We start from the raw sequence: 54768 nt of genomic DNA, 5'->3' as shown, positions 1-54768 counted from the left end.
GATACGTCGCTCGGCGTCGCGGTCGAAGCGGTGAAAGAAGGGCGCGCCGATGCAGTGGTTTCTGCCGGCAACAGCGCGGCGTTTTTGGGGATCGCGCTGGTCAAACTCCGTCCGATCGCCGGCGTGGCGCGGCCGGCAATTGCAACGGTGTGGCCGGCGCTCAACGGGCCGATGGTTTTGCTCGACTCCGGAGCTAACGTGGACTGCCGGCCCGAATGGCTCGAACAATTCGGCATCATGGGATCGGCGTATGCGAAAGCGGGGCTGCAGATCGCAAACCCGCGCGTGGCGATTCTCTCGATCGGCGAAGAACGCAGCAAGGGCAACGCGCAAGTGCTCGAGGCTGCGAAACTGCTTGAAAAAGCGCCGATCAATTTCATCGGCAACGTCGAGGGCAAGGATCTTTTCCACAATGCGGCCGACGTGGTCGTCGTAGACGGTTTTGTGGGCAACGTGGTGCTGAAGATGGGTGAGGGACTCATCAGCGATCTGGGCAAGGTCATTCGTGAGACAATTCTCGGCGGAAACTTCGTCACAAAAATCGGCGCCGCTTTAGTTGCACCCGCGCTGCGCGGTCTGCGCCGGAAATTTGATTACGAAGAGTATGGCGGTGCGCCGTTGCTCGGCCTCCGGGGAAACTGCATCGTCACGCACGGACGCGCTTCGCGCAATGCGATCAAAGGCGCCATTCGCGTGGCGGCGGACGAAGTCCGCAACGACGTCGTCGGCCGGATCAGCGAGCTCGTTTCACCGACTCTAACCGAGGTCTAGCACCTCGCATGCCGGTTGCCGTTGTAACCGACAGCACGTCGGATATCGAGCCGCGGCGTGCAAGCGAACTCGGCATTACGGTGGTTCCTCTTTTTGTGATCTGGGGCGATCGCAGCTATCGCGATTACGTCGATCTTAGCCGGCGCGAATTTTACGCGAAGCTGGCCGGCGAGCCCGAGCTGCCCAAAACTTCGCAGCCGACCGCGCGCATGTTTGAAGAAGCCTTTGCGCCTCTGGCCGCGGCGGGCCGCGAGATCGTTTGCGTGGTGATCAGTTCGAAGCTGTCAGGGACGATCAACGCCGCAACCGCAGCGGCGGCCCATTTTCCGGAGGCGCGCATCGTTGTCTTCGACTCGGAGAGCGTTGCCGGCGGTTTGGGAATGCAGGCCCGGGTGGCGAACGATCTGGCTCGGGCCGGCGCGAGCCTCGAAGAGATCGTGGCGGGGCTCGAGCGCGAGAGACGCGTGCAGCGGCTGTATGCCTGCCTTCCGGATCTCTCGCACGTCGTTCGGACCGGCCGGATCGGAAAGGCGCGAGCCGCGATCGGTACGCTGATGAAGATCGTGTCGGTGCTCTCTTTAAAAGATGGTGAAATAGTTGCCGAAGCTCAGGTGAGAACGTTTGCACGCGCGCAAGCAGCGATGATCGAGTTGGCGTTGCGTAACGTCACTGATATTTCAGCCGCCCGCTTTCTGGTGATGCACACGAACGCCAGCGAGCTGGCCGAATCCGTGCGCGCCCGCTTGGAGAGCGCCTTCGGCGGCGTGCGTCCGAAGATGCTCGAGGTCTTGGAGGCCGGACCGGTTATTGCGACGCACGGCGGGCCCGGCGCGGTTGGGGTATTTTCCGCACAGTGACCGGCATTTACGTCCATCTCCCGTTCTGTCCGTACATCTGTCCGTACTGCGATTTTGCAAAGTGGCCGCACAAGCGAAGCCTTGCCGATCGCTACCTGCAAGCGCTGTATTGCGAGATTGAAGGTTTGCCCCTCGTAGAGCGCGCAGAGCGCGCTCCTCGGGGCGCGGAGCCTGTGCTGAGCAATGTCGAAGCGATACCTCAGCATGACAGTGATACCGTGTTCCTTGGTGGCGGAACGCCGAACACGTATGCGGCGGGCGAGATTGCCGAATTGCTCGCCCGAATCGGCGACGTTTTTCCGGGAGAACCCGGGCGCGAAACGACGATCGAGGTAAACCCGGAGTTGGTGAGCGCTGCCGAACTGAACGCGTATGTCGCCGCGGGCGTTACGAGACTTTCGATCGGCGTGCAATCCTTTGTCGCATCCGAGATACGAACGCTTGGCCGGCGCCACGAACCGCGCGACGTCCGAACTGCGGTCGAAGCCGCCCGAGCTGCCGGGGTGCAGAGCGTCAGCCTCGATTTGATCTTCGGCGTTCCGGGCCAGACGCCGCAAAGCTGGCGCGAATCGCTTGAGGCGGCGCTCGCACTGCATCCGGATCACATCTCAACGTACGGCTTGACGGTCGAAACCGGAACTCCGTATGCCGCCTGGCAAGAACGCGAGCCGGGCGCCTTCCCGGATCAGGATGCCGAAGCCGATCTGTACGAGATTGCCATTGACGTACTCGAGCGCGCCGGTTTCGAACATTACGAGATCAGCAACTTCGCGCGTCCCAGCCACCGCTGCGCGCATAACGCGAACTATTGGGCGAACGGGGAGTACGTTGGGCTGGGCGTCGGCGCGGCGTCCTACCGCGACGGCGTACGCTCGACGCACACGCGCGATTTGGAAGCGTATATGTCGGCCGCACTGGAGGGCCGCATGATTCCGCAGGAGTCGGAGCGTTTGGAAGGCGCGCGGCGCGCGGGCGAGGCCGTCATGCTGGCGCTGCGTACGGCGCAGGGGCTCTCGTTTGCAGCCTTCAAAGAGCGTTACGGGTTTGAATTTTTGGAGTACTATGCTCAGATCGTGGAACCGTACCGTACGGCCGGACTGCTTGAGATCGACGCGGCCGGCGCGCGATTGACGCGGCGCGGGCGGTTTGTAGCCAATGACATATGCGCAACTTTTATAACGCTTCCATAGGGCCGAATCTCGCGGCGGCGATCCTGCGGGCGATCTTCGGGATCGTTTTCGGCGTCACCGGTTTCCTGTTGGGACGTGAGGCGTACGTCTATCTCGTCGCACCGCATTTTGCGGACGAGAGGCTGCAGCTCGTTTTTACGATCCTCATCCCGGTGGCCGGCGCGCTGCTCGGCGTCTTGCTCGCGCCGCTCGCTCAGAGTTTTTTCGAAGGAGAGCTCAACTCGATCGAACGGTCGATCGAGCGCCTCGCGCCATACGAACTGGCAGGCGGCGCGATCGGACTCATCGCGGGTCTGGTGATTGCTTTCCTGATCCGCAGCATTCTCTTCGAGTTCATTTCGACTTCGGGCCGCGCCGGCAGCTACGTCGCGATCTTACTCTACATCGTCATCAGCGTTTTCTTTGCTTATCTCGGCGCGCGTGTGGGAGCGCGCAAGATCGTCCCGCTTTCGCTAGCCGTTCCAAGTGCTGCCGGCAACGTGCCGAAGATCATCGACACATCGGTGATCGTCGACGGGCGCATCGTGGAGATATTGCAGGCCGGATTCCTGGAAGGACCCTTCGTTCTGCCGCGTTTCATTTTGCGCGAGCTGCAGGCCGTCGCGGATTCCGCCGATACGCTCAAGCGCACGCGCGGCCGCCGCGGGCTGGATGTGCTCAACCGTCTGCAGGAGCTCGGCTCGCTCGAGATCAGCGAGCGCGACTATGACGGCGTCCGGGAGGCTGACGCAAAACTCGTGCGCTTGGCTCGCGAATTGGGCGGCAAGCTGGTTACCAACGACTACAATCTCAATCGCGTGGCGCACGTCGAGGGCGTTGACGTGTTGAACGTCAACGAATTGGCGAACGCCGTCAAGCCGATCGTGCTTCCCGGAGAAGAACTTCACGTTCAAGTGATTCGCGACGGTAAGGAGCCCAACCAAGGCGTGGGATACTTGGACGACGGAACGATGATCGTCGTGGAAAACGGCCGGCGTTTGATCGGCGAAGCAACCGACGTTGTCGTAACGAGCGTGCTGCAGACCGTAGCGGGGCGTATGATCTTCGCTAAGGCCCGCAAGGAAGCAAACTGATGCGGCGTCCGGCGCGCTGGACGGCGATAGTCGTCGCGGCGGGACGCGGGACGCGCTTCGGGCGGCCGAAACAGTTGCTCGAAATCGCGGGCACGCCCATGCTCGCGTGGTCGATTCGAACGTTTGCAGCGATGCCCGAGATCGAGTCGATCGTCGTGGTCACCGAAAACGAGTGGCTCTCCGAAATTAGTTCGGTTTGCGCGCAGGCGGCCGGAGCGAAGTGCGCTGCAGTAGTGCCCGGCGGCGCGACGCGGCAAGCCAGCGTCTATGAGGGCTTGCGCGCCGTCCCCGCCGGATGCGATGCGGTCCTCGTGCACGACGGCGCGCGCCCGCTCGTGGACGCCGAGACCGTGCGCAACGGCATGCAAGTCATCGGCGACGGTCACGCGGCATTGCTGGCCGTTCCGGTTGTGGACACCGTCAAAGTTGTCGAACCGCATTCGCGCATCGTAAAAGAGACGTCGCCGCGCGAGCGGCTCTGGGCCGCGCAAACGCCGCAGTTCGCGACGCTGCCCGACATGCGCTTGGCGCATGAGACCGCGCATCGCGATAACTTTGCGGCGACCGATGACGCGATGCTGCTGGAACGCATCGGCGTTACCGTGCAGATCGTTGCGGGTGCGCCGGATAATTTTAAAGTGACGCTGCCCGAAGATCTCGCGCGCGCCGAAGACGTGCTGCGCCGCCGCTACGCGGACGCGCGCTGATGCGAGTCGGCTACGGCTTCGACGCACACAGGCTGGCGAAGGGACGCAAACTGATTCTCGGCGGCGTGCAGATTGAAAGCGATTTCGGTGCGCTCGGCCACTCGGATGCCGACGTGCTGGCGCATGCGGTCAGCGATGCGCTGCTGGGCGCAGCCGCGTTGGGCGATCTCGGCGAACGCTACCCGGCCTCCGATGCGCGCTGGAAGGACGCCGATTCTATGGAGCTGCTCGCGCAGTGCGCGGCCGAGGTACAACGCGCCGGCTTTCGCATTGCCAACGTCGACGCGACGATCGTAGTCGAGAGTCCGAAGCTTGCGCCGCATGTCGCGCGCATGCGCGAAAATCTTTCACAGCGGCTGGAACTTCCAGTTGCGCGGGTCAGCGTAAAAGCGAAGAGCAGCGAGGGATTGGGGTACACCGGGGACGGCACCGGTATCGCAGCTTCGGCGGTCGCACTCCTGGAAGAATAGATGTTGGATCGCGAAACGCTCGCCGCGGCGATGCAGCGCTGGGGATTTTTGGAAGATCCCGTGCCACCGGCGGCAACCCGCTGGATCGATACGTTTATTGCCGCTTACGGCGACGATGTGAAGGCGATCGAGGAGGCGCGCCCGATTGTGGCTTCGCTGCGCGCGGAAGCCTGCATGATACCGGCACTCGAGTTGGAGCGGCTGCGTTCGCGTGAAGTGCTGTTTTTCTTGGACTCCGTCGGACAATACGTCGACCAGCAGCCCGAACTTCGGGATTTACCGCTCGATCGCGACTTGCCCGAGATTGCCGAAGAGTTCGGCCTAACCGTGAGTGACGCGTTGCAGTCCGTGCGCATGGCCTTGACGGGGCAGAAGGACGGACCGCCGCTGGAGCTGCTCTTTCCGCTGCTCGGACACGATCGGATTTTGATCCGTTTCGGGGCGGTGAACTCCATGCTGCTGCACGGCCGCGGTTTGCAGCCGATCGCGTATGGACCGGACGGCAAACCCTTCGAGCCGATCCATGGAAGGCGCCCGGGCGATGGCTGATCCGTTTTCGCTTATCGCCTCGGATCTCCGCGCCGCGCTCGATCGCGATCCCGCGGCGCGCGGCCCCTTGGACGTCATTCTCTCGTATCCCGGATTTCACGCAATCGCCGCGCACCGGTTCATTCACGCTCTGCACCGTACCGGGCTGCCGCTGCTGCCGCGCTGGCTGTCGAATGTCAACCGGTTTTTCACCGGCATCGAGATCCATCCGGGCGCCCGGATCGGCCGCGGGTTCTTTATCGATCACGGGATGGGCGTCGTCATCGGCGAGACGGCCGAAGTCGGCGACGGCTGCACGATCTACCAGGGCGTCTCGCTCGGCGGAACGAGCCTCTCGCACGGCAAACGTCACCCGACCTTGGGAAACAACGTGACCGTCGGCGCCAGCGCCGTGCTTTTGGGAGCGATTACAATCGGCGACAACGCAAGAATCGGCGGCGGTTCGGTCGTCATCAGGGACGTGCCGCCTAACGCAACCGCGGTGGGCGTACCGGCGCGCGTCGTGATGAAAGACGGCGTTCCAGTACGCGCGGTGCCCGAAGACGACAGCACGTGGTCGTGGATGATTTAGCGTGAAGCTGTACAACACGCGCACGCGCCGGCTCGAAGAGTTCAAGCCGCTGAAACCTCCGCACGTGCGGATTTACGTCTGTGGCCTGACGCCGTCGGCCGAAGCGCACGTCGGACACGCGCGTTCGTTTCTGTTTTTCGACGTCTTGCGGCGGTATTTGGAACACCTGCGTTACGACGTGACGTACGTGCAAAACGTTACCGACATCGACGATCGCAGCATCGAGCGCGCCAAGACCAGCGGCGAGCATTGGTACGACATCGTCGGCGGGTATTATGCGTCGTTCAAAGAGTCGATGCGCAGGCTCGGTGTGCGTCAACCGGATCACGAACCGTACGCGACCGGATTCGTTCCGCAAATCGTCACGATGATCGGCGAACTCGTGGACAAAGGCTACGCCTATGTTTCCAAAGGCGGCGTGTATTACCGCGTTGCGAAGTTTCCGCGCTACGGCGCGCTCAGCGGACGGAATATCAAGGACTTGGAAGCCGGTGCGCGCGTCGAGGTGGACGAGGACAAAGAAGACCCGCTCGATTTCGCGTTGTGGAAGTTCGCCAAACCCGGCGAGCCCACGTGGCCGTCCCCGTGGGGCGATGGCCGGCCAGGCTGGCACATCGAGTGTTCCGCCATGTCCCGCGCATTGCTCGATCCGCAGGGCGAGGGTTTCGATATTCACGGCGGCGGCGCGGATTTGATCTTCCCGCATCACGAGAACGAGATCGCGCAAAGCGAACCGCTGATGGGACATCCGCCGATGGCGAATTTCTGGGTGCACGGCGGCTTGGTGCAATTCGACAGCCGCAAGATGAGCAAATCGCTCGGCAATTTCGAGCCGCTCGCGGATCTCCTCAACCGCTACGATCCGCAGGCCATTCGGTTGGCGTTCTTACAAACCGGCTACGGCAAGGTCATGAATTTCACGGATGAGTCGATCGGCGCTGCGAACGTTGCGCTCGGCCGCATCAAGGAGTCGTGGCGCGCGGCCGACCGGGGCGAAGGGCGCGACGGCAGCCTGATGCCGCGCATCGAGAGCGCTTTGGATGATGATTTCAACACGTCGCAGGCGCTCTCGGAGATATTCGCCTACATCGGGCATCCGGAAACGGTCAACCGCGCCGAGTTGAGCTACGTTCTGGCGCTGCTCGGCATAAAACCCGACGACTCGTGGCTGGCGGACGTGCCGCGGGCGCTGCGCGCCGATTTCTTGGACCGCTTGCACGACGAACTTGGATCGGAAGTCTCGCTCAACGGCCAGTCGCCTGAAGGCGCCATCGCGCAAGTGATCCGGCTTCGCGCGCGAGCGCGCAGCGAGAAGAATTTTGCCGAGTCGGACCGCTTGCGCGACGCGCTGCTGCGTTGCGGCGTCGAGCTGCGTGACGAACAAGGCGGCGATACGACATGGCAAGCCGTCTAGATCTCGACGACGTCATCTATGGCGTGCACGCGATCGAGGAAGCGCTTATCGCGGGCGAACCGTTACGCCGGCTGCACGTTGCGGGCGAGCGCCGCCGCGATCCGGCTGTTCGAAAAATTCTCGATCTTGCCGCCGAACGCGGCGCGCAGCTGCGTTTCGAAGACCGGCGGTTCTTCGCGCAGTTTCCCTACAAAGCGCATCAGGGCGTCGTCGCGGTCGGTCCGCCGTTTCCGTATGTGAGTTTGGAAGAAGCGCTTGCCAAGCGAAGCCGGCCTGCGCTGTTTGTCGTGCTCGATCACATCACCGATCCGCACAATGCGGGCGCGATCGTTCGCACGGCTGAGTCCGCAGGAGCCGATGCGATCATTCTGCCGGAACGGCGCTCGGCCGGCATTAATGCGACCGTCCGAAAAGCGGCCGCCGGTGCGACGGCGCATATTCCGGTTGCACGCGTCAGCAATATTGCCGAGACGGTACGCAAGCTCAAGAAAGCCGCGATCTGGGTGGCCGGGGCGGATCCGGGAGAGGGAAGTCTGGAGTATTCGCAAGCCGACCTGAGCGGGGACTTGGCGCTGGTCATTGGGGCGGAGGGTCAGGGCCTCTCGCAGGTCGTTCGTAAAGAATGTGATTTTCTGGTGCGCATCCCGATGCTGGGGAAGGTCGCCTCGCTCAATGCCTCAGTGGCGGCGGCCGTCTTGCTGTACGAGGCAGTCCGCCAAAGGCGCTCTCAACCGGACAATCCTTAAGGGCGATTGCCGCGCTTGTCCTTGACGGCGCAAGGAGTACCCTTTTATACTGGGTCGAGATGTGCGGCGCTCGACGGGCTCCGGCCCGCGATTTGCCCACATCGGTTCCAAGGGGTAGAGGCACTTATGGCGATGACCCAACCCGTCTCGGAGGGCCTGGATTACCACGAGCGGGTAGACGAGGACCTGGTCGCTACGGCGAAATCAGGCGACAACCTCGCGATGGAGTTCCTTCTCAACAAATATAAGAACTTCGTTCGCATCAAAGCGAAAAGCTATTTTCTCATCGGCGCAGATCGCGAAGACATCATTCAAGAAGGAATGATCGGTCTGTATAAAGCCGTCCGTGACTTTAAAGCCGACAAACTTTCAAGTTTCCGCGCGTTCGCCGAACTCTGCATCACGCGGCAGATCATTACGGCGATCAAAACCGCGACGCGGCAGAAGCATATTCCGCTGAATCAGTACATCTCGCTGAACAAGCCGATTTACGATGAGGACAGCGAACGTACGCTGCTCGACGTCATGGCGTCGAACAAAACGTCGGATCCTGAAGAGCTGGTTATCAACCAAGAGGTCTCTCAGGATATCAAGGAGCGGATTCAGGAGAATCTCTCCGAGCTCGAGTCGCAGGTCTTGCTGTCGTATCTCGAAGGCAAAAGCTATCAGGAGATGGCTCGTGACCTTGGCCGGCACGTAAAGTCGATCGACAACGCACTGCAGCGCGTCAAACGCAAGATCGAGAAGAACCTTTCGGAGATCGAACTACCGTAAGCCGACTCGCGTAAAACACGAAGGGCGCCTAACCGGCGCCCTTTTGATTTGTCACCCTTAGGAACCGAAGGGTGTGGGGCACGCATCGTTAAAGCCGCGAGAAGCATGACTGCCGCGCTGATCCTTGCAATCGCCACAACCCTTTTTGCGGCCACGACTCCGAAGCCGGCTCCGACCGAGGTCCCTTCCTGTTTGGAGTTTTACAAACATGCGTGCAGCGAAGCAATAGGCAAGTGGCTTCCGGAAATGGACGATTGGTACGGCTTCGAGTTTTTTGATTTGAAGGCGAAGCGCGTCAATTTCACCGATGCATTCATTTATGAAGGCTACAAACCCAAGTGGCGATCCGGACTTTTCGCAGGCTGGGAGCTCGTCCGGCCGCGAGACGGCACGTTCTTTGTTTATGGGAGCGCGGGTCCGCCGAAAGGCGAGCTCGTTTATGACTATGCTCATGAAACGGCGTTTTACGACCAAGGATGTTGCGCTTGGAGAGAGGTTGTGGCCGCCGCCGGAGTGCCGCCGCCTCCTAAGCGCGTGGTTTCCCGGAACCTGACCGCTCTGCACACACTGCGAGGTGTTGCGCTGGGGCAATCCATCGAAGATGTGCTTCGCTTGTACGGTAAGGCTCCGGTGGCTACCGCAAGGCACCATCCGGCGATTCAGAGACTAACGTATTTGCACAACTTTGACAAGGATTGCGGTCAGAGCCAGAATTTTATATTCAAAAACGACCGGCTGATCTACATCGCGCTGATCGACAGTTGCTAGCGGTTTACTTACGCTGGTGTAAGTAGAGGTAGTTTCCTTCGGGATCGATGCACTCTGCCGCGCCACAACTGGGGCCTTCAAATTTGCGGTCTGTAATCTTGCCACCGAGTTGCTCGGCTCGCTCCGCTGCTTGGTTCATGTTGGGAACGCCGAACATGATGCCGTGGCCCTCTTTCCACCCGGCCGACGGATCGTTGGCTAGCGCGAACGTCGAGCCATCGGGCAATTCGTACTCGACCCAGTAGTCGGATTCGACTCCGGTTTTCCAGTCGAAGAGGCCTTCGTAAAACGCGCGAGCGCGCTTCATGTCTTTGACGGTGTAGAATACCACGTCGAACCCGCGCAGCGGAATTTTCTGTTCGCTCATCCGAGGCGCTTCACGATCTCCGAGTAGACCGCCTCTCGGCCTGCGATGGGATCCACTATGAAGGCTTGCGCCTCTTTGCCCTCGATCTTTGGATCGATCACGACGGTAACATGCCGCCGCGCGCAGACGTCCATGCAGCTGGTGTTGATCGCGCGAATCTTGCCCCAGAGCCCGTCAGCTTTGAGCCGGTCTTTGAGCCAATCGCGCAGATGGAAGTCGCCGATCTCGGCCGCTTTGTCCGGATCTTCCTCTGGAATGCGTTCTTTCGTACAGCGTTCGCAGACGAGCACGAGTCCGGAGTCGGACCATTTTGGTTTGATTGGTTGCATATACAAAAAGTTTAGCCGACGGTGGGATTCGAACCCACGGTGCCATTTCTGACACGCCTGATTACAAATCAGGTACCTTAAACCGGACTCGGCCACGTCGGCAACATTAGCGGTAACTGCCGGGAGCATCCGCCGGGTTCCGGCGGACGGGTATGCGGCTGTCTCGCTGGCTTCGACTTCTGCCCTTTGGGGAGCGGCCCTCCAGGGAATGGGTTAGCCCGACCTCCCAAACGATGTGCGCGGCCTTTCCCGCGATTCAATCCGCGGAACGTATTGGTTAAGGAATGGCAGTTTGGGCACAGCAAAGTCAGGTTCGACAGATGGTTATTGCGCCAATCGCCGTCAATGTGCTCAACTTCTATCGGCACGCGGCCAGTGCGCGAATGACGGCGGTTCCAGCCGCATTGCGAGCATTGTTCCCCGAACTTCGAAACGAGATATCTGCGGATCACCTTGTTGGATGAAATCGCGTTATATGTCCCGCTCTCAATCTCAATGGAGCGCAGTCTAAACTGGTAATCGTGCTGACACTTAATGGAGCAATATGTCTTGCGCCCGGGTCCCACCGTTTTTCCACAACCGTTCAGGCAAGGCGGATGGTAGCGCTTATAGCGCGCCGTGGCGCACGAAACCGAGCAGTACTTCGCCTTTGCAGACTTAGAAAAGATTGATGTTCCGCATCCATTCGCGCAGATGCCGCGATATATCTTTGGGTATAATCTGCTCATGTAAACATGTTAGAATACTAGTGTGCCATATGCATGGCGCACTGATTATGTCAAGTGAAAAGACGGAATTATTCGATCTCATTTTAACCGATGGCGACATGATCATTCGGCCGACCAGCGCCGATGACGAAGCGTTATTATTGCAATGGTTGTACGATCCGGAGATCCACCGTTGGTGGGGCGGTAAACCAAAATCGCGCGAAATCGTCACGGGGCTGTTGCACGTATCACACGACGACGACGGCAGCACACTCTGGCCGTTCATTATTCTGCAAGACGACCACCCAATCGGTTTCATCCAAGTTTGGCGCGAAGCAGGCGGCGATGCCGGATTAGACATGTTCCTCACCCCGGAGTTTCGCAGTCGCGGGCTTGGAGCACGCGCGGCACATATGCTGGCGTCGCACTTGCGCGACGCCGGCTGGCCGAGAATAACCGCCGATCCGGCGATCGGCAATGAACCCGCCATTCGCATGTGGCAGAAGGCCGGCTTCGAAAAGACAGGCGAGGTCATTGATATCGGCGACGGCCCATCCGAGCTAATGGCGTTTAGAGGAGAACCGGGCTCCAGTTCTTAGGCTATGTACGAGACCACGATGCGATTCGGAATCGTCGGTTCGTAGCGAATCCATTGACACTCAGCTATTCCATCGCGTTCCCGCACGGGAAGAGGATCGAGCCCACGCGTTGCGGGGCCGGCGACTCGCGCACCGCTATGATCGAACTGTGACCCATGACAAGGGCAGGCAAACCGATTTAGGAATGGCTTCCACTCGTAGTAACAGCCTAGATGCGGACAGATTGGACTAAAGAGCGCAAAACCGATGTTGAAAGCTGAGTACGGCAGCAGTTCCTTTCCATCGCCGTCAAAAAGGTCGGCGCGATCGCGAATAAACTTTTGGGGATCCTTGACCTTGATGCCCCAAACGGATTGTGGAGCTGCGGCCGTCAAATAGGCGTCCTTGCTGTGCATCCGAATGTCGATTTGCACCGGCGTGTCGGTTGCAGCCTGAAGCTGTTTCCACCCGGCGTCATCCATGCCGGTCCAAGTTGGGTGCCCTGGATTAACATCCGGCATTAATGCGGCAGTTGTCGGAATCGCCAGGGTTAGGCCGATCACGCTACCGATAGTGATGGTCGCTTTTCCCATCCATTCTCGACGTGAGAGTTCTTCAGCGGCCCGCGATTGTGCGTCGCTTTTTGACATAACGGCCTCTCCTTGCAGAACGTCCTCAAACGATGGTACCACCGCCGCAATAAAAGAAGAAGGCCCGCATGGGGCGGGCCTTCTTGTCTCGGGAGGAGACGTCCCGATTACCTTACGACGTGCCAGTCGTTGATGACGTACTGTGTGCCGGTCGCTGTTATGGTCAGCACGCCGTCGCCGAAGGCGTTGACGTTGAACGTCGCAACCGTCGAGCCGTTCTTCGTGAGCGTTCCGGAGATGAAGTGCGGATCCGGCGGCAGCAGCGTGCTGCTCGTCGTGACGTTGAGCGTGTCGCCGTTCAGAAGCGTAGCGTTCGTGATCGTGAGATTGGTGAGAACACCCCGCGTGAACGTCGCGGTCACGGGAATGTTAAACGAACCTTTGAGCGTGCCACCCGCGAGCGTAAACTTCGGCGTTGAGATCGGGCACGCGGTGTTCGAAGTTCCAATGTGAATCGAGAGCGCGCCGATCGCGCCGGTAGAGACGCTTCCTGCGTGCGTCGCTTGCCATGTTACCGAGCCGTTGCTGTTGACGGTGCGGTTTCCGTTGGGAAGCAAACCCGTCCAGCCGACGGTTTCGCCCAGCGCGGCGTAGCCTGTCTCGTTGTAACCGGCTTCGTCGGAGCAGAACGTCGTCGTATTGCCCGAAGCGGGCGCCAGGATGAACTCGCCATCCTGATCGATGGTTCGCGCGCCGGCGATATCGAGTTCACCCGTTTGCGAGCGGACGAAGCCGCCGCTCACGATGGGATAGCCGTATTGATCGAACGTGGCGTTCGTGAAACTGACGGCTTCGTTCCGAGTTGCGTACGCGGTCGTCGAATTCAACGCATACATCTTGGATGTGCGCTGCACGGTTTCCGAGTTCGCGCCGGTCGAGGTCCAGATGCGAACCACGTCGCGCGCCAATCCGGTGCAGGCGTTATCGTAGAAGAACTGCGTCTCGGTCGAATTCGGATCGCCGTTGCGATCCGGCGCGTAGAACTCGACGCCGCTATTGCACGTTCCCGAACCCGTGTCGGGAGACGCGCTTTCCGTTCCGATGCCGACCGACTGCAGCGGCGAGCCGGTTGCGTCGTTAAAGTTTGCAAAGTCTTGGACGGGGCTGCCGGCCGCGTCGGCCGTCGCGATCGCGTCTTCAGTCGAAGCCGAAGACAGCGTGCTGTTCCCGCCGCTCCCGGGCGGGGTCATGGCGCCGGTTCCGCCGCCGCCGCCTCCGCCGCCGCATGCGGTGAGGGTTGATGTAAGAAATGCCGCGAGGATGAGGAGATTGCGTGTTTTCATTGCGGTACTCCAGAGAGATAGCGTGCTTTATCCCGTTATAGCCCGCGGAGGTTCCCTTCATCATTAGGCGCGCTTTAGCGAAACCATGGAAATGGATTAGAATGTTGAGGAGGCGGGCACAGGACTCGCTGCGGACCGCAGCGTACCCTGGTGCGCCTGTATATGGGTAGGTGGCCGAGTGGTTAAAGGCAACAGACTGTAAATCTGTCCAGCTAACGCTGTACGCTGGTTCGAATCCAGCCCTGCCCACCAGTTTCGCGGGCGTTGCATAGTGGTAGTGCGTCTGCCTTCCAAGCAGACAGCGCGGGTTCGATTCCCGCCGCCCGCTCCAAAACCGGTCACAATCCGGAAATTAGACGGCCACACTTCTGTGGCATAAACCCGGCCATGGATATCACCTGGAAGCCGAGCTGCCCTCGTCCGAACGAGACGCGTGCAGAATTGCCAGCGAGCGCCTTTGCTTTTCCGGAGGAGCGCAAAGAGCCGCTAACCGACGCGAAACACGTCTGCAGCGCAATCGCGCGTTTTTCACAAGTGGATGGCGTGACCGACGACGAGCGCACCCAGGCCTTTGGAAATATCAAGGCAGCGGCGCAGTACTATGGAATTGCGCTGCAGGCTAAGGGCTGGCGTGACCTAGTTGCTTTGCGCGATGACACAGCGAGTGAGAAGTCTTGGTCCAACCGAATCCGGTGAGCTGCTCGTGCTGGCGTTCGAGCGTCACACCATCTTTCCAGCGCGTGTAGCGTTCACGCGTCCCAAATGACCCGCCCGGGAAATTCGCGGAACCTTCAAAGACGAGCTGATCGTTTTTCCAGTCGGGCGAGCTTGTCACCTCAAGCAGGCCGCTCGAGCCCATGCTCGTCGCCCACCATTTTCCATTGACTTGGTCGTAGCGATAGTATTCGATGAATTCGCCCACGGCTTGCGCCGGCGGATTCACCCACGTGTTCTCCAGGACGAGCCACGCGTTGTTGAGCACAGGGTGGTACAGCAGGAACGTTTTTGAACCGGCGTCGGTCGTGCACTCCCAGGACCCGGCGAAGTAATCGAACGGTGAGGCAAGGCCACGGCCCTGCGCGACGAGCAGAAACACCGCGGCGGTAAGTATTGTCGTAATTGTGTTTCGCATTTGTGGCGCTTCGAGGGTCCGAGTGCCTTCCCTATGCAGAACGTCGCGATATCTCTTAGAGCCAGGTAGGGGCTCCGGCGGGCTGCGGAGTATCGGCCCGGTGCAGCTGGAAATGCCGTCGTAGCTTAGTGGTAAAGCACGTCATTGGTAATGACGAGAGCGTGGGTTCAATCCCCACCGACGGCTCCATCTCTTAGTTTCTCCGATCACGCAGGATAGCAAGCCCCGGCTGGCTGAGGTACGCTGTCCGGATATTGGAGCCGGCCGTATGAAGACCGCCGAGATTTCATTTGTCCCGCTAGTCCGCAGTGCGGATTTAGACGATGCGATAAAGTACGACCATCGCGGTCTTACCTACGAAGATTTTCGCGTTCGCGCGAAAGACGACGAGCTTGCGCCCAATGAAAAGATCGGCTTCCTCAACAATAGCCGGGCGGAAGCGGAAGCCGCAATTTTTGCGGACATCGTAAAAAAACTGCCGCCCTTAGCGCAGAGCGAACGCACCATTATAGACATTGGCTCCGGCTGCGGGCCGCTGGCCGAAAAGATGATCGCGCAGTCCGAGAAAAACGATCACCACTTAGTCATGGTCGACTCCGCCGAAATGCTGGCGCTCTTGCCGCCGTCCTCCAACGTCGAAAAGCGGCCGCAGCGTTTTCCGCGCGACCGCTCGTTTCTTTCAGAGTTCCGTCAAACGGCCGACGCCGTCTTGGTGTACAGCGTCGTGCAGCACGAGCTGCTGGACGGCGACCTGTGGGGAATGTTCGACAGCATCTGCGACCTGCTTCGCGACGGCGGCTACGCCCTAATCGGCGACATCCCGAACCGGTCGATGCGCATGCGCGCGTCCAAGCAGCCCGACACGCAGCGGCGCCTGCGAGATCGCCTATTCCCCACGCAGTTCGACGACTCGGTGATCTTCTCGCTGCTCATGCGCGCACGAAATCAGGGGATCGACAGCTACCTGCTGCCGCAACCCGCCGGCCTGCCGTTTCATATGCGGCGCGAAGATATTCTGTTACACCGGCCTTGATCGGATCCGCGCGTTGCGCAACAGCGACGCGCTGAAGTAGACCGTTCCCGCCGCCGCCAAGACCGCAGCGCCAAAAAACGTTGCTTGCGGGGAAATGCGCCAGAGCGCACCGCCGGCAAAGGACGCCGGGAAGACAGCAAGCCCGCGTGCGAGATAGTAGGCTCCGACATCGACGCTTTGCCGGTCAGTGCGAGCAAGATCTACGATCAGCGACTTACGGGCCGGTTCTCCGATTTCGCGTAATCCCATCAAGAAGAACGCGACGATAAGCAGCCACGGCGAAGCGGCGAGTCCGAGCACTAAGGGGAAAAGCGCAAAAAATGCATAGGTCAGTGCGATCCAGATTCCCCGCCCGTACCGGTCGGCAATTCGTGCGACCGGAATGTAGAGGAAGAGTGAGGTGAGCATGGCGATTGCCACGAGCCAACCGAACATTGATGGAGGTTCGCGAACAACGCCGATGACGTAGATAACGATGAACACCTCGCCGATGCCTTGACCGAAACGTACAAGGATGTCCGCGAAGAGCAGTTGTTTGAGCCTTCGATCGAGATGTGTGAGTTCTTGAAATAGCCTAGCCAAGGCCGGCGGTTGAGGCGGCATGAGGCGATAGCGCATCTGCAGTAGCACTGCGCAAATTCCCACGGCTGCTCCGGCGAAAAGTAGAATGCGCATCCCGTGCGCGAGCCCGATCGCGGTCAGCACGATTCCGCCTATTACCGGAGCGACGGCGAGCGGAATCCGGCGCACGATGGATTGATAGGCAAAGCCGAGACTGCGCTCGCCGGAGGGCATTGCATCGGCAATCATTGAGAACGTCGCCGGCAGCGAGAAGCTGCGCCACGACATTATCAGCGGCAAGGCAAGAAGAAGCACCCACCATCGCGTGGCAACCGCGAAAACGACATAGCCCGCAACCGCCAGTAGGTTGAAGGCCGTGAGCGCACGGCGGTACCCCGCGGTCGCAGCGAAGACGCCACCGGGCAGTTGGTAGACGGCATCCAAGAAATCCGAGAGGGCGCCATATGCGGCGATTCCCGCTATAGGCGCCCCCAGCGATCGCAAATAGACCGGCACGAAACGCCACCACGACTCCTCCGCTGTGGCGATAAGAAAGACCGCCAGCAGCAGTATCGTGAGGTCGCGATGAAGGCGGAGTTTCAATTCACCGTTGAGCGGCAGTACTCGTAAAGTGCATCGTACATCGGGAACTGTGCCTCTAACGACGCGTGATCGTCGGCCAGAACCTGCGGAACGAGCGCCTGAAAGCCGGAGGCGATTGCATACAAGCCGGCCGATTCGGGCGTCAGCTGTCGATCGGACGTATCGGCTCCGCGAACGATCGGCGCCATCTGTGCTAACGCGGGATCGCGAAGGTCGTACTTCCTGATGACTGCATCGAAAGAGCAGTATGGGCCGGAATGTCCGAGTTCCACGTCCTCCACGTCGAACGGCATGGCGCCTTCGCGGCTCGCCACGTCCTGAACTTCGTTGGGCGGCACGAACAAAAATTCAGCATGTGGATCCACGAACCGCCGAATGAGCCAAGGACACGCAATTCGATCGACCTTGGCGCGCTCGCGAGTAACAAACTTCATAGGGACCTCATGTCTTTACGTTGGCGTGCGATAGCGCTTGTGCGAGCGCGGTGGCGAGGCGCGAGGGCGGACCTACTGCCCAGAAGTGCATGTAATACAGGTGAGGCGCGTCTTCGAGCATGTGGTGATGCAGCGCCGTTATCTGTATACCATTCGCGAGCAAGGCGTTTTCGACAGCGGGTACCTCGCTGCCGAGTAGAACGAAATCACCGGTGGTTGCCACATTTCCGCCGCCCGCGTCCTCAAAGTTTATTGCGGTCGCGACACCTGCAGCCGGCGGCACCGTGGTCCCGTTCATGCTAATCGTTTCCATTCGCGGAATGCTAAAAGAAAGAACGCTGCCCGAGATCTTGCCTTTCCGGCCAAGTCCGGATTCGATCGCGTCTTGAAATGCGAGCACCTTCGGTACGGACGCAGCAACAGGGCCGAGCGGCGTCTTCGAAAGTGCCAGCGCCGCTCGCAGTGCTTTCGCGATGGTACCTGCATCGCCGCTGACCATGAAATGCATGTACATCACGTGCGGGCTTTCGCCGCGCAGATGGTTGTGCAGCGCGGTAATCTGAAACCCCGACTGCTCCAGGGCTTGCATCACCGGCTGAATTTCGCTCTCGACAAGCACCAAATCGCCGACCGCGAGCACACCCTGGTCTCGCCCGATGAACGCGGCATATCCGCCGAGCGCAAAGCCCGGCAAGAGCGTCGTCGAACCGATTTTGACGTGCAGGTCGCTTCGCGGAAACGAAACCCGGTAGACGCCGCCGTCCATCGTCTGTCCCGAACGCCCTAGGGCGCCGCTAATGGCGGCTGTGTCCAAGGTGGGCGAGGCGGCGGCGAGAGCGGCGGGCAAGCAAAGAGCAATAAGTACGAGAGCAACTCTTTTGTGCATGGGGCCTCCAATCAGAGCGGTTCTACTTATTCGGCATGGCTAAGGTATTTCTGCCGGCCGCGCGAAAAAACGAAGGGTGGAATTCACGGTCGAGCTTATTGTTCCGCCGGATGCCGCTTTTGCGCCGCTCGTACAGAAAGTGACCGCCGACGCCTGTGAGCGCGCCGAGCTCGACGATACGCGGAAGAGAAACCTAACAACCGCCGTGTCCGACGGTTTTACCGCGATCGTCCGGCAAGCGATGGTCGAATCGCGCGAGCCTATGCGCGTCATCGCGCGCAATTCGGCGAGCGAGTTACGCGTGCAGATTCGCGAACGCGGACTGCCCCTTGATAAAACTACCGCGCAGCGCGACCCGATCTGGGAGCGCATCGCCGCCAAGGTTGACTCGGCGCATTGGCATGCTCGCGGCGCATCGGGAAGCGAGCTCGAACTTACCATAAGACATGGTCCTTGCGCGTCGGATGAAGCGCCGCCGGCGAATGAAGACGTCCCGCTCGCGCCCCCGCAAAAATACACCGTGCGCCGATTCGAACCGGGTGACGCCGCCGAAATCGCGCGCGCGTTTTATTTAACCTACGGCTACCACTACGATTTTCCGGCAGTGTACGAACCCCGCCGGCTGACTGCACTAAACGCGGCGGATCGCTATGTCTCCGTCGTTGCCGTCGGCGAGGACGGCGCGATCGCCGGACACTACGCGCTCTCGCGCGAGGAAGGCCAACCGATCGGCGACGGCTGCGGCGCCATCGTACTCCCAGCCCACCGCGGGCGCGACTTGCTCAACCTGTTGCGCGCAGGCATGGAAAACGAAGCGCGGCAGCTCGGATTGTCGGCGTATTTCTCGGAACCCGTGACGGATCACGGGCGCACCCAACATGCCAGCGAGAGTTTCGGCGCAAAGGCAACAGCTATTACACTGGGCTGCGCGCCGCAAAGTTTTCTCGCCAAGCACATGGAGCTCTCCGCGACCGCGCAGCGGCAAAGCACGATGCTGTACTTTAAGCTGCTAAAACCCGCGGAGCCGCGCAGCGTGTATGCACCGGAGGAACACGCCGCAATCCTAAAGCGGATCTACGCAAGTCTCGAGATTCCCGCGGACTTTCGCGACGGCGAGAAGGCCATGGGCAGCGGGACCATGCGCACGACCGTAAATCGGGCCGACGCAATTGCGACAATAGACGTACTGAAGGTCGGCGCGGATAGCGCCGCGGCCTTACGGCAAGCGATCGAGGACTTGCGCAAACTCGCGCACCTCGGCGCGATCTATCTGCGCCTGCCGCTCGACGATCCCGCGATGCCGGAGCTCTGCAACGTCGCCGAATCATGCGGACTGTTTTTCTCCGGCGCCGGACCCTGGATGCTGGACGGCAGAGACGCGCTGATTCTGCAGCTGCCGCTCACGAAGATCGATCTCTCGGCGTTAACCGTCGTCGGCGACTTCGGAAAGGAACTGCTCGCTTATATCGAGGTAGTGTCCAAGAAGCACGCGACGAGCCGTTCGATTCCCGCTTGATCCGCCGGTTGAAACCGCGCTAGCTCCGGGCTGTCGAGATCGAAGACGCCGCGCGCGACGCCGTTGACGATTAGTGGCACGACCATCTCCGAGCGCGAGGCCGAATCGCAGTAAATGTGATCCGCGATGGCGCTTACGTCATCCACGACGACCGTTCGCAGCTCGCTGAAGGCGCGATTGCAGACGCCCTGCCCTTTCGGAAGCCGCGTGCACGCCGGTTTGCCCCCGAAGGGTCCCAGCACCAAACCGTCGCTTGCCGGCAAGTAGAAGCCCGCCCAGTTGATGCCCGGCAGCTCCGTGTACACGAAGGCCGAGAAATTGGAGGCATTTGCGATAAAGTCGCGCTCGTCTTCGAGTAGTCCGCGGACTTGCCGCTCGAGCAGGTCGTAATCGATGGTTTGCACGAGCGCCTCTTTTGGCGGCGCCGGGCCAAGCCCTCGGCCCACAGGGCCGCGTGGAGGCCGGGGGTAAGGAAGCGGCCTGCGCGCCCGTAGCTCAATTGGATAGAGCAAGGCACTCCTAAGGCCGAGGTTGGCGGTTCAATTCCGTCCGGGCGCACGGATTTGCACGGGCCCCCCACGGGTGCTATAATCAGGCCCTGAACGGACCTGCGGGTCCGTTTATTTAGTGTCGGCTCCTTGGCGCTCGAGGCTTAAAACGTGGCAAAAAAAGAGAATCGTGTGATGGTTGTGATGGCGTGCACGGAGTGCAAACGCCGCAACTACAACACGTTCAAAAACAAACAGAAAACTACTGAACGGCTTGAGTTGAGCAAATACTGCCGTTTTTGCCGCTGCCACCGGGCGCACAAAGAGACGAAGTAGCCCATAGGGCGGTAGCTCAATTGGTAGAGTTGCGGTCTCCAAAACCGTCGGTTGCAGGTTCGAGTCCTGTCCGCCCTGCCAATGCTTTCTTGAAAGACCTAGCAGATGAGTAAAGTACCGGCACCCACTTCCGGCAATCGGCCGAATCCGCGCGAATTCGTTCGCGGCGTTTGGCTCGAGCTGCGCCGGGTGACGTGGCCGACGCGGGAAGAGTGGATCTCCGCCACCGTGCTGACGGTCGTGCTGGTCATTGCCGTCGGATTGTACACGTACTCTTGCGATTGGATTTTTGCCCTCATCTTTAGTTGGGTCCACCCGGTGGCGTCATGATGGAGTTTCCTACGCACGAATCAGAAGCCGAAGCACTTTCAGAAGCTGCAGGCGTTCTCGACACGCCCGAACAGGCAGCCGAAGCATACGAAGACGCGCAAGGTGAGGGCGGCGAAAACGTCGCGCTCGACGCGCCCGTTGAGGAAGCACCAAGCAGCGAAGCGCCGGACGGCCAGCCGAAAGCCAAGGACGGGAAACGCCGCTGGTTTGTGATTCACACGTATTCGGGTTACGAGAACAAGGTCAAGGCCAATCTCGAACGCCGCATCCACTCGATGGCGATGCAGGACAAAATTTTCCGCGTGCTGGTTCCGATGGAAGACGAAGTCGAGTTCAAAGACGGCAAGCGCAAGATCACGCCAAAAAAAGTTTTTCCCGGTTATGTGCTGGTTGAAATGGACATGGATGACCAGTCATGGTACGTCGTCCGCAACACCTCAGGCGTAACGGGCTTCGTCGGCAGTCCCGGCGCGGGCGAAAAACCTGTGCCGCTGCAAGATAAAGAAGTCAAAACGATCCTCAAGCAGATGGGCATCGAAACGCCCAAACTGAAGATCGATTTCAAGAAGGGCGATCGCGTCAAGGTGACGTCGGGACCGTTCTTCGACTTCACCGGCCTTATCGACGAGATTCAGCCGGAGAAGGAAAAAGTGCGCGCGCTCATCTCGATCTTCGGCCGCGAAACGCCGGTCGAACTCGAGTTCTATCAGATCGAGAAAGTCTGATGAAGCCTTACGTTGGAACGGTTTCGATCAAGGTCAAAGATCTGGACCGCGCCAAGGCGTTTTTTATAGACAACTTCGGCTGGGTTTGCACCGCCGACGTAACGAACGGCGATTACCGCTGGGTAAGCGTCGCTCCCAGTGAAAGCGGCCAAACGAGCATCCATCTGTCGAAAGATGACGGTGCCGGCGAATCGACCAACGTGATGATCGAATGCGACGACGTCGTGAAAACGGCCGAAACGCTCAAAGCCAAAGGCGCGGAGATTACGCAAGCGCCGATCGTGGAAGCTTGGGGCGGTGCGGCTGCGTTCAAGGATTCTGAGGGCAACGAGTTCCGGCTGCACCACGCCGCCAAGTAGAAGCTTTCTCTCGCGAGCGACCCCGGCGCGAGAGTCATTGAGGGGCAGACTACTAAAAAGTCGAGGAGAACATGGCAAAAAAAGTTGTAGGCAAAATCGGCCTGCAAATTCCGGCCGGCAAGGCCACCCCGGCGCCGCCCATCGGGCCCGCGCTCGGTCCGTACAGTTTGAACATCATGGACTTCTGCAAGCAGTACAACGAACGTACCGCCTCGCAGTCGGGCATGATCATTCCAGTCGAGATCACCGTCTACGAAGATCGAACGTTCACGTTCATCACGAAGACGCCGCCCGCGTCATTCCTCATCAAGCAAGCCGCCAAGATCGAGTCGGGATCGAAAGAACCGAATCGCGATAAAGTCGGCAAGCTGACGCAATCGCAAGTCGAAGAGATCGCCAAGGTGAAGATGCCGGATCTCAACGCCAACGACATCGAGATGGCCAAGCGGATCATCGCCGGAACGGCGCGTTCGATGGGCGTGGAGGTGGAGAGCTAATGCGTACGCACGGTAAACGTTTCCGCAACCTCGTTCAGGCGTTTAATCCCGAGGAATCCTTCGATCCGGCTGCGGCGGTCGCGCTCGTGAAGAAGAACGCGAACGCAAAGTTCGACGAGACGATCGAGGCGCACATCCGCCTTGGCGTCGACCCCAAGAAGAGCGAACAGAACGTGCGCGGCACGGTTTTGCTTCCGCACGGCACGGGACGCAACGTGCGCGTCGTCGCGTTCGCCAAGGGCGACAAAGCCAAGGAGGCCGAAGCCGCCGGCGCGGATTTCGTCGGCGAACAGGATCTGATCGATAAAATAAAAGGCGGATTTGCGGACTTCGACGTGGCCGTGGCCACGCCGGACATGATGGGTCCGGTCGGTTCGCAACTCGGCCGTATCCTGGCGCAGAAGATGCCCAATCCAAAAGCCGGTACGGTGTCGCCGAACATCGGCGCGGCCGTGCGCGACATCAAGGCGGGTAAGGTCGAGTACCGGTTGGACAAAACGTCGATCGTTCACACGATCGTGGGCAAAGCGAGCTTCGGTGAGGAGCAACTGGCCGAGAACGTCGCGACGCTGCTCGACGCGATTATTCGCGCCAAGCCGGCTGCCTCGAAGGGCACCTATCTGCGCAGCATCACGCTGACCAGCACGATGGGGCCCGGCGTCAAAGTCGACCCGAATAAGGTCCGCACGACGCACGCCTAGAGGGAACCCTTGCGTCCGGAGCCGTCGTCTGGTATGATGGCCGACGGCTCCGAAGACCGCAGCTGGGTCCGCCCTTAATTCGCTGTGTAGGACGCACTCGAGACTCGCATCGCGCGGCGCGTGATGGATTTTAGGTGGCGCCCTCCGGACGGATGGAGCGCCATTTCTGTTTTTTGAGGACCGATGCCGACAGCGAAAAAAGAAGCGAAGATTGCCGAACTGCAGAGGAAGCTCTCCGGTTCGACCAACTTGTTCCTCACCGACTACACGGGCCTGACCGTCGAGCAGATCACGCGTCTGCGCGGCGAGCTGCGCAAGGACGGCAGCACGTACGCCGTCGTGAAGAACTCGCTGTTCTCGATCGCCGCCGCCGATCTCGCCAAGCAACTCGAGCAGTTTCTGGCCGGACCGACCGGCGTCGTGTTTGCGGGTAGCGACCCAGTCGCGCCGGCGAAAGCGCTCAAACATTTTTCAGACGACGTCAAGACCGTCAGCATCAAGGCCGCTTACATCGAAGGCCGCATCGTCGATGCCAAAGAGGTCATGGTGCTCGCCTCGCTGCCTTCGAAACAGGAACTGGTTGCGAGACTCGTCGGTTCTCTCGCCTCGCCTCTGCGCGGTTTGGTAACCGTACTTTCAGGAAATCAGAGCGGACTCGTCCGCGTGCTCAATGCTATCCGCGAGCAAAAAGCCGCCGCGGGTTCGAACGCTTAAAGGAGACTCACAGGTATCATGGCAGTTGCCGAAATCATCGAAACTATCGATAAACTCACCGTGCTCGAGCTCGCGGATCTTGTAAAACAGCTCGAAGAGAAGTATGGCGTGTCGGCTGCAGCTCCGGTCGCAATGGTTGCGGCAGGCGGCGCGGGCGCCGCGGCTGCTCCTGCTGCGGAGAAGACGGAATTCGACGTCATTCTTTCCGAGGCCGGACCGGAAAAGATCAAAGTCATCAAAGCCGTGCGCGAGCTCACGAGCCTCGGGCTGACGGAAGCCAAAACGTTTGTCGAAAGCGCGCCCAAACCGGTGAAGGAAGGCGTGACCAAAGACGAAGCCGAGGCCGTCAAGAAGAAGCTCGAAGAGGCCGGCGCCAAAGTCGAAATCAAGTAGGGGCCTGCAAAGCCAAGAGAAAAGGGGAGCGTTAAGCGCTCCCCTTCTTTATTTCTGAAAGGGTCGTTTTATGCGTAAATACTTCCCCGTCGCGCTCGCCGCTCTATTCACCGCAGTGCTGGCGGGCTTTGCTTTAGCGGCATCCATGACGCCGACGGTCGTTGTGTCCGGTCAGGAGCATTGGACCGCCGGAAGCGGTATGCTGAAAGGCGTGCAAGTCGCCGTGTTGGCGGGCAATCCGAGCAAGAGCGGGCTGTACATCGTTCGCCTCAAGCTGCCCGCGGGCACCGTCTTCCCGGTGCATTACCATAACGAGACCGAAGATGTCAGCGTCGTATCCGGAACGCTTTGGGTCGGAGTTGGCGATAAGGTGAATGCAGCTGCAACGAGACCGTTGACGGCGGGATCGTTTGTGCAAATTCCCGCCAAACTGCATCATTACGCGATAACGAAAACGGTAACCGTGATCGACCGCATCGGCATGGGCCCAGCCTCGATGATCGCGGTCAAAACTTAACCTATGCGCGCTGCTGCGGCACAACTGTTCGCTATCGTCTTTGCCGCTGCAGCAACCGGCTTCGCTTTGGCGTCCAACGGTCCGGCGATCGTCATTTCCGGCCAGGAGCGCTGGATTGCCGGAACGGGCCTCATGAAAGGGACGCAAGTAGCCGCGCTGGCAGGTAACCTCACACAGCCCGGCCTCTTCATCCTCCGTATGAAGATGCCGGCGGGAACAAAATACGGCCCGCACTACCACTACGATACCGAGAACCTGACCGTCATTTCCGGAACGTTGTGGGTCGGCGTCGGCAACAACATTGACAAGTCAACGATGACCGCGCTTCCGGCCGGCTCATTCGTACAAGTTCCCGCCGGACTTCATCATTATGTGACGACAAATGCGATGACGGTTATTGACGTCACCGCCGTTGGTCCGCAGAAAATGATCTTAGTCGGGAAACCTGGAGGGTCAGTGTCGGCCTCGGCGGCTCCGAAGATCGTCATGTCCGGCCACGAGCATTGGACAGCCGGGACAGGCGTGATGAAAGGCAACCAAGTCGCTGTGCTCGCGGGTAATCCCGCCAAACCAGGGCTCTTCATCGTGCGTGTGAAGTTGCCGGCCGGAACCGTGTTCCGTCCGCATTATCACATCCAGACCGAAGATCTGACGGTCGTTTCGGGGACGCTGTGGTCCGGCCTCGGCGACAGAGTGAACGCAGCGAACATGACGGCGCTTCCGGCAGGTTCGTTCATGTCGATCCCGGCAATGCTTCACCATTATGTGATGGCCAAAGGGCCCACGGTCATCGAACTTACCGCAATGGGTCCGCTCTCAGTTATTGAGGTCAAACCTTAGATGCATACCGCCGCGCAACAGCCTCCGGTTTATCCAATGCTCATCGCGTACGTCCTTATCGCGGCGTTCGTTCTCTTTCGCTACTCGCGGCCGATGAAGATGAGCCTCACGCGCTTATTCGTTGCTCCCTTCGTGTTTGTGGCCATAACCGCATTCGCGATCTGGGGCGGTCAGCAGACCCACCCCGCATCTGCTTTATCGGTGACGGCGGCGGTCGTCATCGGCATCGCTTTCGGCGTGCCGCTAGGGCTCGTTATGTCGGCTCACCGGGTCGTGCGGCGAACCGAAAAACCACACGTCATGTACGTCGATCCGTCTTGGCTCACCGCCGCAATCTGGGTGGGCGCGCTGGTCCTGCGGGCAGGCATCCGCATGATGCTGCCGCTGAGCGCGCTCGGCACGATGGTCGGCGATGGCTTGCTACTCTTTGGTATTTCCGCAGTAGTTACGTCGTACTTTGTGCTCTACCGTAAGTTCCGCGCGCTCGATGAAGCGCCGCAGCCCGCATAGGAGAAAACATGGGACAAGTTCAGGAACGCCCCCGTTCCTACGGCATCTGGATCGTGCTGGCGATCGTCGTTATCATCGCCATCGCCATCGGCGCGACCTATAACAGTTTGGTGACACTCGACCAGGCGGTTCAGGCGCAGTGGGCGCAAGTTGAAAACCAGTATCAGCGCCGCGCCGACCTCGTGCCCAACTTGGTGGCTACGGTCAAGGGCGTTGCGAACTTCGAGAAAAGCACCTACATCGCCGTTACGCAAGCTCGCGCGAGCGTCGGGCAGCTCTCGCCGCAAGTGATTCAGAACGCGGCCAACGATCCCAATGCGATGGCGCAGTTCCAAAAGGCGCAGAATAATCTTGGTTCGGCGCTTTCGCGGCTGCTGGTGACGGTGGAGAATTACCCCGATCTGAAAGCGAACGAGAATTTCCTGACCTTGCAGTCGCAGCTCGAAGGAACCGAAAACCGAATCTCAGTCGAGCGGCGCCGCTACAACGAATTGGCGCAGGAGTTTAACACCAAGCGCAACACATTCCCGACCGCCATGATCGCGGGCATCTTTGGATCGCGCTTCGCCAGCAAGGCATACTTCCAAGCCCAGCCGGGATCCCAGACTGCGCCCAAAGTCACGTTCTAAATGAAAGAGATCGACGGCGATCGCATCCGGGCGGCGATTGACGCGGCGGAGCAAGGTACGACGGGACGCGTCGCGGTCCGGATAGTTCCGCACGACACTCCCGACGCGCTGGAATCCGCGCGCGAGCATTTACACCAAGCCGACCTGCACCGTCACACGCACCGCAACGCCGTGATCTTCCTGGTGGCGCCGAAGTCGCGACGCTTTGCCGTATATGGCGACGATGCTATCCACAAGCGTGTCGGGGACGCGTTCTGGGAAGAGCTCGTCGCCGGCATGACGCCCCATTTTAAGCAAGGCGACATGACCGCCGCACTGGTGCACGGCATCAAACGTGTCGGCGACCAATTCCAGGCACATTTTCCGAAGGAGAACGCGCGATGATTGCCGCCGTCGTGCTGGCCGCCGCGCTCACCGCTCCGCCGCGCCCCACCGAGTATGTCACCGATAACGCCGGCGCGCTCTCGTCGTCGACAGTCCAGAAACTCGACACTGAACTCAATCATTACGAGGACGTTACCGGCCATCGCGTGATCGTGTGGATCGGTCAGACGACCGGTGATGTTCCGCTTGAAAACTGGACCGTAAACGCTTCCCAAACGTGGAAGATCGGCCGCAAGGGCAAGGACGACGGCGCTGTCCTGTTCCTGTTCATGCAGGATCGCAAGATCAGAATTGAAGTCGGCTACGGCTTGGAAGGCTCGTTAACCGACGCCGACTCCAGCCGCATCATCAACGAAACGATCCGTCCGGCGATGCGCGCCGGCAATCCGGACGCTGCGGTGCAGGCCGGCGTCGACCGCATGCTCCTCACGATTACGCCGTCGTTCAAAGATCAAATCGGTCATCCGGTGGCGACGCCGGCTACGAGCAGCGATGAGACGCGCAGCATCGTCGGCTCGCTGATCATCTTTCTCTTTATCTTCGGGTTATTGATCTTTCTGGCGCGAGTACGAGCGGGTAAACGCCCGCGCGGCAGCTCGGGCCTGTGGTTCCTGGGAACCGGCATCGGCAGTGGGAGCAGCGGGGGCGGCGGTTTCGGTGGCGGTCTAGGCGGCGGCGGATTCGGCGGAGGCTTTGGCGGGGGCGGCGCTTCCGGCGGCTGGTAGCGCTAGCAGAATTTCCAGCCGGCCGGGCACTTAGATTTCTTCGTCGCGCTCACCGGAGTGATGTGCGTTATGCCCGAGCGCGTAGCCGTAACGGATGAGCCGGTCTGCCTGCGCGGGATTCCGCAACCGCCCTTGTATTGATCGTATAGACCGCTGTAGCTCAGCGGCGTGCCGCACGCGATCTGCGGGTTAAACTTTGAGAACGTCCCAGGGTCTCTGGCGAATTCGTCCTGCAGCGCCCCAATGCGGTGCGCATCGCTGGGATGATCGGAGATGATCTCAGGCGGGTTCGACACATTCATGTTCTGAAACGCCTGCATGAGCCAAATCAAGCCATAGGGCGTCAGCCCGGCTTGGGCGCACGTGATTGCGCCTTTCTGATCGGCTGCCTCCTCGACTTGGCGCGAGAAATGCGTCGCTTCGAGGTTAGCGGCTAAATTAATGACGGTGTTTGCGATTCCGTTGGCGCCGCGGCCCAAGAGCAGTTCGGCGATGGTGCCATAGAGGCTCAGGCGCTGATCTTTTTGATAGAGATTCAAGACGTCATGATGGATGTCGTGCGACGTTTCGTGGCACAGAACGCCCGCCAGCTCTTCCTTGTTCTTGACGAACCGCATCATCGCGGTGGTGACGTAGACGTTGCCGCCCGGGACTGCGAACGCGTTCGGCGAGGTTTCGTTGACGATAATAAAATGAAATGGCGTGAAGTACTGCTGGTCGGCAACGCGCTTGATACGGTTGGCGATTGGCGTGAGGACGGCGTAATACGGCGAGTTCGTGACGATCTCGCCCTTCTGTTGGAGCTGCTGGTAGACTTGCTGGCCGATTTGGAGTTCGGTCTGCTGGTCTTGCGCCGTGTCCGCTACGGCGGGTGCGAAACAGGCCAATGCCAGAGCCGCCGCCGTGACCGCTCCGAAGAATCGCTTCATCATTCTCATCCTCATGTCGATAAAACGTACGTACCCTTAGAGCCGTTCGTCCCAGCTAGCCGGCGCTTGCTTGCGGCTACTAAGCGTGGTGCTTAAGAGGGCCGATGGATTGATCGTGAGCGCTGCGAAAGACGAACGCCTCCTCGATCGGGCGTGGGAGCGGCTCCGTGAGTACAAAGTCGAAAAGCCGCTTTCCGAGTTTCTGCAGCGTTTTCCGCATGCCACCAAGGCTTATTTAGTCGGCGGCTTTTTGCGCGATCTGCTGCGAGCGGAGACCACCGGCGTTGCGACGCGCCCGAAAGATATCGATCTCATTATCGATACAAAAGACCTGGAAGCGATTCTCAAAGCTTCTCCCGGCTATCTTTCCGGAACTCCCCTGGGCGGGTATCGCTGGAAGCCGAGAGGGACGACTTTTTGGCTGGATATTTGGCAGTTGCACGACACCGTATGGATCAAAGAGCTACGGCTTCCCGTGACGATCGAATCGTTCTTGGACGGCGTCGACTTGAACATCGACCGCGTCGCTCTCGAGCTGCATACGGGCGAATTCTTTAACGGCAAATGCCGCGAAGCGCTATCCGGCCGAATGATTGAGATCGACTCGCGCGTTCGCATAAAAGAGTTGATGTACGACGAGTTCGCGCGAGCGCTGATGGCAAGCTACAAGACGGGGTTCAGCTTGACGGAAAGTCTTTCTAAGCGCATCTACAGTGCGGATCCGGCCCAGCTGCGGCGCAGGGCCGTCGAGCGGCTTCGCGCGGATGACTATGCCGATGAGGATATACGAGCTGCCCTAAGGCAGCTCGCTTAACGGCTAGTGAATGAGAAATGCTACCAATAGCAGAGCGACGATGTTGAGCACCTTGATCATCGGGTTGATCGCGGGGCCGGCCGTGTCTTTATAGGGGTCGCCCACGGTGTCGCCCGTCACGGCAGCTTTGTGCGCCTCGGAGCCTTTGCCGCCGAGGTGCCCGTCCTCGATGTATTTCTTGGCGTTGTCCCACGCGCCGCCGCCGCTGGTCATGGCAATCGCCAGGTACAGCCCGGTGACGATCGCACCGACGAGCACGCCGCCCATTACTTGGGCCGCGCTGATTCCGCGGAAGACGCCGAGTACGCCGAGGATCACGATCACCACCGGAACGCCCACGGGAATGAGCGACGGCACGACCATCTCTTTGAGCGCCGCGCGCGTGACGATGTCGACAGTCTTGGCGTAGTCGGGCCGCGACGTGCCGGCCATGATGCCCGGATTCTCGCGGAACTGGCGGCGTACGTCTTCGACGACGGAACCCGCGGCGCGGCCGACCGCTTCCATTGAAAGCGAAGAGAAATAGAACGGCAGCAATCCGCCGATCAGCAGCCCCGCAAGCACGTACGGCGACTCGATGCTGAACAAACCGGCGCCGGCCACGCAGCCGGCGTGCGCCGCGCACTTGGCGCTGAGCTCTTGCGAAAACGACGCAAAGAGAACGATCGCCGCCAAACCGGCCGATCCGATCGCATACCCTTTTGTAACCGCTTTGGTCGTGTTGCCGACGGCGTCGAGCGGATCCGTCACGCCGCGCACTTCGGCCGGCAAGTCCGCCATCTCGGCGATGCCGCCCGCGTTGTCCGTAATCGGTCCGAACGAATCGATCGCGACGATGATGCCGGCCATCGAAAGCATCGCCATGACCGCGATGCCGACGCCGTACAGTCCGACGAGCGCGTACGAGGACAAAATACCGATGACGATCACTAACCCCGGCAGCGCGGTCGCCTGCATCGAAACGGCGAGCCCGGCGATGATGTTGGTGGCGTGTCCCGTCACCGAAGCGTTGGCGATGCGGCGCACCGGTCCAAACTGCGTGCCGGTGTAGTACTCGGTAATCCACGTGATGAGTCCGGTCACGGCCAAACCGATGATCGCGCACGCCCAAATGTTTATCGGCGCAACGTGGCGCGCTAACGCGCCGGTGCCGACCGTAATGCCGGCGGGGCCGAATTCACGATTCGTAATGAAGTAAAAGACGATCGCCGACAATATGCCTGCGACGCCCAGTCCGGCGTAGAGCGCATTCATGATCCGCGCGCGATCGACTTTGCCGATCCCCACGAAGAACGTGCCGACGATTGAGGCAACGATCGAGATCGCGCCGATGACGATCGGGAACGTCGTTGCGCCGGGGACGTTGCCGAGCAGCAGATTGCCGAGCAGCATTGCGGCGACCGTCGTAACGACATACGTTTCAAAAAGGTCCGCAGCCATGCCGGCGCAGTCACCGACGTTGTCGCCCACGTTGTCCGCAATCACCGCCGGGTTGCGCGGATCGTCTTCAGGGATGCCGGCTTCAACTTTGCCGACCAAATCGGCGCCGACGTCGGCGGCCTTGGTGTAGATACCGCCGCCCAGACGCGCAAAGACGGAGATCAGCGAACAGCCGAACGCCAAGCCGACCATCGCGGCGAGCGATTGCGCTTCGTCGCCATGGTTGACCGTAAGTAATATCCAGTAATAGCCTGCGACGGCGAGGATGCCTAGACCGACGACGAGCAGCCCGGTTACGGCGCCGCCGCGAAACGCAACCGCCAGCGCCGGCGCTATTCCGCCGCGCGCAGCTTCGGCGGTGCGGACGTTCGCGCGCACCGAGACCATCATGCCGATGAAGCCGGCAGCTCCCGACAGAACCGCGCCGATCAAAAACCCGACGGCCGGCTGCCATTTCAGTCCGATAAAGATGACGATGAAGAGCACAACCGCGACGCCGCCTATCGTTATATATTGGCGGCGCAGGAAGGCCATGGCGCCTTCCTGGATGGCGCCGGCGATCTCTTGCATGCGGGCGTTGCCCGGCGAACGCCCCAGGACCCAGCTTATAAGGATGATCCCGTAGAGGATGGCGAGCACACCCGCGCCCAGTCCCAGGTAGATTGCCATTGAAGAGCTGATCCCGCTTACTGAATGCATAGGGGCCGCGAATTAGCCACAGCGTCCCTCTTGTCATCCTGAGCGGCGCTCGCAAAGCGAGCGCGCAGTCGAAGGGCGCCCGAGCGAAGTCGAGGACTTAAGCATTGACTAACTAACCTTAGTCCACTAAACTAAGGCCATGAAACGGGCGAACATTCACGATGCGAAGACGCGTTTTTCGGCGTTGATTCATGATGTCGAACGCGGCGAAGAAGTGGTCATCGCAAAAGCCGGCGTGCCGGTCGCGCGGCTGGTTCCAATCGAGCGGACTGGGAAGAAACGCGAACTTGGCTACGACAAGGGGCTGCCGTTTCGCCTCGCGGCTGACTTCGATACGTTTGTGCCCGACGAGTTCAGCGAATACGTCGAATGAAGTTGCTGCTCGACACCCACGTCTGGCTATGGATGGGGCTCGCGCCCGAACGCCTTGGGCGCAAGACGCGCACGTTGCTCGAGGACGCGGAGAACGATCTCGCGCTTTCGGTCGCGAGCGCGTGGGAGATCGTCTTAAAAAATCGACGCGGCAAGCTCGATCTGCCGATGGAGGCTCCTGAATATATTCGGACGCGCTTGAGGCGGTCGGGCGCCACTATGCTCGCGATAGCGCTCGATCACGTCCTGGCCTTGGCCTCGCTCGACGAACGTCACCGCGATCCGTTCGATCGTATTCTCGTTGCGCAGGCGCTCTCGGAGAGCCGGTCGCTCGTCACCGCCGATCCACGCCTGCTCGACTATCCGATCCTCACCTTCGACGCACGGACTTAAGCGGGGGAACGGGCGCGCGGCCAGGCGTGCCGAAACGACTACGATCATGGAGCAAGCCGAGTTCGTCGTTGTCGGCTGTGGGCCGGCGGGCGGCGTGGCGGCACGCGAAGCGGCGCGGGCCGGCATCCGCACTGTCGTTCTGGAAAAGGACAGCACCGTCGGCGCCAAGCGCGTTTGCGCCGCCGGATTGCGCCCGGGTTTTTGCGAGGAGTTCGATCTGCCGCGGGCGATCGTGCATTGCGATACACCGCGCCTCGCGCTTTTCGATACGGCCGGCCGGGAGTACGGTCTCGCAATTCGCCCTGGGCACACCACAACACGCGAGGAACTCGATGGAACGATCGGCCAGCTAGCCGCGCAAGAAGGGGCCGACGTTCGAACGTCCGCGCTCTTTCGCGGATTGCGCCGCGAAAACGATCGCACGCTCGTCGAGTATGCCGATCTGCGAGCCGGCGCGCATAAGACGATCGCCGCGCGCAACGTCTTTCTCGCGCAAGGGTCGACGGCCAAGCTCGAGACGAGCGAATTTGCGTACGAGGGCTGGCAAGACGGGCTCGTCACCACGCTGCAGTACCGCGTCTATCTGGACCGGCCAGCGGCCGCGATCGCGTATCAAACGCTCGAGATGCATTACTTTGCGACGCGCGACGGACGCATGACGGTGGCGTGGATGTTTCCCAAACGCGATCATCTCGCGATCGGACTGGGCATAATGGGGAAGATGCCCGGCGCGCAGCTGCGCGAAGAGCTGGACATCTTTACCGAACGCGTTCGCTCGCGACTCTATCCGGCGGCGCAATTCGCGACCAAGCTCGAAGGGCATCTGTTGTACGGCGCGCTGCCGCGGCCCGCGATTGCGGCGCCCGGTGCGATGGTCGGTGGCACGGCAGCCGGGCTGGTGGACGCAACCAACGGCGAAGGCATTTACGAAGCGGCAATGAGCGGCCGGTATGCGGCTCAGGCCGTGACAGAGTCGCGCGCCCGTCCGGAACGAGCGTATGCGCGGTACGGCTCGGCGCTGAAGAAACGGTTCTACAAGCGGTTGCAGCATCGCGCGGAGCTCATGCGTTTCTTGGAACGCAAGCCTTCGCGCTACGCCGTGCTGTTCGATCAACTCGCAAAATCGTCGCGGTTCGTGGACATTCTGCAGCGCGAGGATCGCGAGCGGACGCCTTTCGAACGGCTCTTTCTCTACGGCCAAGCGCTGCGTTTCGCGGCCCGTTCCATTGGCTAGATTCGTCGCACTGCGGCTTATCCGCTTGGTGCTCGTGCTGGTCGCGATTACGATCGTCAGCTTCGGATTCATGAAATTGATTCCGGGCGACCCGGTTGCGATTCGGCTAGGCGAGCATGCGTCCGCCGCGCAAGCCGCTGCGCTACGCGCGTCGCTCGGCTTGGACAAACCGTGGTACGTGCAGCTCGGACTGTACCTGGATCACGCGGCGCACGGCGATCTCGGCCGTTCGATAGTCGATAACGACAGCGTTTCCGGCAAACTGGCGCAGTATTTTCCGGCCACAGTCGAGCTGGCGCTGGCTGCCATGATCGTGGCGATCGCCTTCGGCGTGCCGCTGGGGATCATCGCGGCTGTAAAATTCCGGTCATTGACGGACGCCTTCACGATGAGCCTGGCGCTGCTGGGCGTTTCGATTCCCGTCTTTTGGCTGGGCTGGATGCTTGTGTACCTGCTCTCGGTGGTACCATCGTATTACGGGCTCAATCTCTTTCCGATATCGGGGCGCATTTCGTTGCAGTATACCGTTACGCCGATCACGCATCTGATCGTTCTGGACGCGCTTCTGGAAGGCAACTGGCAAGCTGCCGGCGATGCGCTCTGGCACTTGGTGCTGCCCGCGCTGACGCTCGGAACGATACCGCTGGCGATTGTCGCGAAGATCACGCGCAGCGGCATGCTCGACGTCTTGCGCAGCGATTACATCCGCACGGCGCGCGCAAAAGGCCTGAGCGAACGCACCGTGCTCTTGCATCACGCGCTGCGGAACGCGCTCGTGCCGATTCTGACCGTCATCGGTCTGCAGACCGGGCTGCTGCTCGGCGGCGCGGTGCTGACCGAACACATCTTTGCGTGGCCCGGCGTCGGGCGGCTGGCGTTCGACGCCATCAGCAATCGCGACATGCCGCTGGTCAACGGCGTCATCTTGCTTTTCGCGACCGTGTTCGTGGTCGTCAACACGATCGTCGATCTGCTCTACGCAGCGGTTAATCCGCGAATCAGGTACACGTGAATCCGCGCGGCACCTCGCGCCGCTACGTCATCAACGGCGTCGAATGTACGCGTGAAGAAGTCATCCACAAGTATTTGCACATCGTCAAATACGTGGCCGGAAAGATTTCGGTCGGCCTGCCGCCCAACGTCGACCTGAACGACCTCATCAACGACGGGATCGTCGGACTCATCGACGCGATAGAGAAATACGATGATTCGCGCGGCGTGAAATTCGAGACGTACGCGATAACGCGGATCAACGGCGCGATCATCGATGCGCTGCGTGCCCTTGACTGGGTGCCGCGTGCCGTGCGTCAGCGCGCCCGCGAGTTGGAACGAGTCCATCAGGAGCTCGAGACGAAGCTCGGGCGCATTCCAACCGACCTCGAGGTAGCGCAGCGGCTCGGCATGCCGATGGACGAGTACAATGCGCTGCTGCAGCGCGTGCGCGGCACGTCGCTGCTGTCGCTCGAGGATCCGCTGCCGAGCGACAAAGGCTACCGCATTCCGCTGGCCGACACGTTGCGCGACGCGGAAGTGGATATCACCGCGCCCGTGGAGCAGCGCGAGCTCCGCCGCGCGTTGATCGAAGCGGTAGAAGAACTTCCGCCGCAAGAACGCACCGTTATCGCGCTCTACTATTTCGAAGGCAAAGCGCTCAAGGACATCAAGGAGCGTCTCGACGTCTCCGAGTCACGGGTTTCCCAGATCCACGCGCAGGCGGTGATTCATCTGCGAGCGCTGCTGCGCGAGCTCCAAGCGGACTTGGGCTACCGGGCCGGCGACCCGACGATGAAGCAGAAATACGTCCGCAAAGACCCCCCGGCCTGATCCCTGGCAATGGAGAGTTCGTTCCCCGGTGTCATCCTGAGACTGTCGAAGGACCCCCGAGTAGGGCGCTGTGCGCCCGCGACGAGGGGATGTTCAATCGAACAGGAGTTCGATTAGGGGCGTGGAAGCCTTGATTCCGTGAGTTGGCTAACCAAGCTCCGGGCCTCGTTCGGGATGGCGAGGGAGGCACTAGCGGGGGTCGAGGAACTCGGCCGGGCCCGCAAGCCGATTACCCCCGAACTCTGGGACGAGCTCGAGGAGCTTTTGCTTCTGGCCGATTTCGGCGTGCCCACGACCGAAAAGATCGTCGGCGGCTTAAAGACCGTCGCCAAACAAGAACTGTGGAGCACCAGCGACCAGATCGTGGCGCGTTTTCGAAAGGACGTCGAGCGCTTTCTGACGCTTCCCAACGCCGAACTCGACCTGCGCGAGAAGCCGTCGGTGATTTTGGTTGTGGGGGTCAACGGCAGCGGCAAGACGACGACGACCGGCAAGCTCGCGGCGCGGCTGCGCGGTGAAGGCAAGAACGTGTTGCTTATTGCGGCCGACACGTTTCGCGCCGCGGCGGCGGAGCAGCTGGAGATTTGGGCGCAGCTCTCGGGCGCATCGTTCGTGCGCGGCAAAGAAGGCGCGGATCCGTCCTCGGTGCTTTTCGACGGACTGCAGGCTGCGGGCGCGCGCGGTGCGGACGTCGTGATCGTGGACACGGCCGGCCGTCTGCAGACCAAGACCAATCTTATGGAAGAGTTAAAGAAGATGCGCCGCGTGATCGAACGCGAGCTGGGCCATGCGCCCTCGGAGACGCTATTGGTCCTTGACGGGACGACCGGCCAGAACGCTATCTCGCAAGCGAAGCTGTTTCACGAAGCAACGGCGCTAACCGGCGTCGTCGTGACGAAACTCGACTCGACCTCGAAGGGTGGCGTGCTGGTGGCCATCGTCGACACGCTAGAGGTACCGATCAAGCTCGTTGGCCTGGGCGAGAGTGTCGAGGACCTGCGGCCCTTCGTTCCTTCGGAATTTATTGGTGCACTTTTTGAGGAAGCGACTTTTTGAGTGCCACCCCCTTGGCACTTGCACCCTATATCGTGATTATATAAACGTAATAGACGCTAAAGGTTAGGAGAGAACATGGCAGCGCAATCGGACGAACGGCAGACCGCCCTGAACAACGCCCTGGCGCAGATCGAGCGGCAGTTCGGCAAAGGCTCGATCATGCGGATGGGCGAGTTCAGCGAACGGATGGCCTTCGAAGTGGTTCCTACGGGCTCGATCGCGATCGATCTCGCGCTCGGCGTCGGCGGATTTCCGCGCGGACGTATCGTGGAAATCTACGGGCCGGAAGGCAGCGGAAAGACGACGCTCGCGCTGCACGCCATTGCCGAAGCGCAAAAAGGCGGCGGCACGGCGGCCTTTATCGATGTGGAACACGCGCTGGACCCGACGTACGCGGCGGCGCTGGGAGTCGATCTGGACAACCTGCTCGTCTCACAGCCGGACACGGGAGAGCAGGCGCTCGACATCGCCGAGATGCTCGTGCGAAGCAACGCAGTCGACGTCATCGTGGTGGACTCGGTGGCAGCGCTCGTCACCAAAGCCGAGCTCGAAGGCGACATGGGCGACACGCACGTCGGCCTGCAGGCGCGGCTCATGTCGCAGGCCCTGCGGAAACTTACCGCTGCCATTTCACGCAGCAAATCCGTGATGATCTTCATCAATCAGCTGCGCGAAAAGATCGGCGTAATGTTCGGCAGCCCTGAAACCACGTCGGGCGGACGCGCGCTCAAGTTCTACGCTTCGATTCGCCTGGACGTGCGCAAACTGGAGCAGATCAAAGTCGGGCAGGAAGTCGTCGGCACGCGCACGCGCGTCAAAGTCGTCAAGAACAAAGTCGCGCCGCCGTTCCGTCAGGCCGAGTTCGACATCACCTACGGCCGCGGCATCAGCAAGATGGGCTCGATTTTGGACATCGCGCTGGAGCGCAACATCGTCGGCAAGAGCGGCTCGTGGTACACGTACGGTGAGGAGCGCATCGGCCAAGGCCGCGAGAATGCCAAGACGTATCTGGAAGAGCACACGGATCTCGCCGACGCCATCGCCGGCAAGATCCGCGAAGAACTCAGCGGGACGGTCTCGCGCAACGGCACCGCAACGGCAGTTATCGCCGAAGATTAATGAAGGCGTACGTGACGGCGTTGCGCATGCTGGCGCTGCGCCGGCTCACCGAAGCGCAGCTCTGGCAGAAGCTGGAGCGCAAGAGCTATACCGACGACGATATTCGCGAGGCTGTTGAGCGCTGCAAGCGCGACGGCTACATTGACGACAAACTCTTCGCGCATCTCTACGTGGAGCGCAAACACAAGGCGGTCGGCGACGCGCGCCTGGTCGGAGAGCTCGTGCGCAAGGGCATCGATCGCGATGCGGCTTACGCGGCCGTGCAGTTGAGTTCCGTAGATGAAGCCGGGCGGTTGAGCCTGGCCCTCACCAAACTCTTTCGCGCGAAGGCGGAGCTCAGTTATCCGTCAGCTGCCAGGGCCTTGGAGCGCTTGGGCTTTCCCGCGCCGCTGATCTATCGGAAGCTGCGCGAACATGCGGCCGAATTCGGACCCTTCGCCGAGGTGGCACAGGCTTCGTAGCGCCGGGCACTTTCCGGAGCATGCCGGCGTTGCGCGTGCTTATCGCCGAAGACGACGCCAGCATTCGCGACCTGCTGGCGCATCATTTACAGCGCGAGGGCCTCAATGTCTACGTCGCCGCCGACGGAAACATGGCGTTGCGCGTGGCGCGGAACTGGGCCGACCTGCTGATCCTGGATGTCGGCCTGCCGGCAATCGACGGCTTCGAAGTGGCCCGAACGCTCCGCCGCGAGAAGCGCGAGCTGCCGATCATCATGCTGACCGCGCGAGCGGATGAAATCGATCGCATCGTAGGCTTGGAATTGGGCGCGGATGATTATGTAACCAAACCGTTTTCGCCGCGAGAAGTTATCGCGCGCGTAAAAGCTATCGCCCGCCGCATCGGCAAGGCGTACGAGGAACATCCGCCGGTCTTGAAGTTCGGCCGGCTTGAAATCGACGAAGCGGCACGCGAAGTGCGCGTCGACGGCGCGGACGCGGGGCTCAAGCCGCGCGAGTTCTCGCTCTTGCTGGAACTCGCGGCCAATGCCGGCGTAGCGCTTTCGCGCCAGATGCTGGTCGAAAAAGTGTGGGGCTTCGACTATGAGGGCGACGAGCGGACGGTAGACGTGCACGTCCGCCGCGTGCGACGCAGGCTCGAGGACGAACGCAAGTTGTCCGGCGTGTTGCAAACCGTGCATGGTTTCGGCTATAAATTCGCTCTCCGATAACACGCAGCTGCCGCTGCTGGTCTTGCGTCTGCCCGAATTGGAGCAGGTCGCATGGCGCGAGGGCAAACGCGCCGCCCGCCGCATCGAGCGGCGCGCCGCGCTCGCGTTTCGCGCGGCAGCGTCACGCGTTTTGCGGGCGGGCGACCGGTGTTTGCACGAATCCGGCCGCGACGTCTTTGCGATTGTGGTCGCCGCGCCGTCTCGCGGCGCGACCCGTCCGGCAGCGGCAAACTGCCGCGCGATCCTCGGACGCATCGCATCCGAAATGGCGGAGCAGACGGGCTTGGAGGTTGAAACCGGCTGGGCGCTGATCGCGCCTTCGGCCAAGGTGCCGTTTCGGCAGGAGATACAGAGCGCGCTCGCGCGAGGTGCGCGCGAGCGTGAGCGGTACGAATTCTTCGCCGCAATCGGGCACGAGCTGCGAACGCCGCTCGCGTCGATCCGCGGGTACCTCGAAACCCTCATCGACGGCGAGCTGGACTCGCCGACTTCGGCGCGTTTCTTGCAGACGGCTCAACGCGAAGCCGTGCGCATGGGCCGCATGATCGACGGAATGTTTGAATTCTCGCTGCTCGATCTTTCGGCCGCCGACTTTGGAACGCGCGGCTGCGACGCCGCCGAACAGATCGCGCTGGCGGCCGAGATCGTCGCTCCGCTCGCCGGGTCTCGCGGCATGACCGTCAGGCTCGACGCGCCCGGACCGGCGCCCGCGTCCATCGATTCCGACGCCTGTTTGCAACTGGTGATCAACTTGCTCGAAAATGCTACGAAGTACGGAAACGATGACGGCACGATCGGCATTACACTGCGCTCCGATAAGGAATACGTCAGAATTACGGTGGACGACGACGGGCCCGGGGTGAGTGCGCCTGAGCGCGGAGCCGTCTTTGCGCTGCGCGTGCGCGGCAAAGCGAGTGGCGCCCGGCATGGCGCGGGGATCGGCCTTGCAATCGTCAAGCTCATCGCCGAGCGGGCTGGTGGGAGCGCCGCCGTCAGCGACTCGCCGCTGGGCGGAGCTCGGTTCGAAGTGCTCCTGCCTGCCAAGGCGGAGTTTTTCACAGGGCCGTCGTAGATGTAAGTCCGTGGCAACGTCTGTCGCCCGGTTCGCGCATCGCAGCGAAGAAGAATTCGCCGGCCTCCTCGACTTCTATCAGGTCAATTGGAAATACGAACCATGTGCATTTCCGATCAGTTGGGACTCGCGTGGCTTCGTGAGCGAGTGGTTCACGCCCGATTTTTATCTCCCGGAGTACGACCTGTTCGTCGAAATGACGGTCGTCAGCCCGCGCTTGCTGACACGCAAGAATCGTAAGGTCAGATTGTTACGCCAAGCCTTTCCGGACATTCAGATAAAATTGTTCACGCGCCGCGACATCGAGCGCGTGTTTTCGAATCGGATGGCACGCGCGTCGTGATCGCGGACCAACTCTTCGACGAAGCCGCCATCGCGGCGCGGGTGCGCGAACTCGGCGCCGCCATCTCGAAAGACTATGCCGGACTCAATCCGATGATCGTCGGCGTTCTCACCGCCTCAGCGGTCTTCTTAGCCGATCTGACGCGCGCGATAGAGATCCCGTGCGAATTTGACGTGATCGCGCTGACACGCTATCAGGACGCGGAAGGTTTGAGTTTCGTCAAAGATACCTCGGCGTCGGTTGAGGGGCGGCACGTAATTCTGGTTGAGGACACGATCGACACCGGCCTAACCTTGCAATATGTGTCGCGTACGCTGCGCGCGCGCCAGCCGGCTTCACTGGAGATCTGCACGCTGCTGGACCGCCCGCACCGCCGCATCGCCGGACTCGACGTGAAGTATCGCGGCTTCGAGATCCCGGACGTTTTTGTCGTCGGATACGGCCTGGACTACCAAGGCCGCTACCGGGAACTGCCCGCGTTGTACTCGCACGGAAGCTGGCCGCGCTAGCGCTGTCGTGACGGGCTCCATACATCGCCGGATTTCGACATTTTGCGGCCTCTTGGCCATCGCGCTCGTCGCGGTCGCGCCGGCCTCAGGATTGGAGATCCAATCGATTGTCCGGGCGGCCGCGCAATACCAAAATTCCAACGCCCATTTGCAAACGATGTTCCGCACCGCGTTGCTCGATACGACCAAGTTGGCCGAGTTCGCGCCCGACGGAACGGCCTACGTGAAGACCGGCGACATTCCGGCCGAGTGGTTGCGAGATGCCAGCGCGCAAGTGCGTCCGTACCTTTATTATGCAAAGAGCGACCCCGCGGTGCGCGAGCTTCTGCGCGCCATCATCGCACGCGAAGCAAAATACGTGCAGGTCGATCCGTACGCGAACGCGTTCACGCTCGATTATCGCGTGTGGGAAGAGAAGTACGAGCTCGACTCGCTGGCCTACCCGGTAACGCTCGCCTGGAGCTACTGGCACGTCACCGGCGACGCCTCGATCTTCACCGACGACGAGAGCAAAGCGTTCGATGCGATCCTCGCAACGATGCAGCGCGAGCAAAACCACGGCAATTCGCATTACACCCATAGAGAGCTGCCGAACGACGGAAAGGGCCGCCCAACCGGTTACACGGGAATGATCTGGACCGGGTTCCGGCCATCGGACGACGCGAGCTACTACAACTACTTGATTCCATCCGAGATGTTCGCGGTCGTGGCGCTCGGCGACATGGCGCAGATCGAGCGGCAAGTCTATCACAACGCAGCCAAGGCTGACCAGGCCAAGACGTTGCGCGATCAGGTCGAGCACGGCATTCAAACGTACGGCTTGGTGCCGGTCAAGAAATATGGAAAAATCTACGCCTATGAAGTGGATGGGCTCGGGCACGCGATTCTTACCGACGACGCGAACGTTCCGAGCTTGCTTTCAGCCCCGTACATCGGATACACGAGCGTCACCAATCCGAATTATTTGAATACGCGTGCATTCTTGCTCTCGCAAGACAATCCGTCGTATTACACGGGCAACATCGCGCGCGGCATCGGCAGCTATCATACCCCGGATCATTGGGTGTGGCCGCTGGCTTTGGTGATGGAAGGGCTGACGGCCAGCGGGCAAACGGAAAAACAGGACGTGCTCAACCAAGTGCTCGCGAGCGATCCCGGCGATCACCTCTTGCACGAGTCCTTCGATCCGAACGATCCGAAACGCTATACGCGCGCTGATTTCGGCTGGCCCAACGCGCTTTTCAGCGAGTACGTCATGACGTCGTTCGGCGGCGTGCCGCTCATTCCGATGGGTGACGCATCGACGTAATCGTCGGCCTCCAGTGGGGCGATGAGGGAAAGGGCCGGATCGTCGATTACTATGCGCGCGATTACGACGTCGTGGCGCGATTCGGCGGCGGCGACAACGCGGGGCACACGATCCGCGTCGGCGACACCAAACTAGCGCTGCGGATCGTTCCTTCGGGCGTCCTCAACGAACGCTGCGAGCTCTTCATCGGGGGCGGGACCGTCGTGAGCCTCGATGGTTTGCGCGCGGAGCTCGATGCGCTGGCAGCGATCGGTGTGGACATTACGCGGATCAAGATCTCCGACCGCGCGCACGTCGTTTTCCCGCGTCACGCCGAGGCCGACCGGCTGGCGGAAGAAGCGCGGGGAAGCGCTGCGCTGGGTACCACCGGGCGCGGAATCGGTCCCGCTTACGTCGACAAAGTTGCCCGCAGCGGCGTGACGTTCGGCGCTCTCATGCGCTCCGGCGAACTTCCGCAGCCGTTACGCGCGCACGTTGTTGACGGCGTCGAGTACATCCACGGCGCGCTCGAGCGCGGTCAGCGAGTCCTGGCTGAAGGCGCGCAGGGCACGTTGTTGGACGTGGGCTACGGCAGCTATCCCTACGTCACCAGCTCGCATACCCTGGCGGGCGCAGCATGCATCGGTTTGGGCGTCGGGCCGAACGCGATTGAGAGCGTGCGCGGCGTCGTCAAAGCCTACGCCACGCGCGTCGGCGGCGGTCCGTTTCCATCGGAACTGCCCGACGAAAGTGCGGAGCGATTGCGCAGCGGCGGCGCGGAATTCGGCACGGTCACCGGGCGCCCGCGGCGCTGCGGATGGTTCGACGCCGTGGCAGCGCGATATGCCGCGCGCGTGAATGGACTGACCGGCGCGTGCATTACCAAGCTCGACGTGCTGAGCGGTTTCGAGCGCATCGGGATCGCGACCGCATATCGGCTGGGGAACAAGCCGGCGACGTTCGCGTCGGCGACGGATTCGAATCTGCAGGTTGACTTCGAGTACGTGGACGGTTGGCAAGACGATCTCTCCGAGGTGCGCCGCATCGCGGATCTGCCGGCTGCCGCGGGCGCCTACGTAAAGCGTATCGAGGAGGCTTTGGGCGCCCCGATCGAGTGTGTCTCGGTCGGCCCGGAACGTTCGCAACTCGCAGTTTGAGCTTTACGTTTCCGCTGGAAGCGTTGCTCGCACAGCGGCGCGCCGTCGAGAACGCAAAGCGGCAGATCCTCGCACGAGCGCAGGGGCGCCTGGATGAAATTCAAGTCCGGCTCAACCGGCTCGAATCAGATTTTTCCGCGCGCGTGAACGCCTGGGATCCGGATAGTGCCGCGACCATCGCCGAGCTTGAAAGAAGCATCGCCGAACTTCGAGCCGTCGCGCGGCGATATTCCGATGAAGCAGATGCGGCGAGAGCCGCGCTTCTGCCCGCCATGCGCGATCGCAAGGCGCTTGAGCTGCTGAAGAAGCGGCGCCTCGCCGAATTTGCCGCCCGCCAGGCCCGCAAGGAAGAACGCGAACTCGACGAAGCCAATCAAGCCTGATGCCCACCCTCGCCTCGCGCAGCCGTACGATCGCGGCCGACACCCTGACGCCGATCGGCGCGCTCGCAGCTTTGGCCGCGCCCGGGGCGGCGTGCCTCTTAGAGAGCGTTGAAAGCGGCGGACGAATCTCGCGTTATTCGTTCTTGGGCGTGGATTATCTCGACGCGCGCAGCTTTGTGGACGACGGCAACATGCTCGCGAACATCCGGTCGTTCGTAAACGAGCATCGCAAGAATATCGACGATCCCGACGGCCGCGGCGGCGCACTGGTGGCATTTTCCTACGACGCGGCGCGTTCGTTCGCGCGTCTGCCGGCGAGGGGCGACGCCGATCCGCCCATGCCCGCGGCATACGTTGCGCTGCCGGCGACGTGGCTTATCTTCGATCACTTCAGCGACGAACTGACGATCTGGACGTGCGGATCCGACGCGAGCGAACTGGACGCGAAGATCGACTCTTACATCGAACGGCTCTTAACCGCGCGTCCCGCTCTGCCGGCCGGCGTGCGCGGATCCGAACCGGTACGCTGCTCGATGGATCGTTCGCAGTTCCTCGATCGCGCCCGTGAAGTCAAAGAAAATATCACGGACGGCGAGGTCTATCAACTGCAGCTCGGGATCCGGTTTACGGCGCCGCTGCAGGGTTCGGCATTCGATCTCTATCGCGCGATCCGGTCGCGCAACCCGTCGCCGTACATGTTTTACGTGGATGCTCCGTTCGGTCAACTGCTCGGAGCCTCGCCGGAATTTCTCGTGCGCCTCGAGGGACGCAAAGCGCGCATCCGGCCGCTGGCGGGCACGCGGCCCCGCGGCGTGGACGAGTCCGCGGATCTTGCGATCGCCGCCGAATTGCTTTCAAATGAAAAGGAGCGGGCGGAGCACGTGATGCTCGTCGATTTGGGACGGAACGATCTGGGCGCGGTCTGCGAGTTCGGATCGGTCAAAGTCGTCGAACTGCTGCAGCTGGAGCGTTACAGCCACGTGATGCACATCGTATCGGACGTCACGGGCACCTTGCGCCCGGAGTGCGACGCGCTCGATCTCTTCGCCGCGGGCTTTCCCGCCGGCACCGTCACCGGAACGCCGAAGATCCGCGCGATGCAGCTGATCGACCAGCTCGAACCGGTCGCGCGCGGCTTTTATGCCGGCAGCGTGGGCCGCTGGGCGCACGGCGGCGACTTTGATTCGTGTATTACGCTGCGCAGCATGCACGTGCAGGGCGGAAACGCGCACTGGCAGGCCTCTGCCGGCATCGTTGCCGACAGCGATCCCGAAGCCGAATACGACGAGATCATGAGCAAAACGGAGATCGCACGCGTCATATTGAGCGTGTCAAAGCGCGACGCGGAGGTCGCCAATGTGTCATCCTGAGCGTAGCGTTTCGCCTTCAGCGAAATGCCTTGTCATCCTGAGTTCGTCGAAGGGCGAAGGGCCCCTGAGCGGAGTCGAAGTGTAATGAAAATACTGTTCATCGATAACTTCGATTCGTTCACGTACAACGTCGTGCACCTGTTGGCCGAGCAAGGCGCGATGCCCGAGGTCGTGCACAACGACGATCCGCGCTTGAACGCCAAACTGCTGGAGGGTTACGACGCGCTGGTCATCGGGCCGGGACCTGGAAATCCCAGCCAAACGCCGCAGATCGTGCAGCTCGTGCGCGATGCGGCGAAACGGAAGATGCCGGTGTTCGGCGTGTGTCTCGGCCTGCAAGCCATCGGCGAAGCTTTTGGCGCGAAGGTTACCCACGCACCCGAACCGATGCACGGCAAAGTCTCGGCTATTACGCATCGCGGCGGCACGCTTTTCGAGGGTCTCGCCTCACCGCTGCACGCCACGCGTTATCACTCGCTCTGCCTCGATCCGGGTTCGCTGCCGGACGAGCTGGAGGTCTGCGCCCGCAGCTCCGACGGCGTCGTCCAAGCGATCGCGCACCGGACGCTTCCCATCACGGCCGTGCAATTCCATCCCGAATCCGTGCTCAGCGAGAACGGCGCCCGCATCGTTCGCAACGCCCTGGGACTGTAACGCCGGTGGCCGGCGCCTACGTCCACGGCTACGAGCCGGGAGAAAACCTCCGGCTGCAAGATCAAGCCGCAACGCTCGTCGAGCTGCTGCACGCGGATACGTTTTATCCGGAAGGAAGCAGCGTCTTGGAAGCCGGCTGCGGCGTCGGCGCACAAACGATTCCGCTGGCAAAGCATAGTCCGAAGGCGTTGATAACCTCCATTGACTTGTCGCAAACATCGATCGCGGAAGCGAAGGAGGCCGTTGCGGCGGCGGGCGTCGGGAACGTAACCTTTCGGCAGGCGGATATTCTTGATTTGCCGTTTTCTGCCGAGTCGTTCGATCACGTCTTCGTTTGCTTCGTTCTCGAACACTTGGCGAAGCCGGCGGAGGCGCTGAGGGGGCTGAAACGCGTCTTGAAGCCCGGAGGAACGATCACCGCGATCGAAGGCGATCATGGTTCCGCATACTTTCATCCGGATAGCGAGTACGCGCGCGACGCAATCCGGTGCCTTGTCGAGCTGCAATCCCGTGCGGGCGGAAATGCGCTGATCGGCAGGGCGCTCTATCCTCTGTTGACGGAAGCCAGCTTTGACGACGTGCGCGTTTCTCCGCGGATGGTCTACGTTGACGGCAGCAAACCCGGCCTGATCGAAGGGTTCACGAGAAAGACGATGATCGCGGGCGCCCGGCAATCCGCGCTGCGAGCGGGGCTTATCACCGAGGCCGATTTCGACCGGGGCATAGCCCATCTGAACCGGACTGCCGAAGCCGATGGTGCCTTCTGCTACACGTTCTTTAAGGGGACTGCTCGAAAATTGACAGCGGCGGTCTAGCCATGCTAGACTCCCCCTCACATGAAGGTCTCGTCTTCGCGCTATTCCTACTGGTGGTATCGCCGCACGAATGTGCCGGTGAGTTGAGCGCGCTGTAACGAAGATCGAATCAAACTTCGAAGGCCGCCCTTACCGGGCGGCCTTTTTTGTTTTCTATAGAGGCGGAAGAACGTGTACAAACTAGCGAAAAAAGAGGGAGCGGGCGCGACGGTCGTCCGAGTCGGCGCCGCCAGTTTCGGCGACGGCGGCTTCACGATGATCGCGGGACCATGCGCCATCGAGAGCCGCGCGCAGATCGAACTGACGGCAAAATTCGTCACCGCTCACGGCGCGGCCATGGTTCGCGGCGGGGCCTATAAGCCGCGCACGTCGCCGTACGCGTTTCAGGGTCTGGGCGAAGAAGGCGTAAAGCTCATCTCCGCTGCGTGCCAGCTGGCCGGCGTGCCGGCCGTGGTGGAAGCGCTCGCGGAAGCGCAACTGCTGGTGCTGGAGTGGTACGTAGACATGATTCAGATCGGCGCGCGGAACATGCAGAACTTTACGCTGCTGCAAGCCGCGGCGCGCACCGGCAAACCGATTCTGCTCAAACGCGCGCCTTTCGCGACCCTCGATGAAGTGCTTTATGCCGCTGAGTACATCTTGCTCGAGGGTAATCCGAACGTCGTCCTCTGCGAACGCGGCGTGCGCGGCTTCGATCCGCAGACGCGCAATCTCTTCGATCTGGGCGGCGCGCTGCGCTTGAAAGAACTCACGCACCTGCCGGTGATCGCCGATCCGAGCCACGCGACGGGGCGCGTCAGCCTCATCGAGCCGCTCGTTTTGGCCGCGGCTGCCGCCGGGCTCGACGGCGCGATCGTCGAGGTGCATCCCGAACCGCCGACGGCGCTGTCGGATGCCGAACAGGCGCTTGATTTTGAAACGTTCGCGCGACTTATGCGCAATCTGCAGGCGATGCGCGGGAACCTCGTGGCGAAACCGCGGCTCGCGGCCTGCAAGTGATGGCCTAGGTCGCGCGCTTTCGGGCTCCCTAGTGATGGGGGAGGCCGATGGGATTCATCCTGCACTACGTTCTTGCGCTGGCGGCGGTGGCGCTGATGCTCGTAGGATTGCAGGCGAGTGCGCGCGCCTACGTTCGACGGCGCTCACGCGGTAGTGTCGCGAACCGGATCGTCACCATCATCGAATCGACGCCGCTCACGCAGCAAGCCGCGCTTCACGTCATTCACGTCGAAGCGCGCCGCTTTTTGATCGGAGTCTCTCCGAACGGCGTAGTGCTGTTGGCGGTTTTGCGGGAGCCTGAAGACTAGAAGTAAACGAACCGCGCGACTTTGTTGGCCGCGGATTCTGTAAAATACATCTCCGAGTCCGCGCCGAGCGACATGAACGTGGGCTGCGAGCTGGCGGTCGGGATCGCGAACTCAGACGTGCCGAACGAGATGCCGGAGATCTGCCCGACTTTGTTCTGCGCCGGATCGGTGAAGTACAAGTTGAAATCCGCGCCGTTCGCCAGGCCGAATGCCGACGTGGCCGGCGAGAGCGAATGCTCGGTGATGACGCCGGCGGGGGTGATCTGTCCGAGCTTTCCGACGTTGTTCTCCGTGAAGCACAGCGTTTGGCCGTCGGGGCAGACGACGATTTGCACGGGGCCCGCGTTGGCGGTGGGCGTGACGCGCGGCGTACCAAAGGTCAAAGCCGTCGTATCGAAGCGCACGATCGCCGAGGCGTTTGTTTCAACGATCCACACGCCGCCGTCGCTATAGCCGACCAGACCGGCGAGTCCCGCATTTGCAGTCGGAACGGCAAACTCGCTGATGTTGCCGTTCAGGTCGATGCGGCCGAGTTTGTTCGCAGTCGTTTCGCTAAACCAGAGCGCGCCATCCGGGCCGCGCGCAATATAGGTAGGTCCGGCGTTGGCCGTCGGCAGCGGGTATTCGGCGAATGTCGTGTCGGTTAAGAGCGTGCCGATTTGGCTCGCATTTCTTTCGGTGAACCAGATGCTTCCGTCGCCCGTCGCTACTACATCGAAGGGGGCCGCACCATGTGTCGGCACGCTGTATTCGGTAAACGCGCCGCCCGTGGTCATCTTGGTAATGTTGTTGCCGTTGGTTTCCGCGAAGTAGAGGAAGCCGTTAAAACCGATCGTGATGCCGTTCGGCTGGCTGTTCGCGGTGGGAACGGTGAACTCGCCCGTGACGTGCGGCACGACCGGCGGGGACGTCGGCAAAGGACCGCTGCCGATCACGCCGCCTTTGGAGCAGGCGCTCAAAACGAGCAGGGTCAGGACCGCCGGGACTACCCCGGCCGGACGGAAGAACGGTCGCCGCATGAACTCTCCTTGGATGGGGTAACGAATCGGCGCTATTCGTCCTCTCACAGAATGAGGCCCGCCACCCTTGGTTGTATATTAATTCCATAGTTGACAACCGGCTCCGGACCCTTTATAGTCTATTAAAGAATTAATACTACGGAGGTACACGTGGCTCGCAAGAAATCCCCCACTCTCACAGAGGCCGAACTTCGCTTAATGGAGGTTCTGTGGGACAAGCGCCACGCGACGGTCGCCGAAGTCACCGAGGCGCTCCCTCCGCCGCCAATTGCGTACAATACTGTTCTCACGACCATGCGTATCCTGGAACAAAAAGGCTATGTCAGCCATAAAGAAGAGGGGCGGGCGTACCTGTATACGCCGCTCGTCGACCGCGAAGAAGCCGCGCAGTCTGCCGTGGGCTTGCTGCTCAACCGCTTCTTTGGAAATAAGTCGGCGGAACTGGCGCTGCGGCTGATCGAAAGCGAGCGTCCGACCGAGGTGGAATTGCAGCGGCTCAAGTCACTCATCGAACAGTACGAGGATCGCGGGTAATGCAAGCGTTAATGGTTGTCGTCGCCACGCTGTTCAACAGCCTGTGGGTGGGTGCGCTGCTGGCGCTGGCAACGTGGGCGCTCTTGAATTACCTCCCCAACATCAATGCCACCACCCGGTATGCGGCGTGGTGCATCGCGCTGGCCGCCTCGCTGCTCGTGCCCTTGGCGACCGCGTTTCCGCAGATAAGCCTTCAAAGGGCGCCGGCGCAACAGCAGTCCGCAAGCTCGGCCGTCACTGCGCCGCATCTGCAAAAGACGCCGGCGCATAAGGTTACCGCCCTCGCACAAAAATCCAACGGTGTCGTTGCGCAACCGGCCGCGCCGCCGGCGCTGCGCTTGCCCTCGCGCGCGCATTTCGCGCTGCCGGCTCCGGTGGCCGTCACGATCTTCTCGGCCTGGGTAGCCATCGCGCTCTTCCTTTTAATACGGTTGGCGGTCAGTCTGTACCGGCTCGAGGCGCTCAAGCGCGACGCGTTGCCGCTCTCCCTCGACTACCGCGAGCACCTCGCGCGTTGGACGCGGGCTGAAAAAGGCGGCCGCGACGTGCGTCTCTGTGTCTCCGGACACATCGAGGTGCCGGTGGCGGTTGGACTCTTCGATTCGATGGTCCTGATTCCAAAGCACCTGTTGGACCGGCTCTCCGAAAAAGAGATCGATCAGATCACGCTGCACGAGCTCGCGCACTTGCGCCGGGCCGACGACTGGACGAACGGTTTCCAGCGCGTCATCCAAGCGATCTTTTTCTTCAACCCGGCGATTCTCTTCATGGCGCAGCAGCTCGATCTCGAACGCGAAGTGGCGTGCGACGATTGGGTGCTGCATGAAACCGGCGACGTCCGCCCGTATGCAACGTGTTTGACGCGCATGGCCGAAGTGACGGCCTGGCCGCATCGTGCGCTGGCAGCGCCGGGCGTCTTTGTAACGCGCCGCGGACTTTCAATCCGCGTGGAGCGTTTGCTGCGCGCGGGACGCAACGTCCGGACAAGCGTTTCCTTCGGACCGGCCGGCGCGGTGGCCGCGGCACTCATCGTATTGTTCTTCATCGCTCAAAACGTGGCGCCGTCGTTCGCCTTCACGCTGCCTTCAACTACCGCGCCGTCGCCCGCAACGCGCGTGACGCACGGGACGGCCGCTGCCGCCCAAGCGAAGCTGCAACCCGCGACCAAGGAGAAGGTCGTCTATCTTCCCGGCAAGGACACGGTTCGCACGATCGTGGCCGAAGCGCCCACGCCCGTTCCAAAGCAGAAGACGACGCCGGGTACCAAAACAACGACAACGACGAGCGTCAAGACGAGAACCGTGCGCCGGCGCGTGTGGGTGGACAACTCATTCAAGGACATCGACGTGAATGTGCCTGACGTGCATGTGAACGTGCCTGCAGTGCATGTGAACGTGCCGGCAGTGGACGTCAACGTTCCGGCAACAACGGTGCGCGTTCCCGCCGTCCACGTCCAGGTGCCGGCGGTGAACGTCAACGTTCCCGGTTACTCGTACAAATACAAAGTTCCGGTAGGGTACGTGAACCGCTTGAAGCGGCTTGACGGCCTCAATAACAACGGGAGTTGCACCGGCTGCGATTTCAGCAGCGTGAAGTGGGCCGGGCGCAATCTCTCGCACGTCGCGCTCGTCGGCTCCGACTTTTCGAATGCGGATCTGCACGGCGCCAACTTCTCGTACGCAAACCTGACCGGCGTAGACTTCAAAAACGCGAATTTGCGCGACGTGAACTTCTCGAATGCAAACCTGCAAGGCTGCGACATGCGATCGGCCGACTTGACGGGGGCGATTTTCACCGGTGCGCATATCAATGGCTGCGACATTAGCGTTGCGAACTTGGCTCCGGCACAAGCTCGCGCGATTCTGACGGGCTGCGAAGGCTGCGATTTCAAGAACGCCAACCTGCGCGGTCAAGACTTGCGGGGCATAGCCGTGACGGGAGACGATTTTGCATACGCCGACTTGCGGGGCGCCGACATGCGGAATTCGTCCTTTAACGGCGTGGACTTCAGACATGCACGATTCGATGGCGCCCGTCTCGACGGGGCATCGTTCAACGGTTGCGATTTTAGCGGAGTCGATCTGCGCAACGTGGACTTGAGCCACACGCAGATCGTCGGAAGCAAAATCGACATCATGCGGTAGCGGCGCACAACTCGGGACCGACAACGCCTGCCGGGGGTAGGCCTGGTTTCTTGCGGCCTTCTTGGAGGAGACATGACCACACGATTGTCACAAGTGTTGCTCGCGGCGGCGATTATGGCTGCAGCTAGCGTATTCGCGCCGGGCGCTGCAAGCGCACAGCTCGGAATACCACGTTCGTGCGTCGGTTGCGACCTTCGCAACGCCGACTTGCACGGCCGCGACCTGCGGAACGTCGCCTGGGTTGGCGTAGACTTGGCGGGCGCAAACCTGCGAAATGCCAATTTCTCAGGCGCAAAGCTGGCCGGTGTGAGCTTCCGGGGCGCGGACTTGCGCGGCGCCGATCTGCGCGATGCAAAAATAGCGGGCTGCGACCTGCGCGACGCGCAGCTCGACGGCGCCAAGCTGGACGGCGTGAAACTGGCGGGTGTCAACCTGTCGGGTTCATTCTTGAACGGCTTGGCCGATACGCAGGTGCGCGCGCTGCTTTCAACGTGCGCGGGCTGCAACGTCAGCAACGTGGATCTGCATGGCAAGAACTTGGACAACATCAACACCGCCGGCAGCAACTTCTCCGGTTCCAATCTGAGCGGTGCGAGTCTTCGGGGCGCATCGCTTATGGCCGACAATTTCAGCGATGCGAACCTGAGCAACACCGATTTTAGCGGCGCAAAGCTCTGCGGGCACGAGACCAACTGGGACGACGGAACCGTAACGATTCTAGACAAGCTGTTCTGCACGAACTTTCGCGGCGCCGACTTGCGCGGCGCCGACCTTCGCGGCGCTCAGCTGTGCGATCCGAGCGATCGTTCGGGCGTTCGAGAGATCTGCAAACCACTGGACGCCGCCACCCTACGTGACATCGGCCATGCGAACTTGGGCGGAGCGAAAGGACCGTAATGATGAGACACCTCATGTTGGCGGCTGTCCTGGCCGCGTTAACGATCGGCTCGGCAAGAGCGATAGAGCCCGCCCCCGCGGCGGATCTGCTGACCGTGCCCACGGTCACGACCGCGCCCGCCATGGACGGAACGCTGAGCGACCCGTTGTGGCAGAAAGCGGCCACTGCCAGCCTCGCCTATGACGTGAACTTTCACCAGCCGGCGAAGCAGCCGGTGACGGCGTACATTTTGACGGACGGCAGCTTTCTCTACGTCGCGTTCGACGTGAAGACGTCGGCGCCGATCAGCGCGCAAGAACACACGAACGGCGTCGGCATGGACGTGGACGACGAAGTGCAAGTGGACTTGTGGCCGGGCGGCGACCAGGGCTTCATGTACAAGTTCACCTCGACCCCGATCGGCACGCATTATCAGTTTTCAACCGAAAACAACTCGTACGAACCCAATTGGATCTCCGCCGGTAAAATGAATGCGGCCGGGTTCACGGTTACGATGAAGATTCCGCTGGCCGGAATGCGCGGCGCCGGCAAAGTCTGGCTCGTGCAGTTCATCCGCCTGTCGCCGGCAACGCGTGAAGCTTTGGTGTGGCGCGGAACCGCCAGCGATACCAATTTCAACGACGTCACGTTCGCCGGCCGGTTGACTGGGATTCCGACAGTCGGAAGCTCGCGCCCCAAGAGTCGCATTGCACTGTACGGGTTGGGCTCATTGGCCTCGCGTTCGATCGGCGGCACCACGTCGCGCATGGGCGCGGACCTGTCGATTCCGCTCGACTCGAGCACGACGTTCGTGGCGACGCTGCATCCCGATTACTCGAACGTCGAGAAAGATCAACAGAGTATTTCGCCGACCGCGTTCAGGCGGTTCTTCAGCGAAGTCCGTCCTTTCTTTACGCAGGGAGCGAATTTCTACAACCCATTCTCTTGCACGGGATGCCCGGGAATCCAGGAACTCTATACGCCGGCCATTCCGACGCCGCGCGACGGGTACGCGATTGAAGGCAAAGAGGGACGGTTCAACTTTGCCGGTTTCGATGCGGTCGGCGTGGGCCGCAACGACAGCGCGCAGTCGTTCTATTACAAAACTCCCAACCGGCGCGTGCAGATCGCGACGCAGCGCGTGGCGGTGAACATGCCGGGTTTCCGGGACATCACCACGACCGAAGGGATAACCTACAATAATCACTCCGATCTCTTCGCCTATTACAACTACGGCGAAGACCAGGGCACGAACGTTCTGGATACCAATGACAACAAGCGCTACGATTTCGGCGTCGGTTACGAGCCCCCGAACTTGTTCCTGGGATTCAGCATCCGGAAAATCGGCACGTACTACAATCCGTTTGACGGAATAGTCTCGCACCCCGGAATCGCCGGCTATAACGTCAACTTTTGGCATCAATGGAACTACACCGGCAAGGCGCCGCTCAAGTGGTTTCAAGTCTATGGCTCGATCGATCGGTATCATGGAACCAATGGCGCGCTCAATCAGACCGACAACAATCTCGGCTTCGACTTGCTGACAAAAAACTATATCGAACTCTGGGCGAATACGGGCTCGTCCTACCTGATGCTCGGTAACGGCGTCTTTGCGCCGATTACCATCAATTCGCGCGGCTTCGGCTGGCGCAGCACGACGGCATATCCGACCTTCATCGAATACGATTCCGGCAGATTCGGACCGGGACGGATCATCTCGTGGGGACGCAGCAGCGTCATCCGTGTGGGAAATCGCGCCTCGATCACGCTGCAGGCCAACGACACGCAGCAGCACCTCGATAACGGGCCGACGTACACGCAGTGGCTGGAACGCTTGAGCTACTCGTACCAAAGCGGTTTGAACGAGTCGTTTGCGGTCGGCGTCCGCCGGATCATCGGGTTCTCGCCGGTGCTCGACGCCGGACAAACGCCATCGTTTTCAAGCGGATGGAATTTGTCGTTCGCCTATCACAAACTCTTACTGCACAACGAGATCTACTTGGTGTACGGAGACGCGAGCGCATTCCAGACGTCGCCGCAACTCATCTTCAAGATGGTGCATTACTTCGGCGCGGATAAGGGGACGTAACGGCGCGAACGTGTAAGTAAGGGGGCATGTGGACGACGC

Annotated in this window: 67 protein-coding genes and 6 tRNA genes (2 of these 73 running past the window's edge); 60 read left to right on the top strand and 13 right to left on the bottom strand. The window is 61.0% G+C overall.

The features are described from left to right. The 12 genes from plsX to VFO29_07850 all read left to right on the top strand — a co-directional run. Positions 1 to 771: the 3' portion of a phosphate acyltransferase PlsX gene (gene plsX, locus VFO29_07905; protein HET9393419.1), read on the top strand. Its footprint begins 243 nt before the window's first position; the window shows 771 of its 1014 coding nt (coding positions 244-1014); the start codon falls outside the window, past its left edge; it ends in the stop codon at positions 769 to 771. 8 nt (positions 772 to 779) lie between these two features. Further along, positions 780 to 1628: a DegV family protein gene (locus VFO29_07900; protein ID HET9393418.1), complete on the top strand. Its 849-nt coding sequence runs from the start codon at positions 780 to 782 to the stop codon at positions 1626 to 1628. Continuing rightward, the gene (gene hemW / locus VFO29_07895) at positions 1625 to 2818 is read left to right on the top strand and encodes a radical SAM family heme chaperone HemW (GenBank protein ID HET9393417.1); all 1194 of its coding nucleotides are present in this window, start codon (positions 1625 to 1627) and stop codon (positions 2816 to 2818) included. The genes VFO29_07900 and hemW overlap by 4 nt, the downstream gene beginning before the upstream one ends. Beyond that, the gene (locus VFO29_07890) at positions 2791 to 3891 is read left to right on the top strand and encodes a PIN domain-containing protein (protein HET9393416.1); all 1101 of its coding nucleotides are present in this window, start codon (positions 2791 to 2793) and stop codon (positions 3889 to 3891) included. Before hemW ends, VFO29_07890 begins: the two co-directional genes overlap by 28 nt. Further along, positions 3891 to 4598 (top strand): 2-C-methyl-D-erythritol 4-phosphate cytidylyltransferase, encoded by a 708-nt coding sequence (gene ispD, locus VFO29_07885; GenBank protein ID HET9393415.1) that lies wholly within the window; start codon positions 3891 to 3893, stop codon positions 4596 to 4598. Before VFO29_07890 ends, ispD begins: the two co-directional genes overlap by 1 nt. Then, on the top strand, positions 4598 to 5068 hold the full coding sequence (gene ispF, locus VFO29_07880) for a 2-C-methyl-D-erythritol 2,4-cyclodiphosphate synthase (GenBank protein HET9393414.1): 471 nt from the start codon (positions 4598 to 4600) through the stop codon (positions 5066 to 5068). The genes ispD and ispF overlap by 1 nt, the downstream gene beginning before the upstream one ends. Further along, entirely contained in the window at positions 5069 to 5617 is a 549-nt protein-coding gene (locus VFO29_07875; GenBank protein ID HET9393413.1) for a hypothetical protein, read from the top strand. It abuts the gene before it with no gap. Continuing rightward, positions 5610 to 6188, top strand: coding sequence for a serine O-acetyltransferase (cysE, locus tag VFO29_07870; protein HET9393412.1), 579 nt, complete (start codon positions 5610 to 5612; stop codon positions 6186 to 6188). Before VFO29_07875 ends, cysE begins: the two co-directional genes overlap by 8 nt. Before the next feature lies 1 nt (position 6189). After that, positions 6190 to 7602 carry a cysteine--tRNA ligase gene (gene cysS / locus VFO29_07865; GenBank protein HET9393411.1) on the top strand — a complete coding sequence of 471 codons (1413 nt, stop codon included), beginning with the start codon at positions 6190 to 6192 and terminating at the stop codon, positions 7600 to 7602. Beyond that, positions 7587 to 8348, top strand: coding sequence for a 23S rRNA (guanosine(2251)-2'-O)-methyltransferase RlmB (rlmB, locus tag VFO29_07860; GenBank protein HET9393410.1), 762 nt, complete (start codon positions 7587 to 7589; stop codon positions 8346 to 8348). Before cysS ends, rlmB begins: the two co-directional genes overlap by 16 nt. Positions 8349 to 8480: 132 nt before the next feature. Beyond that, positions 8481 to 9122 carry an RNA polymerase sporulation sigma factor SigH gene (gene sigH, locus VFO29_07855; protein HET9393409.1) on the top strand — a complete coding sequence of 214 codons (642 nt, stop codon included), beginning with the start codon at positions 8481 to 8483 and terminating at the stop codon, positions 9120 to 9122. A 105-nt stretch (positions 9123 to 9227) separates the two neighbouring features. Continuing rightward, complete coding sequence (locus tag VFO29_07850; GenBank protein HET9393408.1) at positions 9228 to 9890, top strand: hypothetical protein; 663 nt, start codon at positions 9228 to 9230, stop codon at positions 9888 to 9890. 4 nt (positions 9891 to 9894) lie between these two features. On the opposite strand, the gene VFO29_07845 is transcribed toward VFO29_07850, so the two are convergent. From VFO29_07845 to VFO29_07835, 3 genes are all read right to left on the bottom strand, one after another. Beyond that, positions 9895 to 10257 (bottom strand): VOC family protein, encoded by a 363-nt coding sequence (locus tag VFO29_07845; protein ID HET9393407.1) that lies wholly within the window; start codon positions 10255 to 10257, stop codon positions 9895 to 9897. Continuing rightward, positions 10254 to 10586: a hypothetical protein gene (locus VFO29_07840; protein HET9393406.1), complete on the bottom strand. Its 333-nt coding sequence runs from the start codon at positions 10584 to 10586 to the stop codon at positions 10254 to 10256. Before VFO29_07840 ends, VFO29_07845 begins: the two co-directional genes overlap by 4 nt. A gap of 13 nt (positions 10587 to 10599) precedes the next feature. Further along, positions 10600 to 10688, bottom strand: a tRNA-Thr gene (locus VFO29_07835). 655 nt (positions 10689 to 11343) lie between these two features. On the opposite strand from VFO29_07835, the gene VFO29_07830 reads away from it, so the two are divergent. Beyond that, positions 11344 to 11892 carry a GNAT family N-acetyltransferase gene (locus VFO29_07830; protein HET9393405.1) on the top strand — a complete coding sequence of 183 codons (549 nt, stop codon included), beginning with the start codon at positions 11344 to 11346 and terminating at the stop codon, positions 11890 to 11892. Here VFO29_07830 and VFO29_07825 read toward each other — a convergent pair. Together VFO29_07825 and VFO29_07820 are read right to left on the bottom strand one after the other, a co-directional pair. Further along, positions 11889 to 12464, bottom strand: coding sequence for a Rieske 2Fe-2S domain-containing protein (locus tag VFO29_07825; protein HET9393404.1), 576 nt, complete (start codon positions 12462 to 12464; stop codon positions 11889 to 11891). The two genes, VFO29_07830 and VFO29_07825, sit on opposite strands and share 4 nt — an antisense overlap. 164 nt (positions 12465 to 12628) lie before the next feature. Next, entirely contained in the window at positions 12629 to 13804 is a 1176-nt protein-coding gene (locus tag VFO29_07820) for a hypothetical protein (protein HET9393403.1), read from the bottom strand. Between the two features lie 164 nt (positions 13805 to 13968). On the opposite strand from VFO29_07820, the gene VFO29_07815 reads away from it, so the two are divergent. Together VFO29_07815 and VFO29_07810 are read left to right on the top strand one after the other, a co-directional pair. Next, positions 13969 to 14056 (top strand) — tRNA-Tyr (locus tag VFO29_07815). 5 nt (positions 14057 to 14061) lie between these two features. Continuing rightward, a tRNA-Gly gene (locus VFO29_07810) sits at positions 14062 to 14135 on the top strand. A 288-nt stretch (positions 14136 to 14423) separates the two neighbouring features. Here VFO29_07810 and VFO29_07805 read toward each other — a convergent pair. Further along, a complete protein-coding gene (locus VFO29_07805) occupies positions 14424 to 14936 on the bottom strand; it encodes a hypothetical protein (protein HET9393402.1) in 513 nt (170 codons plus the stop codon). Positions 14937 to 15050: 114 nt separating this feature from the next. Here VFO29_07805 and VFO29_07800 point away from each other — a divergent pair. Both VFO29_07800 and VFO29_07795 read left to right on the top strand, forming a co-directional pair. Continuing rightward, positions 15051 to 15125: transfer RNA gene (locus tag VFO29_07800), tRNA-Thr, on the top strand. 79 nt (positions 15126 to 15204) lie between these two features. Further along, a complete protein-coding gene (locus VFO29_07795; GenBank protein ID HET9393401.1) occupies positions 15205 to 15969 on the top strand; it encodes a class I SAM-dependent methyltransferase in 765 nt (254 codons plus the stop codon). Here the strand turns inward: VFO29_07795 and VFO29_07790 are convergent. The 3 genes from VFO29_07790 to VFO29_07780 are packed head-to-tail and all read right to left on the bottom strand — an operon-like array spanning position 15955 to position 18414. Continuing rightward, positions 15955 to 17133: an MFS transporter gene (locus VFO29_07790; protein HET9393400.1), complete on the bottom strand. Its 1179-nt coding sequence runs from the start codon at positions 17131 to 17133 to the stop codon at positions 15955 to 15957. The genes VFO29_07795 and VFO29_07790 overlap by 15 nt on opposite strands. Further along, positions 17130 to 17567: a chromate resistance protein ChrB domain-containing protein gene (locus VFO29_07785; GenBank protein ID HET9393399.1), complete on the bottom strand. Its 438-nt coding sequence runs from the start codon at positions 17565 to 17567 to the stop codon at positions 17130 to 17132. The genes VFO29_07790 and VFO29_07785 overlap by 4 nt, the downstream gene beginning before the upstream one ends. A gap of 7 nt (positions 17568 to 17574) precedes the next feature. Beyond that, positions 17575 to 18414: a DUF1259 domain-containing protein gene (locus tag VFO29_07780; GenBank protein ID HET9393398.1), complete on the bottom strand. Its 840-nt coding sequence runs from the start codon at positions 18412 to 18414 to the stop codon at positions 17575 to 17577. Positions 18415 to 18529: 115 nt separating this feature from the next. Here VFO29_07780 and VFO29_07775 point away from each other — a divergent pair, with 115 nt between their 5' ends. Continuing rightward, positions 18530 to 19969 carry a hypothetical protein gene (locus tag VFO29_07775; protein HET9393397.1) on the top strand — a complete coding sequence of 480 codons (1440 nt, stop codon included), beginning with the start codon at positions 18530 to 18532 and terminating at the stop codon, positions 19967 to 19969. Here the strand turns inward: VFO29_07775 and VFO29_07770 are convergent. Beyond that, positions 19915 to 20373, bottom strand: a complete 459-nt coding sequence (locus VFO29_07770; protein ID HET9393396.1) for a GAF domain-containing protein — start codon at positions 20371 to 20373, stop codon at positions 19915 to 19917. The two genes, VFO29_07775 and VFO29_07770, sit on opposite strands and share 55 nt — an antisense overlap. Positions 20374 to 20453: 80 nt before the next feature. Here VFO29_07770 and VFO29_07765 point away from each other — a divergent pair. The 16 genes from VFO29_07765 to VFO29_07690 all read left to right on the top strand — a co-directional run bounded on the left by VFO29_07765 (position 20454) and on the right by VFO29_07690 (position 28117). After that, a tRNA-Arg gene (locus tag VFO29_07765) sits at positions 20454 to 20527 on the top strand. A gap of 101 nt (positions 20528 to 20628) precedes the next feature. Continuing rightward, complete coding sequence (gene rpmG / locus VFO29_07760) at positions 20629 to 20793, top strand: 50S ribosomal protein L33 (protein HET9393395.1); 165 nt, start codon at positions 20629 to 20631, stop codon at positions 20791 to 20793. A gap of 5 nt (positions 20794 to 20798) precedes the next feature. Then, a tRNA-Trp gene (locus tag VFO29_07755) sits at positions 20799 to 20874 on the top strand. 24 nt (positions 20875 to 20898) lie between these two features. After that, positions 20899 to 21123, top strand: coding sequence for a preprotein translocase subunit SecE (gene secE / locus VFO29_07750; protein HET9393394.1), 225 nt, complete (start codon positions 20899 to 20901; stop codon positions 21121 to 21123). A 209-nt stretch (positions 21124 to 21332) separates the two neighbouring features. Continuing rightward, a complete protein-coding gene (gene nusG / locus VFO29_07745) occupies positions 21333 to 21848 on the top strand; it encodes a transcription termination/antitermination protein NusG (GenBank protein HET9393393.1) in 516 nt (171 codons plus the stop codon). Continuing rightward, complete coding sequence (locus VFO29_07740; GenBank protein ID HET9393392.1) at positions 21848 to 22207, top strand: VOC family protein; 360 nt, start codon at positions 21848 to 21850, stop codon at positions 22205 to 22207. Before nusG ends, VFO29_07740 begins: the two co-directional genes overlap by 1 nt. 71 nt (positions 22208 to 22278) lie before the next feature. Continuing rightward, entirely contained in the window at positions 22279 to 22704 is a 426-nt protein-coding gene (rplK, locus tag VFO29_07735) for a 50S ribosomal protein L11 (GenBank protein ID HET9393391.1), read from the top strand. Beyond that, positions 22704 to 23405, top strand: a complete 702-nt coding sequence (gene rplA, locus VFO29_07730) for a 50S ribosomal protein L1 (protein ID HET9393390.1) — start codon at positions 22704 to 22706, stop codon at positions 23403 to 23405. The genes rplK and rplA overlap by 1 nt, the downstream gene beginning before the upstream one ends. A 183-nt stretch (positions 23406 to 23588) precedes the next feature. Next, the gene (gene rplJ, locus VFO29_07725; GenBank protein HET9393389.1) at positions 23589 to 24119 is read left to right on the top strand and encodes a 50S ribosomal protein L10; all 531 of its coding nucleotides are present in this window, start codon (positions 23589 to 23591) and stop codon (positions 24117 to 24119) included. A gap of 18 nt (positions 24120 to 24137) precedes the next feature. Further along, on the top strand, positions 24138 to 24512 hold the full coding sequence (rplL, locus tag VFO29_07720) for a 50S ribosomal protein L7/L12 (GenBank protein ID HET9393388.1): 375 nt from the start codon (positions 24138 to 24140) through the stop codon (positions 24510 to 24512). A gap of 70 nt (positions 24513 to 24582) precedes the next feature. Then, positions 24583 to 25029 carry a cupin domain-containing protein gene (locus VFO29_07715; GenBank protein HET9393387.1) on the top strand — a complete coding sequence of 149 codons (447 nt, stop codon included), beginning with the start codon at positions 24583 to 24585 and terminating at the stop codon, positions 25027 to 25029. A 3-nt stretch (positions 25030 to 25032) separates the two neighbouring features. Beyond that, positions 25033 to 25869 carry a cupin domain-containing protein gene (locus VFO29_07710; GenBank protein HET9393386.1) on the top strand — a complete coding sequence of 279 codons (837 nt, stop codon included), beginning with the start codon at positions 25033 to 25035 and terminating at the stop codon, positions 25867 to 25869. Further along, entirely contained in the window at positions 25870 to 26379 is a 510-nt protein-coding gene (locus VFO29_07705; GenBank protein ID HET9393385.1) for a hypothetical protein, read from the top strand. Positions 26380 to 26387: 8 nt separating this feature from the next. Next, positions 26388 to 27008, top strand: coding sequence for a LemA family protein (locus VFO29_07700; GenBank protein ID HET9393384.1), 621 nt, complete (start codon positions 26388 to 26390; stop codon positions 27006 to 27008). Continuing rightward, complete coding sequence (locus tag VFO29_07695) at positions 27009 to 27392, top strand: TPM domain-containing protein (protein HET9393383.1); 384 nt, start codon at positions 27009 to 27011, stop codon at positions 27390 to 27392. Further along, entirely contained in the window at positions 27389 to 28117 is a 729-nt protein-coding gene (locus tag VFO29_07690; protein ID HET9393382.1) for a TPM domain-containing protein, read from the top strand. The genes VFO29_07695 and VFO29_07690 overlap by 4 nt, the downstream gene beginning before the upstream one ends. 2 nt (positions 28118 to 28119) lie before the next feature. Here the strand turns inward: VFO29_07690 and VFO29_07685 are convergent, their stop codons facing one another. After that, complete coding sequence (locus VFO29_07685; protein ID HET9393381.1) at positions 28120 to 29049, bottom strand: M48 family metalloprotease; 930 nt, start codon at positions 29047 to 29049, stop codon at positions 28120 to 28122. Between the two features lie 112 nt (positions 29050 to 29161). Between VFO29_07685 and VFO29_07680 the strand changes: the two genes are divergently transcribed. After that, positions 29162 to 29860 carry a hypothetical protein gene (locus tag VFO29_07680; GenBank protein ID HET9393380.1) on the top strand — a complete coding sequence of 233 codons (699 nt, stop codon included), beginning with the start codon at positions 29162 to 29164 and terminating at the stop codon, positions 29858 to 29860. A gap of 3 nt (positions 29861 to 29863) precedes the next feature. Here the strand turns inward: VFO29_07680 and VFO29_07675 are convergent, their stop codons facing one another. After that, a complete protein-coding gene (locus VFO29_07675; GenBank protein HET9393379.1) occupies positions 29864 to 31969 on the bottom strand; it encodes a sodium-translocating pyrophosphatase in 2106 nt (701 codons plus the stop codon). Between the two features lie 169 nt (positions 31970 to 32138). On the opposite strand from VFO29_07675, the gene VFO29_07670 reads away from it, so the two are divergent. The 20 genes from VFO29_07670 to VFO29_07575 all read left to right on the top strand — a co-directional run bounded on the left by VFO29_07670 (position 32139) and on the right by VFO29_07575 (position 48066). After that, positions 32139 to 32372, top strand: coding sequence for a type II toxin-antitoxin system prevent-host-death family antitoxin (locus VFO29_07670; protein ID HET9393378.1), 234 nt, complete (start codon positions 32139 to 32141; stop codon positions 32370 to 32372). Then, entirely contained in the window at positions 32369 to 32764 is a 396-nt protein-coding gene (locus tag VFO29_07665) for a type II toxin-antitoxin system VapC family toxin (protein ID HET9393377.1), read from the top strand. Before VFO29_07670 ends, VFO29_07665 begins: the two co-directional genes overlap by 4 nt. A 46-nt stretch (positions 32765 to 32810) precedes the next feature. Continuing rightward, positions 32811 to 33998 (top strand): NAD(P)/FAD-dependent oxidoreductase, encoded by a 1188-nt coding sequence (locus tag VFO29_07660; GenBank protein HET9393376.1) that lies wholly within the window; start codon positions 32811 to 32813, stop codon positions 33996 to 33998. Further along, entirely contained in the window at positions 33991 to 35010 is a 1020-nt protein-coding gene (locus tag VFO29_07655) for an ABC transporter permease (GenBank protein ID HET9393375.1), read from the top strand. The genes VFO29_07660 and VFO29_07655 overlap by 8 nt, the downstream gene beginning before the upstream one ends. After that, positions 35007 to 35822, top strand: coding sequence for a FliA/WhiG family RNA polymerase sigma factor (locus VFO29_07650; GenBank protein ID HET9393374.1), 816 nt, complete (start codon positions 35007 to 35009; stop codon positions 35820 to 35822). The genes VFO29_07655 and VFO29_07650 overlap by 4 nt, the downstream gene beginning before the upstream one ends. Positions 35823 to 35960: 138 nt before the next feature. Continuing rightward, positions 35961 to 36878, top strand: a complete 918-nt coding sequence (gene ftsY / locus VFO29_07645; GenBank protein HET9393373.1) for a signal recognition particle-docking protein FtsY — start codon at positions 35961 to 35963, stop codon at positions 36876 to 36878. 75 nt (positions 36879 to 36953) lie between these two features. Beyond that, entirely contained in the window at positions 36954 to 37997 is a 1044-nt protein-coding gene (gene recA / locus VFO29_07640) for a recombinase RecA (GenBank protein ID HET9393372.1), read from the top strand. Next, the gene (locus tag VFO29_07635) at positions 37997 to 38458 is read left to right on the top strand and encodes a regulatory protein RecX (GenBank protein ID HET9393371.1); all 462 of its coding nucleotides are present in this window, start codon (positions 37997 to 37999) and stop codon (positions 38456 to 38458) included. The genes recA and VFO29_07635 overlap by 1 nt, the downstream gene beginning before the upstream one ends. A 20-nt stretch (positions 38459 to 38478) precedes the next feature. Beyond that, positions 38479 to 39168 carry a response regulator transcription factor gene (locus VFO29_07630; GenBank protein HET9393370.1) on the top strand — a complete coding sequence of 230 codons (690 nt, stop codon included), beginning with the start codon at positions 38479 to 38481 and terminating at the stop codon, positions 39166 to 39168. After that, a complete protein-coding gene (locus VFO29_07625) occupies positions 39137 to 40240 on the top strand; it encodes a HAMP domain-containing sensor histidine kinase (GenBank protein ID HET9393369.1) in 1104 nt (367 codons plus the stop codon). The genes VFO29_07630 and VFO29_07625 overlap by 32 nt, the downstream gene beginning before the upstream one ends. Positions 40241 to 40250: 10 nt before the next feature. Beyond that, positions 40251 to 40583 carry a hypothetical protein gene (locus VFO29_07620; GenBank protein ID HET9393368.1) on the top strand — a complete coding sequence of 111 codons (333 nt, stop codon included), beginning with the start codon at positions 40251 to 40253 and terminating at the stop codon, positions 40581 to 40583. Then, on the top strand, positions 40580 to 41092 hold the full coding sequence (gene hpt / locus VFO29_07615) for a hypoxanthine phosphoribosyltransferase (GenBank protein ID HET9393367.1): 513 nt from the start codon (positions 40580 to 40582) through the stop codon (positions 41090 to 41092). Before VFO29_07620 ends, hpt begins: the two co-directional genes overlap by 4 nt. A 52-nt stretch (positions 41093 to 41144) precedes the next feature. Next, positions 41145 to 42401, top strand: a complete 1257-nt coding sequence (locus VFO29_07610) for a glycoside hydrolase family 125 protein (protein ID HET9393366.1) — start codon at positions 41145 to 41147, stop codon at positions 42399 to 42401. Then, positions 42392 to 43537, top strand: coding sequence for an adenylosuccinate synthetase (locus VFO29_07605; protein ID HET9393365.1), 1146 nt, complete (start codon positions 42392 to 42394; stop codon positions 43535 to 43537). Before VFO29_07610 ends, VFO29_07605 begins: the two co-directional genes overlap by 10 nt. Continuing rightward, positions 43534 to 43920, top strand: coding sequence for a flagellar FliJ family protein (locus tag VFO29_07600; GenBank protein HET9393364.1), 387 nt, complete (start codon positions 43534 to 43536; stop codon positions 43918 to 43920). The genes VFO29_07605 and VFO29_07600 overlap by 4 nt, the downstream gene beginning before the upstream one ends. After that, a complete protein-coding gene (locus VFO29_07595) occupies positions 43920 to 45290 on the top strand; it encodes an anthranilate synthase component I family protein (GenBank protein HET9393363.1) in 1371 nt (456 codons plus the stop codon). The genes VFO29_07600 and VFO29_07595 overlap by 1 nt, the downstream gene beginning before the upstream one ends. A gap of 84 nt (positions 45291 to 45374) precedes the next feature. Then, a complete protein-coding gene (locus tag VFO29_07590; protein ID HET9393362.1) occupies positions 45375 to 45944 on the top strand; it encodes an aminodeoxychorismate/anthranilate synthase component II in 570 nt (189 codons plus the stop codon). 5 nt (positions 45945 to 45949) lie between these two features. Further along, complete coding sequence (locus tag VFO29_07585; protein ID HET9393361.1) at positions 45950 to 46759, top strand: methyltransferase domain-containing protein; 810 nt, start codon at positions 45950 to 45952, stop codon at positions 46757 to 46759. A gap of 171 nt (positions 46760 to 46930) precedes the next feature. Continuing rightward, complete coding sequence (gene aroF / locus VFO29_07580) at positions 46931 to 47758, top strand: 3-deoxy-7-phosphoheptulonate synthase (GenBank protein ID HET9393360.1); 828 nt, start codon at positions 46931 to 46933, stop codon at positions 47756 to 47758. A 47-nt stretch (positions 47759 to 47805) separates the two neighbouring features. After that, on the top strand, positions 47806 to 48066 hold the full coding sequence (locus VFO29_07575; GenBank protein ID HET9393359.1) for a flagellar biosynthetic protein FliO: 261 nt from the start codon (positions 47806 to 47808) through the stop codon (positions 48064 to 48066). Here the strand turns inward: VFO29_07575 and VFO29_07570 are convergent. Next, entirely contained in the window at positions 48063 to 49085 is a 1023-nt protein-coding gene (locus VFO29_07570; GenBank protein ID HET9393358.1) for a hypothetical protein, read from the bottom strand. The two genes, VFO29_07575 and VFO29_07570, sit on opposite strands and share 4 nt — an antisense overlap. Positions 49086 to 49235: 150 nt before the next feature. Here VFO29_07570 and VFO29_07565 point away from each other — a divergent pair, with 150 nt between their 5' ends. The 5 genes from VFO29_07565 to VFO29_07545 all read left to right on the top strand — a co-directional run. Next, positions 49236 to 49619: a BlaI/MecI/CopY family transcriptional regulator gene (locus tag VFO29_07565; protein ID HET9393357.1), complete on the top strand. Its 384-nt coding sequence runs from the start codon at positions 49236 to 49238 to the stop codon at positions 49617 to 49619. Continuing rightward, the gene (locus VFO29_07560) at positions 49619 to 51763 is read left to right on the top strand and encodes a pentapeptide repeat-containing protein (GenBank protein ID HET9393356.1); all 2145 of its coding nucleotides are present in this window, start codon (positions 49619 to 49621) and stop codon (positions 51761 to 51763) included. The genes VFO29_07565 and VFO29_07560 overlap by 1 nt, the downstream gene beginning before the upstream one ends. 72 nt (positions 51764 to 51835) lie before the next feature. Then, a complete protein-coding gene (locus tag VFO29_07555) occupies positions 51836 to 52660 on the top strand; it encodes a pentapeptide repeat-containing protein (GenBank protein HET9393355.1) in 825 nt (274 codons plus the stop codon). Further along, positions 52660 to 54729 carry a DUF5916 domain-containing protein gene (locus VFO29_07550; protein ID HET9393354.1) on the top strand — a complete coding sequence of 690 codons (2070 nt, stop codon included), beginning with the start codon at positions 52660 to 52662 and terminating at the stop codon, positions 54727 to 54729. The genes VFO29_07555 and VFO29_07550 overlap by 1 nt, the downstream gene beginning before the upstream one ends. A 26-nt stretch (positions 54730 to 54755) precedes the next feature. Next, positions 54756 to 54768, top strand: the 5' portion of a protein-coding gene (locus tag VFO29_07545) for a hypothetical protein (GenBank protein HET9393353.1). It continues 761 nt past the right edge of the window; 13 of the gene's 774 nt are visible here — the first part of the coding sequence; the start codon lies at positions 54756 to 54758; its stop codon lies off the right edge, out of view.

Origin of the sequence: Candidatus Rubrimentiphilum sp., assembly GCA_035710515.1 — a bacterium.
Classification (GTDB): domain Bacteria; phylum Vulcanimicrobiota; class Vulcanimicrobiia; order Vulcanimicrobiales; family Vulcanimicrobiaceae; genus Rubrimentiphilum.
This window is presented reverse-complemented; position numbering and strand designations above follow the sequence as displayed.

Excerpts from the sequence above, each read along its gene's own strand:
- VFO29_07900 (HET9393418.1), top strand. The coding sequence starts at position 780 with ATGCCGGTTGCCGTTGTAACCGACAGCACGTCGGATATCGAGCCGCGG.
- VFO29_07890 (HET9393416.1), top strand. The coding sequence starts at position 2,791 with ATGCGCAACTTTTATAACGCTTCCATAGGGCCGAATCTCGCGGCGGCG.
- ispD (HET9393415.1), top strand. The coding sequence starts at position 3,891 with ATGCGGCGTCCGGCGCGCTGGACGGCGATAGTCGTCGCGGCGGGACGC.
- ispF (HET9393414.1), top strand. The coding sequence starts at position 4,598 with ATGCGAGTCGGCTACGGCTTCGACGCACACAGGCTGGCGAAGGGACGC.
- VFO29_07875 (HET9393413.1), top strand. The coding sequence starts at position 5,069 with ATGTTGGATCGCGAAACGCTCGCCGCGGCGATGCAGCGCTGGGGATTT.
- cysE (HET9393412.1), top strand. The coding sequence starts at position 5,610 with ATGGCTGATCCGTTTTCGCTTATCGCCTCGGATCTCCGCGCCGCGCTC.
- rlmB (HET9393410.1), top strand. The coding sequence starts at position 7,587 with ATGGCAAGCCGTCTAGATCTCGACGACGTCATCTATGGCGTGCACGCG.
- sigH (HET9393409.1), top strand. The coding sequence starts at position 8,481 with ATGACCCAACCCGTCTCGGAGGGCCTGGATTACCACGAGCGGGTAGAC.
- VFO29_07850 (HET9393408.1), top strand. The coding sequence starts at position 9,228 with ATGACTGCCGCGCTGATCCTTGCAATCGCCACAACCCTTTTTGCGGCC.
- VFO29_07845 (HET9393407.1), bottom strand. The coding sequence starts at position 10,257 with ATGAGCGAACAGAAAATTCCGCTGCGCGGGTTCGACGTGGTATTCTAC.
- VFO29_07840 (HET9393406.1), bottom strand. The coding sequence starts at position 10,586 with ATGCAACCAATCAAACCAAAATGGTCCGACTCCGGACTCGTGCTCGTC.
- VFO29_07830 (HET9393405.1), top strand. The coding sequence starts at position 11,344 with ATGCATGGCGCACTGATTATGTCAAGTGAAAAGACGGAATTATTCGAT.
- VFO29_07825 (HET9393404.1), bottom strand. The coding sequence starts at position 12,464 with ATGGGAAAAGCGACCATCACTATCGGTAGCGTGATCGGCCTAACCCTG.
- VFO29_07820 (HET9393403.1), bottom strand. The coding sequence starts at position 13,804 with ATGAAAACACGCAATCTCCTCATCCTCGCGGCATTTCTTACATCAACC.
- VFO29_07805 (HET9393402.1), bottom strand. The coding sequence starts at position 14,936 with ATGCGAAACACAATTACGACAATACTTACCGCCGCGGTGTTTCTGCTC.
- VFO29_07795 (HET9393401.1), top strand. The coding sequence starts at position 15,205 with ATGAAGACCGCCGAGATTTCATTTGTCCCGCTAGTCCGCAGTGCGGAT.
- VFO29_07785 (HET9393399.1), bottom strand. The coding sequence starts at position 17,567 with ATGAAGTTTGTTACTCGCGAGCGCGCCAAGGTCGATCGAATTGCGTGT.
- secE (HET9393394.1), top strand. The coding sequence starts at position 20,899 with ATGAGTAAAGTACCGGCACCCACTTCCGGCAATCGGCCGAATCCGCGC.
- VFO29_07740 (HET9393392.1), top strand. The coding sequence starts at position 21,848 with ATGAAGCCTTACGTTGGAACGGTTTCGATCAAGGTCAAAGATCTGGAC.
- rplK (HET9393391.1), top strand. The coding sequence starts at position 22,279 with ATGGCAAAAAAAGTTGTAGGCAAAATCGGCCTGCAAATTCCGGCCGGC.
- rplA (HET9393390.1), top strand. The coding sequence starts at position 22,704 with ATGCGTACGCACGGTAAACGTTTCCGCAACCTCGTTCAGGCGTTTAAT.
- rplJ (HET9393389.1), top strand. The coding sequence starts at position 23,589 with ATGCCGACAGCGAAAAAAGAAGCGAAGATTGCCGAACTGCAGAGGAAG.
- rplL (HET9393388.1), top strand. The coding sequence starts at position 24,138 with ATGGCAGTTGCCGAAATCATCGAAACTATCGATAAACTCACCGTGCTC.
- VFO29_07715 (HET9393387.1), top strand. The coding sequence starts at position 24,583 with ATGCGTAAATACTTCCCCGTCGCGCTCGCCGCTCTATTCACCGCAGTG.
- VFO29_07710 (HET9393386.1), top strand. The coding sequence starts at position 25,033 with ATGCGCGCTGCTGCGGCACAACTGTTCGCTATCGTCTTTGCCGCTGCA.
- VFO29_07705 (HET9393385.1), top strand. The coding sequence starts at position 25,870 with ATGCATACCGCCGCGCAACAGCCTCCGGTTTATCCAATGCTCATCGCG.
- VFO29_07700 (HET9393384.1), top strand. The coding sequence starts at position 26,388 with ATGGGACAAGTTCAGGAACGCCCCCGTTCCTACGGCATCTGGATCGTG.
- VFO29_07695 (HET9393383.1), top strand. The coding sequence starts at position 27,009 with ATGAAAGAGATCGACGGCGATCGCATCCGGGCGGCGATTGACGCGGCG.
- VFO29_07690 (HET9393382.1), top strand. The coding sequence starts at position 27,389 with ATGATTGCCGCCGTCGTGCTGGCCGCCGCGCTCACCGCTCCGCCGCGC.
- VFO29_07685 (HET9393381.1), bottom strand. The coding sequence starts at position 29,049 with ATGATGAAGCGATTCTTCGGAGCGGTCACGGCGGCGGCTCTGGCATTG.
- VFO29_07675 (HET9393379.1), bottom strand. The coding sequence starts at position 31,969 with ATGGCAATCTACCTGGGACTGGGCGCGGGTGTGCTCGCCATCCTCTAC.
- VFO29_07670 (HET9393378.1), top strand. The coding sequence starts at position 32,139 with ATGAAACGGGCGAACATTCACGATGCGAAGACGCGTTTTTCGGCGTTG.
- VFO29_07665 (HET9393377.1), top strand. The coding sequence starts at position 32,369 with ATGAAGTTGCTGCTCGACACCCACGTCTGGCTATGGATGGGGCTCGCG.
- VFO29_07660 (HET9393376.1), top strand. The coding sequence starts at position 32,811 with ATGGAGCAAGCCGAGTTCGTCGTTGTCGGCTGTGGGCCGGCGGGCGGC.
- recA (HET9393372.1), top strand. The coding sequence starts at position 36,954 with ATGGCAGCGCAATCGGACGAACGGCAGACCGCCCTGAACAACGCCCTG.
- VFO29_07635 (HET9393371.1), top strand. The coding sequence starts at position 37,997 with ATGAAGGCGTACGTGACGGCGTTGCGCATGCTGGCGCTGCGCCGGCTC.
- VFO29_07630 (HET9393370.1), top strand. The coding sequence starts at position 38,479 with ATGCCGGCGTTGCGCGTGCTTATCGCCGAAGACGACGCCAGCATTCGC.
- VFO29_07625 (HET9393369.1), top strand. The coding sequence starts at position 39,137 with ATGGTTTCGGCTATAAATTCGCTCTCCGATAACACGCAGCTGCCGCTG.
- VFO29_07595 (HET9393363.1), top strand. The coding sequence starts at position 43,920 with ATGCCCACCCTCGCCTCGCGCAGCCGTACGATCGCGGCCGACACCCTG.
- VFO29_07590 (HET9393362.1), top strand. The coding sequence starts at position 45,375 with ATGAAAATACTGTTCATCGATAACTTCGATTCGTTCACGTACAACGTC.
- VFO29_07575 (HET9393359.1), top strand. The coding sequence starts at position 47,806 with ATGGGATTCATCCTGCACTACGTTCTTGCGCTGGCGGCGGTGGCGCTG.
- VFO29_07570 (HET9393358.1), bottom strand. The coding sequence starts at position 49,085 with ATGCGGCGACCGTTCTTCCGTCCGGCCGGGGTAGTCCCGGCGGTCCTG.
- VFO29_07560 (HET9393356.1), top strand. The coding sequence starts at position 49,619 with ATGCAAGCGTTAATGGTTGTCGTCGCCACGCTGTTCAACAGCCTGTGG.
- VFO29_07555 (HET9393355.1), top strand. The coding sequence starts at position 51,836 with ATGACCACACGATTGTCACAAGTGTTGCTCGCGGCGGCGATTATGGCT.
- VFO29_07550 (HET9393354.1), top strand. The coding sequence starts at position 52,660 with ATGATGAGACACCTCATGTTGGCGGCTGTCCTGGCCGCGTTAACGATC.